Annotated in this window: 46 protein-coding genes and 1 tRNA gene (1 of these 47 only partly in view); 29 read left to right on the forward strand and 18 right to left on the reverse strand. The window is 39.0% G+C overall.

Features of this window, described 5'->3' with window-relative positions:
* A protein-coding gene (locus tag CRJ00_RS08400) for a family 20 glycosylhydrolase (protein WP_099366428.1) crosses the window boundary here: on the reverse strand, positions 1-1,238 show its start. 1,279 nt of this gene lie to the left of the window's left edge; the window shows 1,238 of its 2,517 coding nt (coding positions 1-1,238); it begins with the start codon at positions 1,236-1,238; its stop codon lies beyond the left edge, outside the window.
* Positions 1,239-1,351: 113 nt separating this feature from the next.
* Here CRJ00_RS08400 and CRJ00_RS08405 point away from each other — a divergent pair.
* Positions 1,352-1,423 (forward strand) — tRNA-Glu (locus CRJ00_RS08405).
* A gap of 249 nt (positions 1,424-1,672) precedes the next feature.
* Positions 1,673-2,911, forward strand: a complete 1,239-nt coding sequence (locus CRJ00_RS08410; RefSeq protein WP_099366429.1) for a site-specific integrase — start codon at positions 1,673-1,675, stop codon at positions 2,909-2,911.
* A 67-nt stretch (positions 2,912-2,978) separates the two neighbouring features.
* On the opposite strand, the gene CRJ00_RS08415 is transcribed toward CRJ00_RS08410, so the two are convergent.
* Positions 2,979-3,674, reverse strand: coding sequence for a hypothetical protein (locus tag CRJ00_RS08415; RefSeq protein ID WP_099366430.1), 696 nt, complete (start codon positions 3,672-3,674; stop codon positions 2,979-2,981).
* A gap of 340 nt (positions 3,675-4,014) precedes the next feature.
* On the opposite strand from CRJ00_RS08415, the gene CRJ00_RS08420 reads away from it, so the two are divergent.
* The 3 genes from CRJ00_RS08420 (at position 4,015) to CRJ00_RS08430 (ending at position 6,099) form a co-directional block, all read left to right on the forward strand.
* Positions 4,015-4,947, forward strand: coding sequence for an AraC family transcriptional regulator (locus CRJ00_RS08420; RefSeq protein WP_180268453.1), 933 nt, complete (start codon positions 4,015-4,017; stop codon positions 4,945-4,947).
* Positions 4,948-5,360: 413 nt separating this feature from the next.
* Entirely contained in the window at positions 5,361-5,696 is a 336-nt protein-coding gene (locus CRJ00_RS08425; protein ID WP_099366432.1) for a hypothetical protein, read from the forward strand.
* Positions 5,697-5,766: 70 nt separating this feature from the next.
* Positions 5,767-6,099: a hypothetical protein gene (locus CRJ00_RS08430; protein ID WP_144038129.1), complete on the forward strand. Its 333-nt coding sequence runs from the start codon at positions 5,767-5,769 to the stop codon at positions 6,097-6,099.
* A gap of 147 nt (positions 6,100-6,246) precedes the next feature.
* Here the strand turns inward: CRJ00_RS08430 and CRJ00_RS08435 are convergent, their stop codons facing one another.
* The 3 genes from CRJ00_RS08435 to CRJ00_RS08445 are packed head-to-tail and all read right to left on the reverse strand — an operon-like array spanning position 6,247 to position 11,454.
* Positions 6,247-7,599, reverse strand: coding sequence for a RagB/SusD family nutrient uptake outer membrane protein (locus CRJ00_RS08435; RefSeq protein ID WP_180268454.1), 1,353 nt, complete (start codon positions 7,597-7,599; stop codon positions 6,247-6,249).
* 4 nt (positions 7,600-7,603) lie between these two features.
* Positions 7,604-10,750, reverse strand: a complete 3,147-nt coding sequence (locus CRJ00_RS08440) for a SusC/RagA family TonB-linked outer membrane protein (RefSeq protein ID WP_099366435.1) — start codon at positions 10,748-10,750, stop codon at positions 7,604-7,606.
* A complete protein-coding gene (locus CRJ00_RS08445) occupies positions 10,747-11,454 on the reverse strand; it encodes a TlpA disulfide reductase family protein (RefSeq protein WP_099366436.1) in 708 nt (235 codons plus the stop codon). Before CRJ00_RS08445 ends, CRJ00_RS08440 begins: the two co-directional genes overlap by 4 nt.
* 579 nt (positions 11,455-12,033) lie before the next feature.
* On the opposite strand from CRJ00_RS08445, the gene CRJ00_RS08450 reads away from it, so the two are divergent.
* From CRJ00_RS08450 to CRJ00_RS08465, 4 genes are all read left to right on the forward strand, one after another.
* Positions 12,034-12,411, forward strand: a complete 378-nt coding sequence (locus CRJ00_RS08450; RefSeq protein ID WP_099366437.1) for a hypothetical protein — start codon at positions 12,034-12,036, stop codon at positions 12,409-12,411.
* Between the two features lie 79 nt (positions 12,412-12,490).
* A complete protein-coding gene (locus CRJ00_RS08455) occupies positions 12,491-12,871 on the forward strand; it encodes a hypothetical protein (RefSeq protein WP_099366438.1) in 381 nt (126 codons plus the stop codon).
* Positions 12,872-13,158: 287 nt separating this feature from the next.
* Positions 13,159-16,158 carry an HsdM family class I SAM-dependent methyltransferase gene (locus tag CRJ00_RS08460; RefSeq protein WP_099366439.1) on the forward strand — a complete coding sequence of 1,000 codons (3,000 nt, stop codon included), beginning with the start codon at positions 13,159-13,161 and terminating at the stop codon, positions 16,156-16,158.
* A complete protein-coding gene (locus CRJ00_RS08465) occupies positions 16,158-16,868 on the forward strand; it encodes a hypothetical protein (RefSeq protein ID WP_099366440.1) in 711 nt (236 codons plus the stop codon). The genes CRJ00_RS08460 and CRJ00_RS08465 overlap by 1 nt, the downstream gene beginning before the upstream one ends.
* Positions 16,869-17,224: 356 nt before the next feature.
* Here the strand turns inward: CRJ00_RS08465 and CRJ00_RS08470 are convergent, their stop codons facing one another.
* From CRJ00_RS08470 to CRJ00_RS08495, 7 genes are all read right to left on the reverse strand, one after another.
* Positions 17,225-18,205: a DUF5712 family protein gene (locus CRJ00_RS08470; protein ID WP_099366441.1), complete on the reverse strand. Its 981-nt coding sequence runs from the start codon at positions 18,203-18,205 to the stop codon at positions 17,225-17,227.
* Positions 18,206-18,217: 12 nt separating this feature from the next.
* The gene (locus CRJ00_RS08475; protein WP_099366529.1) at positions 18,218-18,772 is read right to left on the reverse strand and encodes a BfmA/BtgA family mobilization protein; all 555 of its coding nucleotides are present in this window, start codon (positions 18,770-18,772) and stop codon (positions 18,218-18,220) included.
* A complete protein-coding gene (locus CRJ00_RS18605) occupies positions 18,759-19,088 on the reverse strand; it encodes a hypothetical protein (RefSeq protein WP_144038130.1) in 330 nt (109 codons plus the stop codon). Before CRJ00_RS18605 ends, CRJ00_RS08475 begins: the two co-directional genes overlap by 14 nt.
* Complete coding sequence (locus tag CRJ00_RS08480) at positions 19,081-19,356, reverse strand: helix-turn-helix domain-containing protein (RefSeq protein ID WP_099366442.1); 276 nt, start codon at positions 19,354-19,356, stop codon at positions 19,081-19,083. Before CRJ00_RS08480 ends, CRJ00_RS18605 begins: the two co-directional genes overlap by 8 nt.
* A gap of 134 nt (positions 19,357-19,490) precedes the next feature.
* The gene (locus CRJ00_RS08485) at positions 19,491-20,246 is read right to left on the reverse strand and encodes a hypothetical protein (RefSeq protein WP_099366443.1); all 756 of its coding nucleotides are present in this window, start codon (positions 20,244-20,246) and stop codon (positions 19,491-19,493) included.
* A gap of 547 nt (positions 20,247-20,793) precedes the next feature.
* A complete protein-coding gene (locus CRJ00_RS08490; protein ID WP_099366444.1) occupies positions 20,794-21,543 on the reverse strand; it encodes a hypothetical protein in 750 nt (249 codons plus the stop codon).
* A gap of 23 nt (positions 21,544-21,566) precedes the next feature.
* Positions 21,567-22,640 (reverse strand): tyrosine-type recombinase/integrase, encoded by a 1,074-nt coding sequence (locus CRJ00_RS08495; protein WP_099366445.1) that lies wholly within the window; start codon positions 22,638-22,640, stop codon positions 21,567-21,569.
* 209 nt (positions 22,641-22,849) lie between these two features.
* Between CRJ00_RS08495 and CRJ00_RS08500 the strand changes: the two genes are divergently transcribed.
* The 8 genes from CRJ00_RS08500 (at position 22,850) to CRJ00_RS08535 (ending at position 34,148) form a co-directional block, all read left to right on the forward strand.
* Positions 22,850-23,464 carry a DUF4304 domain-containing protein gene (locus CRJ00_RS08500; protein ID WP_099366446.1) on the forward strand — a complete coding sequence of 205 codons (615 nt, stop codon included), beginning with the start codon at positions 22,850-22,852 and terminating at the stop codon, positions 23,462-23,464.
* 324 nt (positions 23,465-23,788) lie between these two features.
* A complete protein-coding gene (locus tag CRJ00_RS08505; RefSeq protein WP_099366447.1) occupies positions 23,789-25,048 on the forward strand; it encodes a DNA cytosine methyltransferase in 1,260 nt (419 codons plus the stop codon).
* The gene (locus CRJ00_RS08510; protein ID WP_099366448.1) at positions 25,038-25,817 is read left to right on the forward strand and encodes a DUF3883 domain-containing protein; all 780 of its coding nucleotides are present in this window, start codon (positions 25,038-25,040) and stop codon (positions 25,815-25,817) included. The genes CRJ00_RS08505 and CRJ00_RS08510 overlap by 11 nt, the downstream gene beginning before the upstream one ends.
* Entirely contained in the window at positions 25,810-27,291 is a 1,482-nt protein-coding gene (locus CRJ00_RS08515; RefSeq protein WP_099366449.1) for an ATP-binding protein, read from the forward strand. Before CRJ00_RS08510 ends, CRJ00_RS08515 begins: the two co-directional genes overlap by 8 nt.
* A complete protein-coding gene (locus CRJ00_RS08520; protein ID WP_099366450.1) occupies positions 27,284-30,064 on the forward strand; it encodes a Z1 domain-containing protein in 2,781 nt (926 codons plus the stop codon). The genes CRJ00_RS08515 and CRJ00_RS08520 overlap by 8 nt, the downstream gene beginning before the upstream one ends.
* The gene (locus tag CRJ00_RS08525; RefSeq protein WP_180268455.1) at positions 30,045-31,046 is read left to right on the forward strand and encodes a PD-(D/E)XK motif protein; all 1,002 of its coding nucleotides are present in this window, start codon (positions 30,045-30,047) and stop codon (positions 31,044-31,046) included. The genes CRJ00_RS08520 and CRJ00_RS08525 overlap by 20 nt, the downstream gene beginning before the upstream one ends.
* A 7-nt stretch (positions 31,047-31,053) precedes the next feature.
* Positions 31,054-33,375 carry an AIPR family protein gene (locus CRJ00_RS08530; RefSeq protein ID WP_099366452.1) on the forward strand — a complete coding sequence of 774 codons (2,322 nt, stop codon included), beginning with the start codon at positions 31,054-31,056 and terminating at the stop codon, positions 33,373-33,375.
* A 5-nt stretch (positions 33,376-33,380) separates the two neighbouring features.
* Positions 33,381-34,148, forward strand: a complete 768-nt coding sequence (locus CRJ00_RS08535) for a hypothetical protein (RefSeq protein WP_099366453.1) — start codon at positions 33,381-33,383, stop codon at positions 34,146-34,148.
* Between the two features lie 299 nt (positions 34,149-34,447).
* Here CRJ00_RS08535 and CRJ00_RS08540 read toward each other — a convergent pair whose 3' ends face one another.
* Positions 34,448-35,452: a helix-turn-helix transcriptional regulator gene (locus tag CRJ00_RS08540; protein WP_099366454.1), complete on the reverse strand. Its 1,005-nt coding sequence runs from the start codon at positions 35,450-35,452 to the stop codon at positions 34,448-34,450.
* Positions 35,453-35,898: 446 nt separating this feature from the next.
* On the opposite strand from CRJ00_RS08540, the gene CRJ00_RS08545 reads away from it, so the two are divergent.
* The 4 genes from CRJ00_RS08545 to CRJ00_RS08560 are packed head-to-tail and all read left to right on the forward strand — an operon-like array spanning position 35,899 to position 41,573.
* A complete protein-coding gene (locus tag CRJ00_RS08545) occupies positions 35,899-37,089 on the forward strand; it encodes a reverse transcriptase family protein (RefSeq protein WP_099366455.1) in 1,191 nt (396 codons plus the stop codon).
* 2 nt (positions 37,090-37,091) lie between these two features.
* Positions 37,092-37,880 carry a hypothetical protein gene (locus CRJ00_RS08550; protein ID WP_099366456.1) on the forward strand — a complete coding sequence of 263 codons (789 nt, stop codon included), beginning with the start codon at positions 37,092-37,094 and terminating at the stop codon, positions 37,878-37,880.
* Positions 37,881-37,933: 53 nt separating this feature from the next.
* Positions 37,934-40,072 carry an AAA family ATPase gene (locus tag CRJ00_RS08555; protein WP_099366457.1) on the forward strand — a complete coding sequence of 713 codons (2,139 nt, stop codon included), beginning with the start codon at positions 37,934-37,936 and terminating at the stop codon, positions 40,070-40,072.
* Positions 40,062-41,573, forward strand: coding sequence for a DUF7017 domain-containing protein (locus CRJ00_RS08560; protein WP_099366458.1), 1,512 nt, complete (start codon positions 40,062-40,064; stop codon positions 41,571-41,573). The genes CRJ00_RS08555 and CRJ00_RS08560 overlap by 11 nt, the downstream gene beginning before the upstream one ends.
* Positions 41,574-42,092: 519 nt before the next feature.
* Here the strand turns inward: CRJ00_RS08560 and CRJ00_RS08570 are convergent.
* Genes CRJ00_RS08570 through CRJ00_RS08580 form a run of 3 tightly spaced genes read right to left on the reverse strand, consistent with a single transcriptional unit; the run spans position 42,093 to position 44,220 of the window.
* Positions 42,093-42,632, reverse strand: coding sequence for a hypothetical protein (locus tag CRJ00_RS08570; RefSeq protein WP_099366460.1), 540 nt, complete (start codon positions 42,630-42,632; stop codon positions 42,093-42,095).
* Between the two features lie 2 nt (positions 42,633-42,634).
* Positions 42,635-43,438 carry a hypothetical protein gene (locus tag CRJ00_RS08575; RefSeq protein ID WP_144038132.1) on the reverse strand — a complete coding sequence of 268 codons (804 nt, stop codon included), beginning with the start codon at positions 43,436-43,438 and terminating at the stop codon, positions 42,635-42,637.
* 26 nt (positions 43,439-43,464) lie between these two features.
* Positions 43,465-44,220 carry a carboxypeptidase-like regulatory domain-containing protein gene (locus CRJ00_RS08580; protein ID WP_099366462.1) on the reverse strand — a complete coding sequence of 252 codons (756 nt, stop codon included), beginning with the start codon at positions 44,218-44,220 and terminating at the stop codon, positions 43,465-43,467.
* Positions 44,221-44,494: 274 nt separating this feature from the next.
* Between CRJ00_RS08580 and CRJ00_RS08585 the strand changes: the two genes are divergently transcribed.
* The 8 genes from CRJ00_RS08585 (at position 44,495) to CRJ00_RS08620 (ending at position 55,460) form a co-directional block, all read left to right on the forward strand.
* Positions 44,495-44,818 carry a hypothetical protein gene (locus CRJ00_RS08585; RefSeq protein WP_180268456.1) on the forward strand — a complete coding sequence of 108 codons (324 nt, stop codon included), beginning with the start codon at positions 44,495-44,497 and terminating at the stop codon, positions 44,816-44,818.
* Between the two features lie 48 nt (positions 44,819-44,866).
* Positions 44,867-46,072, forward strand: a complete 1,206-nt coding sequence (locus tag CRJ00_RS08590) for an ATP-binding protein (RefSeq protein WP_373560869.1) — start codon at positions 44,867-44,869, stop codon at positions 46,070-46,072.
* Positions 46,023-46,430 carry a sensor histidine kinase gene (locus CRJ00_RS08595; protein WP_099366465.1) on the forward strand — a complete coding sequence of 136 codons (408 nt, stop codon included), beginning with the start codon at positions 46,023-46,025 and terminating at the stop codon, positions 46,428-46,430. The genes CRJ00_RS08590 and CRJ00_RS08595 overlap by 50 nt, the downstream gene beginning before the upstream one ends.
* Positions 46,423-47,034, forward strand: coding sequence for a response regulator (locus CRJ00_RS08600; protein WP_099366466.1), 612 nt, complete (start codon positions 46,423-46,425; stop codon positions 47,032-47,034). The genes CRJ00_RS08595 and CRJ00_RS08600 overlap by 8 nt, the downstream gene beginning before the upstream one ends.
* Positions 47,035-47,937: 903 nt before the next feature.
* Entirely contained in the window at positions 47,938-51,282 is a 3,345-nt protein-coding gene (locus CRJ00_RS08605) for a SusC/RagA family TonB-linked outer membrane protein (protein ID WP_180268457.1), read from the forward strand.
* Positions 51,283-51,293: 11 nt separating this feature from the next.
* Positions 51,294-52,757, forward strand: a complete 1,464-nt coding sequence (locus CRJ00_RS08610) for a RagB/SusD family nutrient uptake outer membrane protein (RefSeq protein ID WP_099366468.1) — start codon at positions 51,294-51,296, stop codon at positions 52,755-52,757.
* A gap of 7 nt (positions 52,758-52,764) precedes the next feature.
* Positions 52,765-54,126 (forward strand): substrate import-associated zinc metallohydrolase lipoprotein, encoded by a 1,362-nt coding sequence (locus CRJ00_RS08615; RefSeq protein ID WP_099366469.1) that lies wholly within the window; start codon positions 52,765-52,767, stop codon positions 54,124-54,126.
* Positions 54,126-55,460 (forward strand): DUF4302 domain-containing protein, encoded by a 1,335-nt coding sequence (locus CRJ00_RS08620; RefSeq protein ID WP_099366470.1) that lies wholly within the window; start codon positions 54,126-54,128, stop codon positions 55,458-55,460. Before CRJ00_RS08615 ends, CRJ00_RS08620 begins: the two co-directional genes overlap by 1 nt.
* A gap of 140 nt (positions 55,461-55,600) precedes the next feature.
* Here the strand turns inward: CRJ00_RS08620 and CRJ00_RS08625 are convergent, their stop codons facing one another.
* Positions 55,601-56,170, reverse strand: coding sequence for a hypothetical protein (locus CRJ00_RS08625; protein ID WP_099366471.1), 570 nt, complete (start codon positions 56,168-56,170; stop codon positions 55,601-55,603).
* Between the two features lie 356 nt (positions 56,171-56,526).
* Positions 56,527-57,162, reverse strand: coding sequence for a substrate-binding domain-containing protein (locus tag CRJ00_RS08630; RefSeq protein ID WP_099366472.1), 636 nt, complete (start codon positions 57,160-57,162; stop codon positions 56,527-56,529).
* Between the last annotated feature and the right edge of the window lie 509 nt (positions 57,163-57,671).

The following is a 57,671-nucleotide window of genomic DNA, read 5'->3' on the forward strand; positions in this document are numbered from 1 at the left end:
TGTCTTTCCGCAGCATAAGTCAATAGCTCCTGAAATTGTTCTTTTGTCAGAAAGGCATTTTCGGTAGGATTTGAGCCTGATCCATAAGCAGGTTGAATGCTATTCCCATCTTTAAAGGTTCCGGATCGTTTTGATCCTATTTCTGTTAATTCTGGCAATGAGGGGATCTCCAATCGCCAACCCTCATCGTCTATAAAATGCAGGTGGAACTTATTCAACTTCAAGGAAGCCATCACATCAATGTATTTCTTGATGGTATGGATATCCTTAAAATTCCGAGCGATATCCATCATGAACCCCCGATAAGCAAACCTGGGTTCATCCTGAACTTCCAAAAAAGGAAAGGAAAGGGCTGTTTTCCCCTGTAATTGTTCCGGATTCAATAAGGATCTTAAAGATTGAACGGCATAAAAAACGCCGGCCGCATGGGAAGCGGAAATTTCGATCCCATTCGTTGAAACCTTTAAATGATAGGCTTCCTTGCCTAATTCCTTGTTCTGTCTTATTTTAAGCTTGCCTTGGTCACCTTTGGGTGCCTGGATTTGGGCCAGATTTGGGAAAGTGCGGAGATATTCGCTAAAGGATTTTTTATCTGAATTATTGAATCCCTCATCGATAGAAACATCCAGTATCTTACCTGGGCTAAAAGCCCCATTTCCCATTTTCAAATGAGCGGGAGTTGGTAAAATGGCCTGCGCCTTGCCATTATGGGTCAAACTATTTCGTGCATAAAGCGCGGATAACATATTGTTTTCCTCTTGTGGGGTGACCTTAGCAGCAATCACTTCTGGATGTCCTATCTCAATGTGCTTGCTTGGTTTGGACTTACTTTCCAGGTAAAACCCATTTGGTGTCAGTGAAGTGTGGGTAATGGGATAAGGGGACTTGTATTCTAGTGTTATAGAATCTTTCACATTTATCCGAGTTCCCTTTGCAAAGTCTACGGAATACAGGTTACCATTTCGGTTATGGAACCTGTAATTTTTTTGGTTAATTTCTTCAGCATTGTTTTGGTTAATTTCTTCAATGGGATACATGGAATTGAACCATAGGTCATAGGTATCCAATTGGATGGGCACATTATCGGTATTGATCAAGGTCAGTTGCAATACCCGATTTTGGCTGGGATGGTAGTTAGCGCTAAAATCCCATTTTACTTTGATCTTCTGTGCGGAAGATTCCTGAAGTCCGAGACATAGTCCCAAACTCAGTGTAAGGTAAGTTTTTAATCGATTCATAATAGTTGTAATCTAGCAAAAAATACCCTTAAAAGAATTATTTAGGATTTTTTTGATAAAAAATTTTGGGAATAATAAAGGAAATTCTATATTTGCACACCGAAACACAAATCGGCCCGTTCGTCTAGGGGTTAGGACGCAAGATTTTCATTCTTGAAACAGGGGTTCGATTCCCCTACGGGCTACAGACTTAAAAGTCAAAACATACCAAAAGCTTGCAAATCAAATGTTTGCAGGCTTTTTTGTTTTATCGGTATCTACAAATCTTTCAACTTTTCCCAATAAAAAAGTGAGTCATTCGGTGAGTCATTTTTTTAATCTATCCTACTCACTGGAAAGGTTTTAACTCGCTGTTTAACAGCTTGTTTAAAAAATGAACATCTTGATTTCGTTCGGCTGCAAGGCTAATTTTGCTTTACTTAAATGATACTGTCATGAGTACAAATTATTCCTTGCTCTTCTACCTGAAGAAACCAAAAAATTACGTAAACGGCCCCAAGCCGATCTACATGCGTATTACCGTAGACGGAATACCGAAGGAGCTATCCACAGGACGGGAATGCGATCCTGCAAAGTGGATATCAAAGGCAAACCGTGCGAAGGGAACCAAAGAGGATGTCAAAACCCTGAACGCTTATCTGGACACCCTCGAACACAAAGTGGCGGATATTCATCTCCAGATGACCAAAAGCGGGGAGGACATCTCCGCTGAATCGCTGAAACAGAAATACCTCGGAAAGGATGTCCCGAGAAAATCATTGCTTGCTGTTTTTCTTGAACACAACGAGCAGATGAAAGCGCTGTTGGGAAACGGGTTTAAGCCCAATACACTGAAGGGTTACAACACTTCCCTTTCACATATCGCAAATTATCTAAACGAAAATCTTGACTTGAAGGATATCGAGGTAAGAAAAATGGATCATGGCTTTGTTGTCGGTTATGAATTTTTCCTTCGCTCTGCACTCGGCTGTTCGGAAGTATCTGCTGCCAAGTACATAAAGCACCTGCGGAAGATCGTTAGACTTTGTATAGCGCACAAATGGATTACAGAAGATCCCTTTGCATTCTATAAGAATTCTGCCAAAGCGAAAGAAAAAGAATTTTTGACCGAGGATGAGCTGGAACGTATCGAACGCAAGCTGTTTGCGATTCCCAGACTTGCACATGTGCGTGACATCTTTGTGTTCTGTTGCTACACGGGGTTGTCCTACGCCGATGTCAAAAAACTTTCCGATGTCGATATAGGAAGAGGTTTTGGAGGAAAACTCTGGATATTCACCAACCGGGAGAAAACGGAGACGGCTTCGAATATCCCCCTATTGCCAAAGGCACTGGAAATCCTTTCACGCTATAGTGATTATCCACCCTGTGTTTCCAAAGGCAGGCTGCTCCCCGTCCTCAGTAACCAAAAGATGAACAGTTACCTTAAGGAGATAGCTGACTTATGTGGCATCACCAAAAAGCTGACCTTCCACATGGCTAGGCATACTTTTGCCACAACGATCACCTTATCCAATGATGTGCCGATTGAATCAGTATCCAAGATGCTCGGTCACACGGACATCAAGACCACCCAACACTACGCCAAACTGTTGGATACACGAGTAGCAAGTGATATGGGCAAGTTAGAAAAGCGCTTAAAATTGGGCAACGGCTTCACAAAGTCTTTATAATTATTTGAAAACACAAAGTTAACGGTCAGACCTTCTATAGTCTGACCGTTAACTTTATGAAGGTGCTCTATTTCTGTTCCGTCTTTTTACCAGAAGAATCTGGAACGACCAGATGCATTTTCGGAGCCGTGTCTGTTAGATTCGTACGTTCTCCGGGATCTACTGTAGGAACGACCCTAACCGGTTCCGCAGGTTGATTTGTCTCGTTTTCATTATTGCTCATACTGAAAAGATTAGTGATTATTAATATGATTGTTGATGCTATAATATTGACCAAGGTAAATTTAATATTAAAATGAAAGACCTTGTCAATCTTTTTTATTTTTATCGAATTATCTTCAAATGAGGATTTATTTGCTCCGATCTCATGTAACAGAATTTCTTCATATTTTTTATTGACCAAGCTGTCGAATTTATCCGTGTGAAAACCAAAATCCAGAGATTTCGTTTTGAGCACCTTGACGAAATTTACTAAACAGATCGTCAGTCCCGCCAAAGGTAGGATTGAAACCAGCTTTATCCAAAGCGCACTGTTCTGGAGACCACTTATAAAAAATGGGATAAAGATTACTATAACGGTGATAACCGTAGCGGAAATCGCGATTTTGTTCCGGTAACTCTCCACCTGTTTTTCGATAAAATAACTCGATTTCTGGGCAAGGAATTCCAAGTCCTTGAGATCCTGCTCTTTGATCTGCAGCTTGTGTCGCTCTGATTTATCTTTCGTAAGCAAAGCCCTAAAAATTCTTTTGAAGATCTCCATTGTAAAAATTGGTATGCTTTCTTTTCCATACAAAGCTGATTAAATTATACTGGAGATACAACAGTATGATTTTAAAAATCATTCATTCCTGTGAAGTCTGCGTACATATACTTGCCTAATCCGGAACAGGTACAAGTATATTGCAGAAGAACCTCGGTTCATCGAAAAAACTTTAAAATAACCTTTATTTGCAGGCTAGCCTAGTGATTTATAAACCATGAGGTTTCATTTAAGCGTCTCAAATCGTAACTTTGATAGTAGATTAATATGAAGATCACATTTCAAGGCATTTATTCTTGTATGAAAAAGCTTGCGAACCATGCGCAGGACCGTAAAATATATGTTCAGATCACACGCCGTTGTGACAGACATCACCGGAAACGTCCCCCGGTGGACTAGGCACTATTTGCCGTATGCGAAGGCAGAACGAATAGATGTCAAAGAAGGTATAATCATCAGCCAGTATTACAGCCATTTCCTTTTCTTTCTTGAAGTAATCGAGGTTGATATACACTCCGACCTGCAGGCAGATTACCTGATGGAGGATACCAGTCTGTTCCTCTTTATGATGTTGGAAGGGAATATCCAATTCCATAAACACGATGGAGAATACATTGCCGAAGCAAAAGGAGACGTCTGCTATGCCACGTACAACCGGCAAGGACTGTATTCGTTCAGCTTACCGGCAGGAAGACACCGCCTCTGCTATATCATCCCCAGAAATGAATGGGTGACAAAGAACATCGGGAAATATCCGAGACTGGAGCCATTCCTAGATCAGATGGGACAAGATAACCTGCCATTCGGGCACATGCCGTCCTGCCGGATCGAAAAGGGGATGGAGCGAAGTCTCGATAAGCTTCTTGGAAGGACAGAGTTAAAGGACAAGGATCTTGAAGCCGCCCTGTTGCGCGATTCAAAAAGAGTGCTGTATCATTATCAGCTTGCTGTCGAGAAAAAAATGTCTGCCCGTCCCTACCTTATAAAAGAATATCTGGATCTAAATTATAGGAGTCCCGATCTGACAAATAAAGTATTGATGGATAGGTTCAACATTACGGAAAAAACACTGATCGAAACCTTCAAGGCCGAGTTTGGGATCACACCGCACAACTATCTGATCCAGTTACGCATGCAAATGGCCAAGCAGTTGCTTCTCTCAAAAAGTTCCTCTCCAACAGAAGTCTGGCAGCTGGTCGGATACGCAGATTTCAGGAGTTTTGGCATACAGTTCAAGAAATTCTTTGGTTTTCCGCCTTCAGAGTGTATTTAACGTACTTTTAAAGTCATTTTCAATAAACAACAGATCCTCGACCCGAAAAAAACTTACTTTTTTGCCCCTATTTTTCATAAAAAACAATGCTTTTTGGTAAGTTTTTTTCTACCTCTACATCAAAAACGATGTTGAACTTTGTTAAGTAAGCTTGAACAATTTTTCTCCTTCGAGAGATTCAAGATATGGCAGGCGTATCGGGCTCCACACCATCTTTCCCGATGGCAGAGTTCCAGACAGGGTAGCAAAAGGCAGTGAGACCAGCTATTTATATCCGCCGATACGCATCTGGACAAGTTCGGATGTCGGGACACAGGGACGAGGGTTACATCGATAAAGTGCAGACAAGCCTAATCGGGCAGGTGGGGCCAAGGCCGCCCTGCTGAACAGTAGGCAAATGGTCAATGTTAAAAATGAATGCAATGGACAGTAAAGGCACAGCGAAAGAAAAAAAGACAGGTTTCCCCCATCGAATGGAGAATCTGTACCGATCCCTATGGATGGAGCTGCATGTCCTGTTCTTGCGGATATCCATGGTCATTACCTTGGTGATGAAAGTCATCAAACAGGAAAAATCACCTTGTCGGATTGCCTTAGCCCAGAAGAGAGTTTCTAGAAGAATTGTCCACCGACGTAAATTTACGGTATTTACGATATACCCGGATAGCCGCAAGAACTATCCGGGAAATGAAAGCCAACGTATCTGGATACAATGGTCTTCAGCGAGGTCTGCTAAAAGACAACCCTAAAAAATAGTATGTGAAAATAAAGTTGTCCTTTGTCTACGCTACTATAAAATCTAACTTTAAGATCAATTACGTGAAAAATCTAAAGAAATTAATGTTTGGCCTTGTGGCGCTTGGATTAGCGTTCGGCCTTATGTTTAGTGTAAGTGCTTTTAAAGCAAAAAAAGCAACTTTTACATATTGGAGATATGATCTCAACACCCAAGTCGGTGCTAGATCTGGGTTTAATTATACTCAAATTACTAATCCAAGTGCACCTGGTTGTGATGATGGGGAGGAAATGCCTTGTGTAATACAGGTTGACGAAAGTATAGATACCCAAGCAAAACTAAACACATATTTGTCAACCAACTTTCCTAATGAGGCTGCTGTAACGGCTGCCGCTTTACATACCAAATCAAACTAAAAGTGCTATTTTGCTTGGGCTTTCTAAGAAGAGAGATGTTTAACTCTAAGCATGTACTTAAAGCGATGTTGTGATATGTAGAAAAATTGTGGTGTCCGTATTTTTTGGACACCACTTTAATCGTGTAATTTCTTGGCAATCGATTTATCAGCGTTCATTTTGCTGCATGCCACTAAGCGCAATTACATCCTCTGGGATTGGCAGAGCATAACCCTTGCTCTGTGGCTCAAGTTTATAGACCTTTCCATCTATTGTCCTGCTGAGCGTAATGCCATCCCCCTCCTCATTATAACGTTTAATATCCAGCCATCTCATACTTCTGAATGCCAATTCTTTCCGTCGCTCGTCTTTAATTATTTCCAACGCTTCGAGGGATGAAGTTGCCAATGTCGGAACAAATGTACCTGTACGGTACCTATACTGCAAAAGAAGGTTAAGATCATCTAAGGCTTCATTAACCTTTCCATCCCTTGCTTTGCATTCGGCTCGTGTCAGCAGCATTTCGGCCGTAGTAATACCATTGAACAGAGTCGCTCCAGCCTGATAACTACCTTTAAAAATATAGGAAGTGCCGCTGGCGCGAAAAAATGCCAACTTACGTAAGTCATCTGTATGGTACATATCATATAGCACAGGATTAATGAGTGCCCTACTCTGTACAATAGGTCCTACCGTTGCCACCCTGCTCTCGAAGATCACCTCCTCGTTTAGATGAGGCAACGGGAAATTGACAGTGATTGTAAGTGTATTGTAATCCAATAGACGATGCTGGAACCGTAAACAACTATCTGCATATTCCCCTGCTGCAATATAATCCCTCATTTGCAGATATACACGGGACAGCATTCCATAAGCCGCAGCCTTAGAAGGTCTGGTAGGGGAAGGAACAACATCCGGTAAAAACTGAGCGCTCTTCTTCAGATCGGCAAGCACCTGATCATAACCATCGGCGATACTTTGACGGGTAGATGGCTCGTTGAAATCGGCATTCAACCGAAGAGGGATACCTGGCAATGTTTCGGCCGTAGCCTTGTTATATGGCATGCTCCAAACCCCAAGTGCATTGAAAAAAGCCCTGCCCCTGAAAAAATACGCCTGAGCCGAAATTCCTGCAAGAGCATCATTGTCGTTGATGATAGTAGAATTATCCGCGACAGCTTGCAGAATGTTATTGGCCACATTAACCTGCGCATAGATGTTTGTCCAAGCATTGTATTGTGGCTTAAATATATTTGCAGATGCCCAAACATATAGATTTCTATCGTACTCGTCACGCGCGTTAAAAACAACATCGGTCATATAGTAGTTGTCACCACACACCTCACCCATTGCCGGGTCGGTATAGTTAAGCGTAGCATAATCGTCCAATACGGCCTGCATGTCCCTGATAGTGGTTATTGTAGCAAGTTTCTGATCAGGCTTTTCCTCCAGAAACTTTTCACAGCCTGTCATGGCTATTATGACCAAAGTGGCAGCAAAATACTTTATTCTATTGTTCATATATCTAAAATTTAAATTGAAGTGCCAGCGCGTACGCTTTTGATGGCTGCAGCACATTGTCATAATCGGGATCGAGATCTTTCTTATTGGACGTCCACAACAAACCCAAATTGCTTGCGTTTAGCATGATGCGCATATCTCGGATACCTAAATTCTTGAATTTGTTTTCCAATTGGTAGCTTAGGGAAACATATTGTAGGCGTAAGTGGTCTGCCGGCTCCACCAGTACTTCCGAAAGTTGATAGAACAAACTCCGACTATCATTAACCGGGTATTGGAATGAAGGTACATTAGTATGCATCTCATCTCCCGTATTTTGCCAGCGCAGAGAATAGTCCGAATGACCGCGTCCGCTGCCCACCAAATTAGTATACTGTATACTGCTGCGTCTGAAGTAATAACCAAACTTATAGGCAAGTGCGACTTCCAGACTCAACCTGTTGTAGCTTAACCGATTGGTAAAATTTCCAAATACTGTAGGCAGTGCGGAGCCGTGATATCGCAAGTCCGTCAGACTACTGCCGTTCCCCGTGAGCTCCACGTAATCCGTAGAAAAATCGTTGTTGAGATAACCTAATGGATTTCCCTGCTGATCCAGTCCTCCATATCGGTACGAAAAGACCGAGTAGACCGGTTTACCCACCAAGCCGGTAATTGTTCCGGTCCCTATATAGTCTCCGCCTTTCGTTGAGACGTCATAATAATCCGTTACCTTGTCCCGATTGGTGCTGAAATTTATGATGGTACCCCATTGGAGGCCATTTCCCACAAGGTTACGGCTCTCAAGTCTCAGATCGATGCCATGCCCCTCCATCGATGCAATATTCCTTACCATGGTCGGCCCCACACCACTTGTGTAGTCAATAGGATAAAAGCCGAACAGATCCTTGGCCCTTTTTCGGTAATAGTCAAAGCTTCCGCTGATGCGCCTGTCAAAGAGACCAAAATCAGCACCTATATTAAGTGTGCCAACAGTCTCCCAACGTAGATCGGGATTATAAAAGCGTGTAATCGAGGCAAAGTTGCTTTGGGTAAAAGGTGATACAGTATTGTAGGTAATGGTAGTGAGGCCGGTACGTGATGGGTCTGCATTGCCGCTAAATCCATAACTCGCCCTAAGTTTCAGAGACGCGCCTGATTTTAGCCAAGGCAGATCGTTGTCGACATTCCAAGCCAAACCCACGCTCCATAATGGCTTCCATTTATTGTTCGTACTCACCCCGAACAGATTCGATGCATCGCGACGGGCACTGGCATAAATAAAATAAGTATCTCTGTAACTATAGCTAGCATTACCATAAAAACTCACAAAATTGTTCCGAGTCAGCCCCAGGCTTTGCCTGCCAGGTATAAAGCTGTTGCTGCCGGTGATGTAGTGCGGATACCGCTTTGTCAGATCAACTAGACCTGTATTCAGGGTATTCGTTTCCAGTCCAAAATAGCGGAAGCTGTTGCTTTCATTGCGTAGAGAACGACGCTCAGCACCGGCAAGTGCGTTAAAGTGATGTGACCCGAAGCGTTTGTCATAGTTCAGTTGAAGCCTTAAGTTGTTCGCCAGCAGATATCCGTTCTGTAAATCCATTATACCACCCTGTGGAACCAAGTAACTGATAGAGCCATCATCGGCAGGCTGAGCAAAACTGTTCACGATATCCCTTGCAAAATAACTCTGGGCATCATAGATATTTTCATTAGTGGTCTGCTGTCTTTCCATACGATAGAGCGCTTGAACATCAAAACCTGCATACCGATAATTCATTCCTACATTTATCCCTGTATTATTAAGATTTATCTCGTCCTTGTTAAAGAGACAGTCCGTGAGCGGATAATATTTCCAATCAGCCAGTCTTCCATCCAATGTGCTCAGGTAGCTTAGCCGATAGTTCTGTACCAAAGGCATTGCATTACCATCTTCGTCTGTTAGTTGTGCATAAGGATAGAGTGTGCCATTTAACGCTGTGATCTCGGTATAACCCTGCTTGCCGCTTTTGCTTTGTGCATTAGCATGGGTAATATTCATGTCCACGCTTAGGTTTTTTGCCAAATTGATTTCCAAAGCATAACGTAAGGTCAACCTAGCGTACAATGCATCCAGATTATCCCTGTTTCGGTCGTATCCCGCTGTCGCTAACCAGTTATAGCGCCTGTTGCCTCCATTGGCCTGTAGGTTGTACTGCTGGTTTAGCCCCACTCCATAAACCTTGCTCTTGAACTCATCCCTCACATCCAGATGGCGCCATCGATCCAGACGTTCTTCTTTTTCACTTGGGCTCAGATCTGCATTGTAGAGTGTCTCTATTACGGGCGTCAACCCTGGCATAGACGGGTCATCATAAGCAGATTGATAATATCCTTGGGAAAACAGATAACTTTCGACATCGATATAATCGGATGAACTCATTTGCTGCAAACGATACAGGTTGGGCTTACTAATGACATTATTGTTAATACTGCCCTGTATTTGCAGATCTTGATTGAATTCACCTTTCTTGGTCGTGATCACAATTACACCATTGCCAGCCTTACTTCCCCATATAGAACTTGCCGCGGCATCTTTCAGCAGGGTAATACTTTCAACATCATTAGGATTGATATTTTCGAGATTTCCATCATATGGAAAATTATCTACAACTATCAATACATCCTTGGGACCATTGATGCTGCTCAACCCTCTAATGGTAATACGTCCCTGTGCTGTACTACGGTCTACGCTCAGTCCGCTGGAAATAGCCTCTAGCCTAGATAGTACGTCTGTGCTCACCTGATTCTCGAGCATATGGGAACCGATATGCTGTACCGATCCAGTTAGTTGCTCCTGCTTGATCTTTTGGTATCCTGTACTGATTACCACTTCCTCAATTTCTTTTACCACTGGTCTTAAATGGAAGATAAGAGAACCGTTATAGTCACTTAGCAAAGTATCCAAAGGAATGTAATTCAACGCCTGTATCCTGAGTTTTACAGGTCGATTTACGATAGAAAGCTTAAAATAACCGTTGTTGTCAGTCGGAAAATTGTTGTTTCCTACAGAAACAACAGCGGTAATTCCCTTTTTGCTGTCTGCATCAACCACTTTAAAAACCCTTTGTTGGCTATGGGCAACAGCAGCTATGGTAAATAATACCGATATCATAAAAAAGATCTTTTTCATTGGTTGCTAGTGTTACGTCTGCGAATGGTCTCATTTAGTTTGTGACGCCTTTTAATGGAAACCTCTATGTTATGCAGGTCAAACATTTCTGCGCCTGTTGCTGCCCGGTATTGTCCATTTTCGATCCACACGTAATGTGGTATAATGGAGTGTTGGAATAGTTTCCAAAGTATGCCATCTTTCATAATGGTATTTAACCCGCTTCCCATTTCTCGCATCTTACCTATTATCTTTTCCTCATCATCTCCGGTATTGTCTGCATTAACCAGTACTACAGCAACTTGGTCAGCGAAAGTGAGATTTATACTATCGGCGAAAGCAAATTTTTTGAGGCATGGGCCGCACCAACTTGCCCAAAAATCCAAGATGAGCAGATTGCCTCTGTATTGCTCTAAAGTCTGTTTATTGGTTTGTCCGTTAATGTAAATGGTATGCTCTTGCTGCCAAAAGGTTTCAGGTAGTTTATCGCCAATCTTTAGAGGTCTAACATCATTTAGCCCAGCATCAGCCCGCTCTTGGGCGGACTGCGCTTGGGCATAACTAAACAATATGAAACAAAAAATTGTGAGCAAAAATGCCTGCCGGACATATACCAGTCTATGCCCATGGGTGGCAGACAGGAATATCTTGTTAAATGAAAAGAGTGTAATGTATATTCGCTTTACTTTAGGCCAAAGCTTAGCCAGTGCGTATAAAAACGTCATTTTTTTGAATTTATTCAGTTGATGAATCAGGTTAATAAAAAAGACTCTTGCACATGGAAGCTAATGGCAAAGATTGAATTCTAAGGAAGCTGTGCACAAGTCAAAAAAATGGCAGGATTATACCGGAGGTTTTATCAGGTTCTTAAATAATTCTTTTTTTAGGCTCATTGTGCTTTATTTTGATCGTAATAAAGCGAGGAGAAAAGAAAACGGCACAGTCCTCTACTCGCCCCCTCCCCAGCCAGGTTCGGAAAGACGAGTGAGCTACCTATGCCGCAGTCCCAAATATATTGATAAATATAATTGCACGACAATAGGAGCGCCACTCGCTGCATCCTATTTCCTGTAATTTGGCTGGGGAGAGTCGGATGCATTAAATTTTGCTACTACCTAGATTTTATTCTAGTATTAACTAAGTATCACATATATACAAACATAAAAATTCATCATAGCGTATATTAGTTTAAAGAACCAAATATACTAACAATAAAATTAACCTCCAAATCTTGGTGTAAAATAATCAATTATTTGGAGGTTTTAAATAGGTGTATCTTCCACTTTCATCGGGTACTTTGTAGTATGGAAGAATCAATTGGAAAACATATACAGAAATATTTAAGATATAAGGGTATTTCTAACAAATCCGCAGGTGACTCTATTGGTCTATCTGAATCTGCATTCGAGAAAAACTTGATGAAGAATGATATATTGATTAGTAGGCTTTTTAAACTTTCCTCTCATGCTAAAAAGAATTTTTTAGAGTTCTATTACGACAAGGAGCCTTTAGCAACATTTAGAAAAGAAGAGTTCTCAAAATGGGTAGAAAAGATAGAAAACTTGGAAAAGACTGTTCAACTTAAGGACGAACTTATAAAGGAAAAGGATCAAGTAATTTTTCTTCAAAATAAAATTATAGCTGAGATTGAAGAAAAGCTTAATCAAGCTAATAAGGGTTGAACCACTATAAAAGACCCTTTTTGGCATTTCATACTTAGTACAGATAACACTTACTATCAACAACTATCATAGTTGCCTTATGAAGGATAAAATAGGACAAATAATTAAGAATGTCGCAACTGCACAAGGATTGACCCAGCAGCAATTTGGAGAGAAAATTAACAGAACCAAACAAGGTGCAGCAAATATTTATAGGAGGTCTACTATTGACACGGAACTTCTTAAATCCATTAGTCGTGAATTAAATCATGACTTCTTTTCATATTATTATGAAGATGAACCTCTAAAATCCTTTCGTGACAACGAGTCGAAAGGTTGGCTCAAGCAAATCGAAAACCTACAAGAAGAACTAGCCGCAAAGGATACGCTCTTGGAGAAAAATGAGGAAATACTTTCCTTACAAAGGAAATATATTACGGAGTTAGAAGAGAAGATAGCCCGTGCAAAAGAAAGCAATTAGGTCTACCTATTTGCTTTCTTTTGCGATTTGCAATTTGCAAAATGAAGTGGGTTTTACGCATATTTACATTGCTGTATTTATGCGGTTTTCATTGCAGAAGACCTGTAGATGATTTTGAAGACTTTATTAACTGTCATCTCTGCTGACAAAAAGAGTTAATTTTTCCTGAATACGACCTAAAATTAATATCTTGCTATATATTGTGCTATCTTTGCGGTTTCGAGGGGGTTCCTGCAAGAGGAATTGATTAAACAACGGAAAAACCAAGGGGACACAACAGTTTTGTCATGAATCAAGAACTATTATATAGTCTGGAAAAACTGGATATGCTCGGAAATTCCGAGGGTGCTTCAGGCCTCGTGCCCGTAGATAAGAACGACTCCCCCGATGGTATTTCGCCCGAGGAGTTTCTCGCATTGGAGAATGCGAGAAAGTATAAGGCCCATTATGTCTATTTTAGACGGTTTGAAAATCGCCCATCCGTACCCCAGGTATATCTGTACGACTACACCAATGATCTAGGTGTCGATGAGGCGTACCTGACCGATCTTCACAGACAACTTTACAGTTCTGGATTGGTTCCGATGTTCTTTGTGTTTACAAAACAGGATGTACGGATATTCAACTGCTTCGAACAACCGGCCGAAGGCAAAAAACTGAAATATAAGCCGCTCACGACAATAAGGCTTGCCGCCAATCTTTCTGAAGCGATCGACACGCAATCCGCAGAAGATTTCAAAGCTTTTTCTGGAAGATCATTCGACAATGGTACTTTCTGGGAAAGCTCGAAATATAGTCCACAGTTTAAATTCAGCAATGGTGCATACGAAAAATTACTTACAGAGCTCAAGCAGGCATTAAAGGATATCATAGATAAAAATGTCCTTCCGGCAAACTTTGCACATCGCATTATGGTATTGTCCATACTAATCAAATATCTGGAGGAGCGGGAAGACGAAAATGGGAACAAGGTCTTTCCCAAAGATTTCTTTTCCAATTTTGCGGATAAAGCTACCCGATTCACAGATGTGCTAAACACAAAGGGAGCTTTTGCGAAACTTTTGGACTACCTCGCACGTCATTTTAACGGCGGTATATTTCAAATAGATGAGGAGGAGAGGGAAGCCATCACAAATCGTGATCTATCCAGATTTGGACAGTTTCTTCAAGGTGAGACTGAGGGAATCCAATTCGTATTTTGGCGGTTGTACTCGTTCAACGATCTGCCTGTCGAACTGATCAGCAATATCTATGAGGAGTTTTTAGGCAAGCAGCCTGGCGTTGTTTATACACCTCCCTATTTGGTCAATTTCTTATTGGATGAGGCTTTGCCCTTGACCAACGAGGAAACCGATTTTAAGATCCTCGATCCAGCCTGCGGTTCTGGGGTTTTTCTTGTTGGAGCCTACCGAAGATTGATTTATCGCTGGCGTAAGAAGAACGGTTGGGATTACCCGAGTTTAGAAACCTTAAAAAAGCTGCTTCGCGATAATATTTATGGTGTAGAATTAAAAAAAGAGGCTGCGGAACTTACCATCTTCAGTCTAAGTTTGGCTTTGTGTGACGAACTGGCTCCATTGCAGATATGGAAAGACTTAAGATTTGACGATCTGCACAAGGAGAATATCCTGCACGATGATTTCTTTGCGGCGGTCAAAGATCAGAAACTAAACAAGACTTTCGATCTGATCATAGGGAATCCTCCATTTGAAGCAAAACTTACCCCTGCAGCGGCACAGTCCGAGGCCATCAGAAGTAAAAGTAGGCTTCTGATCGATGATAAAGACAAAGAGATACAAGTCGCACTTCCTGACAACCAGATATCTTTACTCTTTCTCGAAGAATCTATAGATTTATGTAAAGAGGAAGGACTGGTGTGCCTTATTCAACCATCAGGTCCATTGCTCTATAACAACTCTTCCTTTCAATTTCGCCAAGTGATGCTAAAGAAATACAATGTCCCGCAGATCATTGATTTCACGCATATAAGCAGAGTGCTGTTTGGAAAGAATGGGGATGTGGCTACTGCTGCAATATTTGTCAAAAATGAGCCTTCAAAAAGTAAGCCCCTGCTTCACATAACCGTACGTAGAACCAAGCCACATAAAGAAAAACTTTACTTCGAACTGGATACATACGATTTTCATTATGTACCTTTTGGTTTAGCTTATAGCGATCCATTGATTTGGAAAGCCAACTTTTTGGGCGGAAATAGGCATCACCAAATAATAAAACGTCTCTCGGGATTGCCCACTTTTGGCGATTTTTTGAATGAGCAAAGTAAATTGAATAATTGGGTTTACTCGGAAGGGTTTACCGTCGCGATAAAGTCTGATTTATTAAAATTAAAAAAATTAGAGAAAGATAGGCACAATTCGGTTCAATCGCAATCTGCTTACGAAAAAGAATTAAAGAGGTTAAGTGCTGATTTCCTTACCCAAAAAAAGCACCTCCCGGTTGAAGCTTTTACATCAACTGGAATTAAAGAATCTGAAATAGACGAATCGCTTGAAGAGTATTTCTTCCATAGTAAGGGGAATCCAAAGGTATATTTATCTCCTCATCTCCTCATTAAAGAGGTTGTTGAAAATGCCTCTTTTTCCATTCCAGTCAAGTACTTAAATGAAGATATTGTTTTTAAAAATTCAATCTTCGGAATACACGCAAGTGACAAATCGGAATTATTAAAAATTCAGGAAAGGTTCGTCAATAATCAGTTGTTCTCCTACTATCTTGCGGGAACTAGCGGTAGATTTATGGTCAATAAGTCTTCCTCCCTTTTGGCGAAAGACCTCAAAAATCTGCCTTACCCAAAAGACGAAAGAGAGCTGTGGCTAAATGAATCTGAAGAAATCGTGGTTCGGGATTTCATAGAATATCTACTGGAATTTAGGAGAAATGGTGAAAAGTCAAAAATAGCCATTAGTGATGTAACAGCACAAAATCTGTTAGATTTTTCGAATAGCTTTTGTAGCGTTTTACGATCCGTGTTTAAGACCATAAACCCCGGGGAATATCTAGAAACAGATTCCTATATCTGCTTTCCGTTCTATTTTGGAGAGAAACCGATCATTGAATTCGAAGATCAGGATCAAGCAGAAAAGGCTATAGAAACACTTGTAGAGAAGAATTTGGGGATAAGTTTAAGGACGGTCAGGATCGTGCGATTGTATGAGGGTAATGTAGTCTATTTGATCAAACCTAAAAAGCTTCGTTACTGGTTGAGATCAATCGCCCTTCGTGATGCCGATGAAACTTTTTCAGATTTAAGAAAGCAGGGGTACTAATGTTAGCAGATAATTCTCCAAATATAGGCACAGGGAAAGTTACCCACGGTATAGAACTAGAGTCATCAATCAACTCGGTTGTCGAGTTTATAGAAATACACTTTGCGCAATTTTCTATGAAGGTCAAAGGAGAACTGTCTGCAAGTGAAAAATCCCTTACGGACAGATTGTGCAAATACTTAAATCGTAGCGCCGGATCTTACCCTTTCCATTTTCACCATGAAAACGTCGAAAACCTTGATTCGGGTTTAAGCCCACAAATAGATATCGGAACGATCTCACAGTACGAGCACCTTCTTATCGGAGATCGGATATACGGAGAATTTGATTCGTTCTTTTCTATAGAAGCCAAGCGACTGCCCACACCGGGACAGAAGCGAGAGAAAGAATATGTAACTGGCTACGACAAGCCTAGTGGAGGAATTGAAAGATTCAAAAAAGGAATACATGGAAAAAACCTCAAGTATTCCGCTATAATAGGTTATATCCAAGGAGAAAATCCTAACCATTGGTATCTAAGAATCAATGAATGGATTGATGAACTCATTGCCAGTTCCTCAGAAATATGGAAGAGCGAGGATAAATTGATAAAATTGGATATCAAAACAACGGGAATAGATAAGTTTATCTCGAAAAATCTAAGGTCTGAGCATAATGGTGAGCAAGATTTTATTAGCCTGTTCCACTTTTGGATAAACTTAGTCGATTGACCAATACCTTTCCCAAGAATATTTTTTTAGCATTTAACAGAAAATCCTGTACACATCACCCCATTTTCACCGCTTAGGCCACCGAGACTCAAGGGGACGGAATCGGGTCAAGGGCGCACGGTGATGGGCAAGAGTGTGAGGGTGCGTTTACACACCCTTGACCTTTCCGGCTCCGTGGGTAATTTTGCTAAAGCGGTGCAGATGGGAACAATTTCCCCCTCCCGACATGGCAACTGACTTTGTTACTTCGCAAGTGGTGTGCGCACAGCAAAACACCTCTTGCTTTCCGAACCGAAGTTCGCGTGCTTTCCGCCGTAGGAAGGAATGCACGTGTATCGCAGGGAGGAAGGGCAGTTCTATCTTTTCATCCTCTGGCTCTTTTTTCTGTGCCTGCGTTTCCGTTCCTCCTCACCCGCAACAGTCTGCTGTGCAGCCGATGCATCGAATGCAGGTTCTAACAACATTTCAAAAAGCCCCCATGCCCCTCCTGCAATGGAGGAAAGCATACTGCCAACATCCGGATATTTTTCATGGTGGATATTGGCCATAATATCATCTGTTATATGGCCCTCGTGCAGCTTCGGGTACCTTTCCATAAAACTTCCAAGGGTATGCAGCTGTGCTTTCTGCTCCATCGTTCCGTTCTTCATCATATTGGCATAACGCATCCGTTCTTTCAGCCCACGCTCAAAGTCGAACACCTCATCAAAGACGGTTTCGCCCGACTGCTTAAACGCGGTACGGTCAAACTGCCCCATTTTTCTGGAATGGGAAGTGTTCTTACCCCGCGAGGTATTCTGCGGACTGAGCTTAATTGTATTGGTTATATCCTTTCTGCTTACAATGATCTGGATATGCATCTGCTGTCCTTCCTTGCGCTCACCCCGTTGCCTCGTTCCGTTCCTGACTTCCTTGTCGTTGTGTGCATAGTATCTATGGTTCTCCAGTTTACCGAACCAGAGGAGATCTTTATGACTGTGAATATTATCCCGCTTGAAATTTTTTGCATATTCGTCCATCACCTTGACGGCAAACTCTTTCAGTTTTTCCTTGGCGCCCTCTTCCCCATAAACGGAGCAGAGGTGCGCCAGTTCTTTCTGGCTTGGACTGATGTTGAGCAGAAAGAACTTACTATCATCTTTTCCCAGTTTGGCCACGTTGCTGTCGATACCGATCCGCACCTCGTGCGGCCTGATGTCGTCCCTGTTCCCATTGAACCACTTTTCATGTTCGTCCATGCTTTTCATGTTTCGGTTCTCTTTTTCGAGATAGTTCACCAACCCGGCGGAGCTACCTTTGTTGTTTCCCGTTTCAGATGGCGTGATATTGATAAACATATTTCCCTCCTGTCATAAATTTTCTAAAGCCTGACGCACCTGTTTTGCCAGTTCCTCCTTCTTTGCGGCCGATACCGGCCAGCCTAAGGTTTCCCTTTGGGCGATATAATGCTCCAGTATCTTTCTGAAACCGGATTTCAGTTTATCCTTTTCCGCAAGCGCTACGATCAGCCGTTTCAGATCGCTGTCCAAAAGTTTGAGGTGACTGACGCTTTCCCCCACAGCCGTATTTCCCTTGAGCTGCGCTTCGGCTATCGCCTTGGTGACCGTACCCTGCAATTTTGCCAGTGTTGAGAGTTCACTGGCCATCGAATAGATCGGCACCAGCAGATCACCCTCCTGTTTACGGATAAAGGAGAGTATCCTGCTGATTCCGCTGGACAGTTCCTTTTTCAGCATTTCATCGTTCAGGTCTGCGGGATCCTTTTTGCTCTTATAGAAATAATCCACCATCTGTATCACCAGTTCCCGTTTTGTCCGTCCCAGCTTGCGTGCCAGTAACGATAACCGCTCGTCCACCTCCTTGGGGTAACGTACCGACTTGCTGTTGGGATCAATTCTGTCCATTACTACCTCCTTTGTCATCGAATATAAACCGGAACCTGCTGGCATTGGTCGGATGCCACGAAGGGATGTATTCCAGATAGCCGTACGCTACCAGCTCCGAAAGGCATTTATGGTAAGTTGTTATCGATCTGATGCGCGAAAAGCGCATCAGTCTGCTCCTGCTGGCATGGAAGAAGTCTAAAGAGCTAACAGCGTCATGGTAATAGAAAAGTGCCATGATCAGACCGATGTGTGAAGGCAACAGCCTGTTATCGCCGGTCACTTTCTCAAAGTAGGTGGTAAAAAGATGTCCCGGCATCCCCATGTGTCTATCCATTCCCATTTCCCCCTTCCATCATCCTTTGGATATCATCCCCACGGTAATAGATACTCCCACCGATCTTTTTGTAGGGCAGCGTCCCGTTGATACGGAGGTTCTGCAAAGTTCCCGGTGATATACCGAGCATCTTCCTTACCTCGGCACTGCGCAGCCACTGCCGGTCATTTTCCCTTTTCACATTTTCTCTCATGAGTTGCCTGATCTCCTCCATCATTTCCTTTTGCATCCTGCAGAGGTCGTCTTTCGTTACGATGTCTATATGCATAGTTTCCAAATTTGTTTCCGATTCGTAGCGGCCACCGATATGGGCGGTGCCACGGAACAAAATTGGGGGATATTACGAGAAGGTGGATGACCAACTGAGCCGGCTTGGTCATGTCCAGATTGTGGACGGGAAGGTTATTTTGGGTCTTTGGGCACGATCCTAAAGAGTTTTTCGTGCTCTTCGATCTTGACGCCCTTTGCGGCATCTTTGGGATCCTTTTTGACAAAATAGTTGCGGGCGGTGTCGATGGATATAGCTTTTCCCTTGTGGCTAAAGTACTTGGCAACGAGTTTGTAATAGGGGCTGTCAAAATCACTCCTCACGAGCTTTCTGCCATTTGGAAGAGACAGGTCTTTTATCTGGTGGATCAGATCCATAAAGGTGGAGAGGTGTTCGTCCTGTATCATAGCTTTGCCGGACACGTTGAACGCTTCGAGTTTCTCTAGCTTGTTCTCCAGTTCTTTGATCTTTTCATGCAGTTCAGCGATCCTGGCATCTTTTTCCTTGAGCAGGACATCACTGGGGGCAATATTCCATTTGTCCCTGGGTAAAAGGAATTTCTGAAACTCCTGTAGCTTTTCGATGTTGGACATATGCAGGGCATGTTTGGAGGAGAACGGATCCTTTCTTTCAAAATATTCTATCCTTCTGGCAACACGCTGCCAGACATGTGCAAAAAACTCCTTTTCACTGTTTCTTTCATCCCTTGCCAGATAATGATCGAGGTGGTAGCGGTAATAATCTTCGAACGAAGAAGGCTTAAGCTTATAGATCTTCAACAAAAAATGATTGTCGTCACTGCCCCTTCTCAGACCGGTCAGTACGCCCAGATCGTACGGGTGTGCATTACGCTGGAATGCTTTACGGTATTTAAAGAATTTTGACGACATAACCCAAACCTAAATAAATTCACACTTATATACAAAAAACTGTTCAGATATAAGATAATGAATTTATTTCGCTCTCCTCTGCCATAAAGGACAATCATAGAAGAGGAAATTTACTAAAAAGTTGCAAGATAGGCTCTTTAACTCATGAAATACTGGTATCTCGACCTATCTGTATATTGATATCATTATATATCGGTATATCTGGAAAAGGCTGGATGGTATACCTTGCGGTATACCAAAAACGGTCTTTACGATGCCGTTAGGCTACAAGGGTATCCCCGGAGGATACCCTAAACCCCGTTTGCAGCGCATACGGCAAGCAAAGTAGGGCTCTGCCCAACTTCCGCTTGCTCCATTCCCATCGGGGAATGGCAATTTGGCGGGACGTGCGAACAGCACGGTTTGGCCCCGCGACCAAACGGGGTGATATCCGGTGTTCCCATCGGGCGGCCCCCCCTCCGTTGGGACAAAGTTGGGGGATAAAACAGGGATATGAATGACCAAACGAGGCGGCTTGGTCATGTTCGGGGATTGAACGGGTAGATGATTAGGCGTGGTCTGCGGGGACGATGCGGAACAACTTCCTGCCATCCGGCACCTGCGAACCCTTTATCGGGGCTTCGCCCTTGCCCACGAAATAATTGCGTGCCGTATCCAATGGGGTTTCCTTGCCGCCGTGGTTGAAGTAATTCGCTATTAGCTTGTAATACGGGCTGTGGTGGTCACTTTTGAGCAGCGACCTCCCATTGGGCAGTTCCACTTCGCGCAGTTGCTGGATGAGGTCGATGAGCGTGGGCAGGTAGCCGTCTTCAACATATACTTTCTGTGAAACCCCGTATTTCGTATGCGCTTTCAACTGTTCTTCCAAATCTTGGATATGGGCTTGGAGTTCGGCTATCTTTCCGTCTTTTTCTTTCAGCAGCACATCGTTAGGTCGGATGTTCCATTTATCGCGTGTGCCGAGGTATTGTTGGAATTCGGTAAGTTTCCCGATGTTTGACAAATGCCGGGGATGCTCGGATGAGAACGGGTCCTTCCGTTCGAAATGTTCAATCCGTTTCTGCACGATATACCACACATGGGAAAGGAAATCTTTTTCGGCATCCTGACCCGAGGACAGGAAATAATTTAGGTGGTAGGTGTAATAGCACTCAAATTTGGTTTTGTCCAATCCGTAGATTTTGAGTAGAAAATGATTGTTGCCATAACCCCTCTTCAAACCAAGTATGTTGCCAACATCAAACGGATGTGGGGAAAAATCGAGGCGCTTTCTGCTTTTGAAGTAATTTAATCCCATTGTGATAATTCTTAAATCTGTAGTCACAACATCCTGTCCAACGGACTTTTGATTGCATTCAGTTGCGCATTGCCGACTTTTGCATAAAGCATCGTGGTCTTAATGTCATTGTGACCAAGTAGCTGCTGTATGAATGACATATCCGTGCCGTATTCCAGTAAATGTGTGGCGTAACTATGCCGCAAACCGTGTATCCCTATCGGCCTGTTTACCTTTGCGGCCTTCATCGCATTCTTGAACACAGCTTGGACACTGCGGACGGAATACCGCCCTCCATACTGGCCTTCAAAAAGATAAGTCTTAGGGCGATACGCTTTATAATACTCCCGTAGCAAATCCAGCACTGCGGTCGGTAGCGGTACATACCGGTCTTTCTTTCCTTTTCCCGCTTCGATGAGTACCTGCATCCGTCCACTGTCGATGTCGCTCAATTTCAGATTGACAACCTCACTTACTCGCAGCCCCATTCCGTAGCACAGTTGCAACATCAGCAAATGCTTCTGGTTTCGTACCACGTCGAATATCCGTTTTACTTCCTTTTGGCTCAACACCTTTGGCAAAGTGGATGGCTTCTTCGGCCGTGGGATTTCGGCAAAGAAGCCCGGTTTATGGAGCACCTGTTCAAAATAGAATTTGATGGCGTTGAGCCTGCTGTGCAGCTGGCTTTCTGAAATCTTCAATGTATTGATGCAATAAAGAATGTAAGCACGGAGACGGTCGTAGCCCAGCGAATCAACGGGCACATCTTTCAAAATATACAGTAGCTGTGCAAATTCGATCATGTATGTCTTTATGGTGGATGGACTATAGGCTTTCATCTGCAATATTTCTTTCATGCGTTGCAACTCCCGAGCATTTACGGGTGACAATTTGGACAACACCCCTTTGCCAACCGGTGGGATTTTCATCCCAAACAGTGTCCGGAAATGGGTGTTGTCCGGTACATACCAGCACTTTTCAGACCTACTCCACCTACCTTTCAGCGATTTGACCAAATCAATCTTTGCCCGGTCGTATTTGAAATCCATCCAAATGACTGCGGCATCCCTGTGCCTGCCGTCCCGAAAATCAAAACCAGAAAAATCGACAATTTCCATATTGCGTATTTTGTATTATCTACCAAAGCAAATCTAAGAAAGTTATACAAAATACGCAATAGATAAAATCTGATAACACCAAAGCAAGGAACTTAAAAACAACTATTTATAGAGGTAAACAGAAAGACACTTGACATCCTTGCATATAGAAGAGTATTGCGTATATTTGAGAGTTAGCTGTGATTTTAGAACGCCACACCAAAAACGAAATGAAGACAATATCGGAGATAAAATTTGACAAAATAATTAAAGATGGATTTCACGAAATCTTGAAACCTTTGGGCTTTAAGAAAAAGGCGAATAACTTTTACTTAAAACTTGACACTATCGGACAAATCATTAATGTTCAGAAAAGTGCGTTTGGAAACAAGGACAGTATCAGTTTTACTATAAACACAGGAATTTTTGTTCCTGAATATTGGCTTGCATTTTACAATTTCAGCGATATAGGACTTCCTGACTATCCTACTGAACCAGAATGTTTGATTAGAAAAAGAATTGGAGACTTGCGAAACCAACATGATACTTGGTATGACATTAAAGAGTGCACTGACGAGCAACAGCTTATTGACGAGATGAAAAAAAATTTGACAGATTTCATTTTGCCATATTTTGACCGAGTAAATAGCACAGAGAAAATGCTTCAAGAGTTAGACAAAGCAGATTTGATGATGACACCTTTGGGAAAATTAATTGTTTATGCAGAATTTAAACAGTTTGACAAAGCTAAACGAGAATACGAAGGACTACTGAATAACAAAATAAACCCACATTTCTTAATGACAGTAAAAGAGTATGGACAGAAATATGGACTTGACAAATAGAAAAACCACAGCTAACATCGTATTGGCAATAGTGGGGCTGACAGTTGTAAACTCAACATTTGTAATTCTATTGGGCATTTGTACATATGTTGGGCTGACGTTTTTCAAATGCCCCACCATCGCCAATACGTAAAACGTTATCGCTCAGTGTAAAAAAGACAACGACAGTGAACAAAATAACGACAGAAATAAAATGCCAACCGCACATTCAGGCACATTTTGCTTGCCCCAACACACGGGCGACCGCTTCGCAAGCAAAAGAGCCTGAATTTTTGCCAACGCACAGAATAAACAAGTAAATTTGAACCAAAGAAAAATATTATAATGACTTACAATTTCATAGACTTATTTGCAGGAGCAGGAGGACTTTCAGAAGGATTTATCCAAGCTGGTTTTGAGCCTATTGCTCACGTTGAAATTGAAAATTCTGCTTGTAATACTCTAAGAACAAGAGCTGCTTACCATCACTTAAAAGCTACCAACAACTATAAAATTTACATTTCTTATCTTAAAGGAGAAATAACTCGTGAGCAATTATATTTAAGTGTGCCAAAAGACATTTTGGACTCTGTTATTAACCTTCCAATTGGAGATGAACACAATGAAACTATACACCAGCAAATAAAGAAAAGCCTAGGAAAAAGAAAAGTTGATTTAATTATTGGCGGACCACCTTGCCAAGCATATTCATTGGTGGGACGGTCACGGTCTAAAACCAAAATGGAAGGTGACCCAAGAAATTACCTCTTTATTCAATATGCTGAATACTTAGAAAGATATAAGCCTAGTATGTTCGTTTTTGAAAACGTTTTGGGATTAAAGTCTGCTAAAGGTGGGCACTATCTTGAAGAAATGGAGAAGATTTTTAACAAAAAAGGCTATCAAATAAAACTGCACACGCTTGAAGCAAAAAACTTTGGAGTATTGCAAAACAGAAAACGAATTATCATACTAGGTTGGCAAAAAAACAAAAAGATTAGTATACCAAATCTGGAAGAAATTGCAATTGAAAATAATTATTTAGTTAAAGAATTGTTGGAAGATTTGCCTGTGATAAAAGCTGGTGAAGGTGTAGACAGATTTTTGAAATACAAAACCGAAACGACCGAGTACTTAAAATCTCACGCTTTACGAAATGGTATTGATATTTTAACGCAACATATTGCGAGGCCCCATAGAGAGCAAGATAAAGAAATATACAAAATTGCTGTACAGAAATGGGATAAAAAGCAAGAACGATTAAACTACAATGATTTACCAGAAAGATTAAAGACCCATCAAAATCGCACTTCATTTTTTGACAGGTTTAAAGTGGTTGCTTCTGACTTACCCTACTCGCAAACAGTAGTCGCCCATATTGCCAAAGATGGCCATTATTATATTCATCCTGATAGTAAGCAAAATAGATCAATCAGCGTAAGAGAAGCAGCGCGACTACAATCTTTTCCAGATAACTATTATTTTGAAGGAGAAAAGGAAGGAGCTAATAGAACAGCTGCTTTTAAACAAATTGGGAATGCTGTACCGCCTTTGATGGCTAAAGAAATTGCTATGGTATTAAAAAATGTTTTAGATGGAAAATAACCATAAACTCACTTTATATGTAGCTTATTACCTAGCAAGATTTGACAAAATTGCTCTCAAAAATCTTGGTTATAAAAATTGGGAATCTTCTTTTTTGGATATCAGTGACAAATTAGATGTAAAGAAACATTCCGTTCGTAATTGGCGTGATGAATTCGACCCTTTATTTGGTTATCGTGCAGGCTGGTATCAAAGACCAATGAGTCCAAGTCGAACTAATGTTGCTTTAGCACTTGAAAATTTGGAGGAGCCAGAATTAAGAGCAATTGTTGAAGATATTCTTTCTGGGAAAATTCAAGGTGATACGGAAAATCTAAATCACTTGTTGTCCATAGCAGATGAAAATTCTGATAAGGATAGAACTTCATCATTTATATTAAGAGGCCCAACAGGAAAAAAAGCTGAGCAGTTTTTTATTGAGTATCACAGATTAAATAATTTGCCTATTGCAGGTGAATTAGTTGATACAAGAGATTTAGGATGTGGGTATGATTTTGAAATAAAATCTGAATCAAATCAACATTTTATTGAAGTTAAAGGACTTGCTAATAATATAGGCGGACTTCTCTTTACAAATAAGGAATGGGAAACAGCTAAACAGGAAAGAACAAAATATACAGTTTGTCTTGTGTCTAACAACAATGATTCTCCTGAAATTTCTTTCATCAATGACCCATTTTCAAAATTAACTCCAAGAAAGAATATAATTCAAACAGTCCAAGTGCAATGGAGCGTTTCCAATAACGAATTACAAGGAATAAATGATTGACTACACCAACATACAATCAACTTCTGCAGAACCAGAAGCAAGTTCAATGATTGAAACCTTTCGTGCGATTGGTTATTCTATTGAAACCGCTATTGCTGACATTATTGATAATTCTATTACTGCAGGAGCAAAGAATATTTGGATTGATTACGATTGGAAAGGTTCAAACACAACATTATCTATTTTAGATGATGGCACTGGGATGAATAATGAACAACTCATTCAGGCTATGCGCCCTGGAAGCAAAAATCCATTAGATGAAAGAAATCGAGACGATTTAGGTCGTTTTGGTTTAGGCTTAAAGACTGCTTCATTTTCGCAATCAAGAAAATTTACTGTTTTCTCTAAAGCTAAGGGTTACAAGCCTGTTTTTTGGACTTGGGATTTGGACTTTGTCAATCAAGAAAAAGTATGGAAATTAATTAGATACATTCCTAACGAAGAAAACTGGACTAAGAAAATAGAAACTGTTGAGACAGGAACTTGTGTAATTTGGTGGGATTTGGATAGACTTACAAAGGATACTTCAGAGGACAATGAAGAAGCAAAAAGTAAGTTTTTAGGAATAATGGATTCCGTAAAATCTCACTTATCTATGGTTTTTCATAGATATATGGATGAAGGTTTGAAAATCTATTTACGTGAGAGGGAAATAAAATCTTGGGATCCATTTATGATTGGAATAGATAATTTACAAAGCAAACCCGAAACAAGATTAGAAGGTGGTTCAATAAAGATTAAAGGTTTTGTTTTACCGCATCGTTCGAAACTTTCAGCAGAACAATATAATTATGGAAAAGGTCCAAAAGATAGTTGGACAGCTCATCAAGGTTTCTATGTTTATAGAAATCGCAGATTGTTAGTTGCTGGCGATTGGCTTGGTCTTTTTAAAAAAGAAGGACATTATGACCTTTGTAGAATTCAAATTGACTTACCAAATAATTTTGATGATGACTGGCAAATTGACATCAAGAAATCTATCGCCAGACCTCCTTCAATTTACCGTGAACAAATTCTTGCACTAGCAAAAGATGTTAGAAATCAAGCTGTAGAGGTTTATAGACACAAGGGCAAGGTGCTTAAAAGAAAATTGGCACCGGATGAATATTTTCCGTTTTGGGAAGAAAGAGCCAGACACGGTAAAAGATTCTATAAAATAAATCGGAATCACCCGCTTTTAAATGAATTACTTTCTAAATCCGGCGATTTAAAAAAAGAAATTGAAAAAGTAATTCAGTTCATTGAGGAAACAATACCTGTGCCTTTAATCACGCTTCAAGAAAGCGAAAATGAAAAACCACACGGGCAACCATTTGAAGGAATAGACCACAACGCAATTAAGGAAACAATGCAAAAGCTTTTTAACGGATTTGTAGCAAGTGGTCTATCAATCGAAAAAGCAAAGGCAAGAATTCTAAATACTGAACCATATAATTTCTATCCAGAATATATTGAATTTTTAACCAATGAGTAAAAAAGACCCTATTAAGAACATCCGTCAGTTACTATCTGACAGCTCATCTTATACAAGAGAAGAAATTGAAGATGCCGTTGATGAAGTGCTTAAAATGAAGTATTTCATAAATGAAAACCGTGAAATGCTTGTAAGAAGAATTGAAGAACTTTATACAATTCGTCAAGATGAATTTAGGTCAATTGAAAAAGCTGATGAAAACTTACCTTGGTTAAATGAGAAAAGAGCTGAATTAGACTTTTCAAATGGTTTTTGGGGTAGATATAGAGAATACCTCGAAATAGAAAAGAATTTTGCACCAGAAGTTATAAATAAGCTAGATAGACTTACAGATAGCATTCTTGATAATTTATTTGATCCATCACTAAAAATCACGATAAATAAGAAAGGTTTAGTTGTTGGCCAAGTTCAATCAGGAAAAACAGCAAATTATACTGGTCTCGTTTGTAAAGCTGCTGATGCTGGATTCAAATTAATAATTATTATGGCAGGAATTCATAATAATTTAAGAAGCCAAACGCAACTTAGAATTGACGAAAGTTTTTTAGGATTTGATACGCAACATACAAGAGCTTTTGACCAGAGAAGTATTCAAATAGGTGTTGGCGACCCCTACTTTGGTTCTCCTATTGTGGCTCATTCTCTAACTTCTAGCATTGAAAAAGGTGATTTTACTCAAGGAGCGGCAAATGCCCTAGGTTTAAACTTCAATACTTCTGAACCAATTGTTGCAGTAATCAAGAAAAATCCCCACGTACTCAGAAGAATACATCAATGGCTTGCTGCTCAAGCAAATGAAGACAATGAATTAGGACGAGTAATTCGTAATAAATCACTCTTACTTATAGATGACGAAGCAGACAATGCCTCTATTAACATTTCAAATGACCCTGAAAGACAAAGTTCTATTAATGGCTGGATTACTCAAATTCTAAATCTATTTGGAAAGAATGCTTATGTTGGCTATACAGCTACTCCTTTTGCTAACATTTTTATTCCATTGGATGACCAAAATTTATTCCCGAGGAACTTTATAAAAAATATCCCAGCTCCTTCAAACTATATTGGACCAGAAAAAGTATTTGGATTTAGTCCATTAGAAGAAGATGAGGCCTCAAATACAGTTTTACCTATAGTAAACAGGATAAATGACTACAGTGGATTTGTTCCTGATAGGCATAAAAAAGATGATCAATTACCATCATCTTTACCTGAATCTTTGAAAAGGGCTATTCGTTGTTTTATAATCACTTGTGCTATTAGAAGATTAAGAGGGCAAACAACGGTTCATAACTCAATGCTTATCCACGTTTCCCGTTTTATGCGTTGGCAAGACCATATCGCAGAATTAGTTTCCAATCAATTCATTTATTACCGAAGAGGAATCGACCAAAATGATGCAGTAATATTGGATGAATTAAAATCAACATTTGAACAAGACGATAATGGTTTCAAGTCTTATGTATCGGTTTCAAAGCAAATATTAGATTCAGAACTCAAAAATTTAGATTCTCAAATTCAGGTTCATAAATGGAGTGAGGTACTACAGCATTTGAATGATGCTGCTTCACGAATTGAAGTAAAATCAATTCACGGAGGTTCAGGAGAAGCATTAGACTATTTCGACCATAAAAATGGACTTTCCGTTATTGCGGTAGGTGGCAACAAGCTTTCAAGAGGATTGACTTTGGAGGGTCTTTCAGTAAGTTATTATTTAAGAGCCTCCAGAATGTATGACACTCTTATGCAGATGGGACGTTGGTTTGGTTATAGAGGTGGGTATGTTGACTTATGCAGACTTTTTACAAGTAGAGAATTGAATGAGTGGTTCTGCCATATAACACAAGCCTCTGAAGAACTAAGAGAAGAGTTTGATTATATGTCTGATGTAGCAGGTTCAACGCCAGAACAATATGCTCTAAAAGTTAGAACGCACCCTGGAGTTCTTCAAATTTCAGCAACTAACAAAATGCGTTCTGCCATAACTGTTCAGATTTCTTGGGCAGGAAGATTGGTCGAATCTTACGAGTTTAAAAAAGATATTTCGATTATAGACAATAACCTTAGGAACACTCAAAAATTTATATCAGGGTTACCAACTAATTTTGTTCCTAAACCAAATGCTTTTGTTTGGTATGATATCCCAGCTGAACAAGTCATCAACTTTTTTGAGGGAATTCAATCCGTTGAAAACCTTAAAAAAGCAGAACCTAGGAAAATAATTCAGTTCATTACTACTCAATTGCGAAATGGAGAACTAACCGATTGGAGAGTTGCCTTAATGTCAAAACCAAATGCTAAAAACAACTCCCATTTTGTCGTTAGTAGTAATACTGTTTCTATCGGTCAATGGAAAAGGACAGAAGATGATAAGAATTCAAGTGAACAACTTTACTATTTAAGAAAATCTCATATAATAAGTCCATCTGACGAATTTGTTGATTTTACTGATGCTGAAAAATTACGAGCAATGGAATTGACCAATCTTCATAGAAAAAAAGAAGGTGACGCAATGTATCCAAATGGACAAATAGTTAGAAATGAATTAAGAGACCCAAGAAAGCCATTATTAATAATCTATTTACTCGACCCAGAAGAAAGTCTTGAAAAATATCCCCTACCAAAAGGAACCAACCCATTTGTAGGTTATGCAATAAGTTTCCCGAAAAGTAATTTTAACGCACCAGTATCTTATGCTGTCAATGAGGAGTTACTAGACAGATTTGATGTGGTTGAAGAAGATTTTGAAGATTATGGAGATGACGAAGATTGAAAATATTTGGGTTGGATTAGAGAGTGATACTTCCAATCATTCAGGTTTACTTTATAAGAGGTATTCGGCAGAGGTACTGCCTGATGTTTTTATTGCATTAAAAGCTCCAGAAAAATTAAGGTGCATTGCATTTAGAATAAGTGCAGCATTCCCATTTGATGAAAACCAATGGAATAAACTCAAAGACATCAAGATTGAAACGCTACCAGATGAAAGAGATAAATCGAAGAAATTTTTACTAATTCTTTTACTAAACAAACAGCACAAAGATATTTTCTCTACGCTTTGCGAAGATTTGATATTTGGAGTATCAGACGTGTCCACAGAACAAACCTTAGTAGAAAAACTATTGGAGCGTTTGGCTAAATGGCAGTCTTTGTTTGAAAAGGTTGGTAAACAAGGTTTATCAGACGAAGCACAAAGGGGGCTTTACGGTGAAATTTATTTTTTACGATTTTTCTTGACTAATAATTCGGATAAAAACTATTGTATTAAATCTTGGCTTGGCCCAGAAAAGTCTATTCAAGATTTTCAATACTCAAACTGGGCAGTTGAAGTAAAAACTACACACGGTAACAATCATCAAAAAATTCATATCACGAGTGAAAGACAGTTAGACGATTCCATCATTGAAAAAATATTTTTATTTCATCTTTCGCTAGATGTAAGAGTGGGAAACGGTGAATCATTGAATATACTAATTGACGAAGTTTCGGAATTATTGAATGATAACACAATGGCTTCCAACCTATTTAAGCTGAAATTATTGGAATCTGGATATTATGATATTCACAAACCTCTTTATGATGAGAGAGGTTACACTATTCGTCAAGAAAATATATACCGAGTTACGGGTAATTTCCCAAGGATAACTGAAAATCAAATCCCTATAGGTGTTGGAGATGTGAGATATTCTATTGTCCTTTCTGAATCAGAGGAATGGAGAATTAACCACCAAACTCTTTTGGGAGAAATACAATAACATTTTTATGGAAAACAAAGAATTACAAAAGTTCTATATAGACCTTCAAGAAGAAATTAACTCAAGTCTAATCTCGGAAGAAGAAGGAACAAATCCAGAACAGATTTTTACAGAGTTAGCCCTATCGTATTTATCCGAAGCAGGAGAAACAGAAAATTATCGAGTTTGCTTTGACGAAAAGATTAGTAAAAGAGGTGTTGAACATAAAATTAATGGTTACTCACTTTATGAAAATTACGAAACACTCGATTTGTTTGTAACTATATACAATGGTGATTCCACCATTCAAAGTGTTACAAAGGGTGATGCAGACAAAACAATTGAAAGAGCAGTAAAATTCTTCAGAAATGCTATTTACAAAGATTATGTGAACGAAATAGAGGAAAGTTCTGAAATATTTGATCTTGCTCAAACTCTAGCAAATGTTCCTGAGGTTAAAGAATATCTAACCAGAGTAAATATATTTTTAATAACGAATGGTGAGGTAAAATCAGATGTGAAAATTTCTGATACAATAGCTGGTTATACTATTTTTTACAGAACAATTGATATAAACTACCTTTTTAACCTTTCAGATAAATCCAGAGTGCCTATTGAAATTAACTTTGAACTAGCTGGATATAAAGTACCTTGTATTGTCAATGAAACCGAAAATTCTGATTATCAATCTTGGCTTGCGATTATTCCAGGTCTTGCCTTAGCAGATATTTATGAACAATATGGGGCTAGACTTCTGGAGCAAAATGTTCGTTCATTTCTTCAATTCACAGGTAAAATAAATAAAGGAATTCGAAATACTATTCTGAAAGAGCAGCATATGTTTATGGCATTTAATAATGGTATCGCAGCTACTGCCGAAGAAGTTACCATTACAGATTTGCCAAACAATCAAGGTAAAGCTATTGCCCAAGTAAAGGATTTTCAGATTGTAAATGGTGGACAAACTACAGCGTCAGTTTATCATACTTGGAAAAAAGATAAAGTTGATATAAGTAATGTATTTGTTCCTGTTAAACTTACTATTGTAAAAAATAGAGAGAATTTTTCTGAAATAGTTGGTCGTATTGCAGAGTATGCTAACACTCAAAATAGAGTTTCTGCTTCTGATTTAAGTTCTAACAAAGAAAATCACGTTTTAATTGAAAAACTCTCACGGACTATTTGGGCACCGCCAGTTTCAGGAGAAACTACTCAAACACGTTGGTTTTTTGAGCGTTCAAGAGGTCAGTATAAAAATGAACGAATTCGATTTGGTATTACACCATCAAAGCGAAAACAATTTGACAAGCAGAATCCAAGAAGTCAGATGTTCACTAAAGAATCTTTGGCAAAGTTTATCAACTCATACGAGGAAGTATATAATGGTAAAAAGTTGGTAATTGGACCTCATATTGTTGTTAGAGGAAGTCAGAAAAATTACGCTCAATTTCTAAATTATAATTTCAGTTTTAAGCCAGACAATATTTGGTTTGAAGATGCTATTGCAAAAGCCATTTTATTTTCATCTGCTGAAAAGGTATATGGTGTAAAACCAAATGCAATTGGCGATATGCGTTATATAACAGTTCCTTATTCATTAGCTTGGTTAGGTTATAAATTGAATTACAAACTTGATTTATACAAAATCTGGAAACATCAATCGATAAGCGACAATCTTAAGTCAAAATTACACGAGGTAATGTCTAAAATTGAGGATTACATCAAAACTAAAGCCCCTGGCTCTTTATATGGAGAGTGGGCAAAAAAAGAGGAATGTTGGAATGCAATTAAAAATGAAAGTTTTGAGATTGACCTTGAAAGTTTAAAATCTGACTTGGAAAATAAATTGACTGAAAAAAGAAAAAAGCTAACTGAGGATGAAACTCAAAAAGCTGAAAATGAAGCTTCATTGAATAGATTAAAATCAATACACGTAAAAACTTGGAAGAAAATAGAAGACTGGGGAAGAGAGACTCAAAATCTTACCCAATATCAGTATGATATGGCTTCTACTTTAAGCAGTAAAATTAGAAACAATAGAACAATTACAGACATAGAAAGGAATCAAGGAGAAGCCATTCTTAATATTGTTGCAGAAGTTAATCCAGAATTATTTTTTGATATGGATGATTTCTTTATTGAGGACAATAGTAAAAAAGTTGAAGAAGTTGAAATAACGCTTGAACTTATTGAAAGAATTGTACAATGGGACAAAAAAAATAAACGGCTTGATGCGTATAAGTATCGTTTTATGGCCGACCTTTTAGAAGGCAAAATGACACTAACGGATAGAAATAAGTTTCTAGCCAGACTTAACTTAAAAACAGTAGAGAAGTATGGATTTAGATAATTCCCTTGCTAACAGCCACACACATTGCCAAGCCGCTCAAGCCAACTCTCAAACCCAAGCTTGGCAAAGAGTGTGTCTTAGCGGTCATTTTAGGACAAGACACACCAACAAAAAAAATGAACAAATTGTTTGACATAAAAAAAAACAAAAATCAACGGCTGACAAAAAAAGATTTTGTTATCGGGACAATTATCGCAGTTGTGATGCTGACAATTTGGATTGTTGGAAGTTCAGGAATGAGTTTGATTGCAACATTCGTTCCCGGACTTATTTTCGCTTGGACAATATTTGCAATTCTCTACTTCAAACAAATTGAACTTCCCGACTATAACATATTTTTACCTCTATACTTCTTGACATTAGGGTGGCAATTCTTTCACTTTACCGAAGAGTTTATGACAAATTTCAAAGAATTGTTTCCAACAACTTATGGCGGACAACCTTATTCCAATAATACATTTGTTGCTTTCAATATGAGTGCATATTTTATATTTATTGTTGCACCGATTTTAGTTTACTTTAAAGGACTGAAATTTTTTTTATTGCCTACATTGTTTTTCATTGTTTATGGTGCAATGGGAAACGCTATTTCTCACAGTTGGTGGAGTATTTATTTAGGTAAGTATTTCCCAGGACTTTATACTGCACAAGCATATTGGATTTTTGCACCAATAATTTTGACAACACTACTAAAATCAAAAAGGCTGACAGGAATTTTGATTGTTGCAATGACGATTACATTAGCTTTGACCTTGACACTTTTAATGAAATGATAAACTAATAAGAAAAAACGAACCGCTAACACCGTATTGGCAATAGTCGGGCTGAACGGCTTCGTATCAAAGGAAGTGCAAAACTCAACTTCTGTTCTTCGATTGAACTTCAGTGCTAAAAATCCCGCCCATCGCCAATACGCGGCACGTTAGCTGCAACCCTAAAGAACAGACGACAGTGCAAAATTTAACGAACAGACAGACGACAAAAAAGCCAACCCGCAAAATGGCACATTTGGTTTTTTCCGACACACGAGCCAACGCTCAAAAAACCAAAAGAGCCATTTTTTTGCCAACGCTTAATAAAGACGACCAGCTGACTTTAGACGCTGAGAAATACGTTCTTTGAAATCCTGTGGAGAACTTACTGTGACTTGTTCTCCGAAAGAAAGAATCAATCGTTCCAACTCAAAATTTGGAATGACTTTGATTTTGACCTCAAGACCAGTTGGGTCATTCTTGTGCTTTTGACTTGGATGAATAGGCTTTGTAATGACATAGGGAGCAACTTCAGGAGAAAACTTCAAGACGATTTCCTGTAAGATTCCACTTTCGGGGCGGGTAACACCAACCAAATCGAAAAAGTACTCTTCCCAATCGGTTTCTGACTGTTTGTATTTCTGGGCAGTTTCAGACAATGACTCAATTCGGTCTAAGGCAAGATTCCAATTCGGAACCTGATTGTCTGCATTGAGACCATAGACAAACCACCTATTGTTATACTGCTTTAAATAGTATGGATGAAAAGTAATCTCGTATGGTTCAGAACTTTTAAAATCCTTGTATTGAACGAGTAAAACGCGCTCATTAACTATGGCATTGAACAGTGGAGTTAAAAAATGAAGACCTTTAAGGTCAATATTGCTCTCAAAGCTGATGATTTCACTTTTACGCTCAATTAAGCCAAACTTAGATTCGAGCATTGGAATCATTTCATTGACCCACTCAAACTGAGGTGTGCCAGAGAAACGAGAAAAAATTTGAAGGGCTGACTTTATTTGTTCGGCTTCCGAATCATTTAAAGGTTGATTGCTGATTGAAAAAGATAAATCTTCATATCGATAAAATACTTTTCGACCGTGACGAATTCTGCCGAGCGGAATTGACCAGCCTACATCACTTTCCATGAAACGGATGTCATCAAACAGTTGCCTTCTTTGTATTCCTTCGCTGTTTGGGTCAAAATCAATCAATGCTTTATTGCATTCTTCGAGTAGGTCTTCCCAAAAATACATCCTACCCGTGTTGCGAAAGCAACGGTCTAAGACTTGATAGCGGATAAGTGCATTTTTGTTGACAGACATAGCTTAAAGACTTTTAAGTGCAGGTTGAATGCCCAGCACAAAGATACTTTTATTCCCTGAATGAGCAATGTAATGAATGGGAATACAAAATACGCTTTTGTAACTTATTTTTATCTGTATCTTTACCGTGCAGATTGAGTGCACAGAAGCATTATACTTTTGCAGAAGTTCTTTGAAACACTTGCCACAAGATATTGATTCGTGGGTGCTGGTCTCAGATTTCGGTTTGAGACAATGATCGGCATCTTCTCCCAACCTCTGGTTGGGATGAATGTCACTTAGGCATTTTTTTAACAGCGGTTATTGATTTCACTATCAATAATATGAAGTTGTTATTGATGTAATTATTAGTGATGAATAGGTATTGATTTCAGTTGTAATGATTGAAATATTCATACAAAAAGAGTATCCGGCAGGTGTTTTCAAAGTCGTTCAAAACTTTAGACATGAAAATTGAACAGGCACATATCGACCAAATACGGAAGCAATTTGCAGAACTGCAAAGCAAGGAGGAATTAGTAAAACTATTAAGTGACGCTAAAAACATGCTGTATGGTGAGGAATGCAAGCCAGTTCAATTAAAATCATTGACCTATTACGCTAATCCTACCCTTTGTAAAAAGCGTTATCAGACTTTTACCATCAAGAAAAAGTCGGGTGCAGACAGAACCATCAATGCACCCGTGAAAGGGTTAAAATCTATCCTTCGCTCTCTAAACTTTGTGCTTCAATGCGTATATGAGCCACATGAAGCAGCAACAGGTTTTATTTTGGAAAAGTCAATTGTTGACAATGCCAAAAAGCACGTGGGGCATCATTACGTGTTGAATATGGACTTAAAAGACTTCTTTCACACTTTCGACAGATACAGAGTGAAGATGGGCTTCATCTATGAGCCTTTTAACCTGAATGGAGACAAAGAACCGTTAGCATTTCTGTTGGCAAGTCTTTGTACCCATCCTTTTAAAATTGATGGAGAGGAAAAAACTGTTCTCCCACAAGGTAGCCCGACATCTCCGACTTTAACCAACATTCTTTGCAAAAAGCTTGACCGCAGACTTACCGGACTTGCCAACCGATTTGGTGCAACGTATACAAGGTACGCTGACGATATTACATTTTCGTCACCGCACAACATCTATACGGATGAAGAATTCAACAAGGAGCTAAAGCGAATTATTGAAGAAGACCAAAAACTGATTATCAACCCGAAGAAAACACGTTTACAAAAAGCAGGGTATCGCCAGGAAGCAACAGGATTGATTGTAAACTACAAGGTAAATGTCCGCAGGAGATATGTGAAGCAAATCCGCATGTGGCTATACTATTGGGAAAAGTACGGCTATGAAAAAGCGGAACAGATTTTTAAACGGGATTACATTGCCGATAAAAGCCAGGTAAAAAACATCAATGCCCATTTGGTGAATGTGCTTGACGGGAAATTGGAATTTTTGAAAATGGTGAAAGGAATTGAGGATGGGACTTATAAGGGGTTGAAGGTGAGGTTTGATAAATTGACTGGATTGAAAGAAACAAAGGATCAATCCAAGATTGACCTTAATTCTGTTTTAAATACATTGGTAAACAAAGGACTCAATAAAGCCATGAACCTTTATAGTAAATTCAAAAATCAATAAATATGAACGAAGAAGACTTGAGAAAATTCATAGAGTTTACAAAAACCTTGCTAACACAATTGCAAGGGCAAAATGAGTATGCTTGGTTTTTTGAGTCTTTCAACCTTGAAATAGTCAATAGCTTTTTCCAAAACGGAGCCAATACCTCTGGACTTGATAAATTTCAAAGCATTACAGAATCTGACGTTGGTAGAATAAAGGCTTATTTAAGTTTCGTTGATAAAAAGGCACTGAACTATGGTAAAGAGTTTTACAAGGATATTGTAGAAGATAATCTCAGAAAAGAACTTATTAAAGACTTTAAAGCGATGAAAATCGCATTAAAAAATGAAGATATCGTGGAATTTGGACGAAGACTTTCCTTACAATTAGAAAACATATATAATTATTCTCTTTCTGAATTAAACGTGCATGAATTGATCCATTCAAATAAAGATTTTTATTCCAAAGTGCCATTCAAATGGAGTGAACGTGCTAAGTCCTATGATTACGATATTTTCAAGTCTTTCTATTCTTTTAATAAAGAATTAAGGGTCTACTCTCCAGTGGAATTATCAAAAGTCAGTTTCAACACAAAATCTGTATTTCTAATGCATTACTTCAATTATTCAGTAAACAAATTTAATATAGATGACATCTACTTTTTAAGAAACAAAGGCAGTCATAGAGGAACATTAAATGAAGATGAAAAAAATAAGCTCCAAAGTATATTTAATGATTTCGATAAAAACTACAGTTTTTATCATAAAGTACTTTTTGATGTTGTAAACGGAATAAAAAACATACGATAAAATGCAGATACACCGCACAGATAAAACAAACTTTGCATGAAAGAATAATAGCCATGAATATTTTTGACCATTTCCAGCATATCAATCTTACTAACTACCAACGCAATGCGTTGGAAAAACTTCACGATTTTTTAGTAAGCGATGAGCGGGTGTTTATTCTACAGGGATATGCTGGAAGTGGTAAAACAACCTTGTTGAAGGGTTTTGTTGAATATCTGCAATCTTTGGAAAAGAAATACCAATTAATGGCTCCTACTGGTAGAGCCGCCAAAGTCATCAGAGAAAAAACAAATAAAGAAGCCACCACGATTCACCGTGGCATTTACAACTTTGAAAGGTTGGATGCCATTGAAGCAGAAAATGAACTTGTGGAAGAACAATCTTACCATTATGTTTTTCCTATCAATCAAAGTAGTGAAGATCAAAACATTCTCATCATTGACGAAGCGTCTATGGTTTCAAGTAAAGAATCTAAGCATGAATTGTTTACATTCGGCACAGGTTTTTTGCTCAATGACCTTCTAACATATGCTAAAATTTCAACCAGCAATAACAAGCTCATATTTGTTGGTGACCCTGCACAGCTACCACCGGTAGGTGATAACAAATCACTTGCTCTTGACCCTGATTATTTTAGTCGTGACCTTAATTTAAGTACTAAAACAGCTGAATTAAGGGAGGTGGTTCGACAAAAAGATAACTTAATACTAAAAAACGCTGAAAAAATAAGAAACCTGATTTTTTCTGAAAAACGTAATGAATTAAAGTTTGATTACGATGCAGAAAGTTTTGTTCAATCCAATCCCAATGATTTTTATGAACATTTCGCAGATTCCTTTCCCACTAAAAAAGTTGGCGATGGGGTAATTATTGCGTATTCGAATGGTCAATGTTTTCATAACAATATAGCTATTAGGGAAAAGCTATTTCCCAATCAAAAGGATCTGGTGGTTGGTGATATTATTCTCATCAACAATAATAACTACCATACCTATTGCACTGAATTATTCAATGGAGATTTAGCACAAGTTGTGGAAGTTAATCCAGACACAATAAGTCAATCAGCTCCAGTAATGATAGATAAAAATGGAAAGAAGGAAAGAATAATTATTTCATTAAGGTTCAAGTGGATTAAAATTCGTCTTCCACATTTTTCAGAAGATATTTCATGCTTAATACATTACGACTTACTGAACTCTGTGAATAGGGACTTGAGTATAGATGAAATGAAAGCCGTGTACATCAATTTTTTAATCCGCTTTAATGAGAAGCAAAAAGAACGAAAAGAAAAAGGGCTACATAGTTATAAAATAGGAAGTGAGGAGTTTAAAAACACTCTAAAGTCTGACCCATTTTTTAATGCTCTTAAAATTAAGTATGGCTACAGCATTACGTGTCATAAATCACAAGGTGGTGAATGGGAAAAAGTTTTTGTTGATTATAGCGGTAGAGTAAGTTTAAAAACAGAACCCTTAAAATGGTGCTATACAGCTACTACCAGGGCGAGAGAGTCAGTAATTTGTTTAAATGCACCAAACTTCGGTGTGTTTAGCCAATTAAACTTTAGTCCTATAGGCCAAATTGGTCATTTTCCTAAAAATGCAATTTCTTATCTTGGTGTCAAAGATTCTCCTTTTCATAATAGCAATGCACACAAATGCAAAAGTTTAAAGTATTGGGAAATTTCTGAAAAACTGGAAAATACAAATTTTAAAATTGAAAATGTATTCTCGCCTGTAAATGGATTTTTAGAAAGGTATTTTATTAATAACGAAAAAAACGAGATTATAGAGTTGGATGGGCATCACAATGGTGCCGGATACTTTACCCAAGCCTTCAAAGCAACGAGTAAACTTGAATTACCTGATGCAACAGAATTAGAGACAATCTTTAACGCTCCTTATGAAAGGCATTACTTGATTGATTGGAATCCTGCTGAGTATTTTCTGAAAGAATTACATTCTTATGTGTTACAAGCCTGCGATGAAAGTAATAGCACCCTCACGAATGTAGTCAAAACTGGAAACTATGATGTAACCTATTACTTCATTACAGATTCTGTATGTTCATATATTCAATTTTATTACAATGGCAAAAAACAATTAACTTCTGCTATGCCAAAAAAAATTGGAGAAGATGATGATGAAAAGCTAAAATTAATTATATCAAATTTAGAGTCTTATGTCAATTAAAGATGTTACAGAATTGTGCAAAGCTGATCAATTAGAAGAAGCGTTACAAATTGTAAATGCCGAATTGGAGTCAGACCCTGAAAACATTTGGAACAAACGTGCTGCTGCGTGGGTGTATTATTATCATCTCAAAAAAAATGCCCAGCCAGAATCATTTGAAGCCTTTAAGGAAAATCTCAAAAAGATTAAAAATCTGCAATTACCCGAAGATGAGAAAATGGTCTTTGACAATTGTGCTTGGCAAATCGGTAGTTTGGTTTTTGGCTTACAGAAAACAGAACATATTGATTATTTCAAAATCAATGAGTTATTTGAAATTATCAGGAACTTTCATTTCACTAAGCCATCTGAGGCGTATTCCTTTATTTACAAAGCCTTTCACAAAGGCTATCAAAACTGGTCAAGCTATCTAACTTTTGCTGACTGGTGGAATTTCGATAACCTGCGTGCCGAAGACTATTTAAAAGAGGAATTCAATGGCAAAAAAATAATGTCTATTGCCGAACAGGCATACATTGCTTATTCCAAGAAGCTTTTAGAAGGAGAACCTCAAGATCCTATTGGACAACAAAGAGTGATTGACAAGGAAAAGATCCAATATTTCTTGCCAAAACTTGATGCTTTGATAGATAAACATCCTGACTATCAATATCCGCCCTATTTCAAGGCTAAGCTCCTTTTGGCATCAGGTAGTGATGAAAATGTTCTATCTGCATTTATACCTTTTGCCAAGCAAAAGAGAAATGACTTTTGGGTGTGGGAACTGATGGCAGAAATATTTTTAGAAGATAAAGACATTCAGTTTGCTTGTTATTGCAAAGCCCTGAGCTTAAAAACCCCCGAAGACTTTTTAGTTAAGTTAAGACAGACTTTTTCTGAAATGCTCATTGAAAAAAAAATGTACAATGAAGCCAAAACGGAAATACAAAAAGTTATAGCAACAAGAGAGAAACACGAATGGAAGTTGCCGAATCAAATAGTGCAATGGACAGAACAAGAGTGGTATAAATCTGCCATAGCTAAAAAGGATAACCAAGATTTGTATTCAAGCCACATCAAGCAAGCAGAGGAAATATTGTTTCAGGAGATCCCCGAAGAACTCATCGCAGTTGAATTTGTGAACGAAAATAAGAGTATGCTGAATTTTGTGAAGGATAAGCGGAAATTTGGATTTTTCAATTACTCAGGCAATTTGACGAAACCACAAATTGGCGACCTTTTAAAAGTACGTTTTAATGGAGACGGACAAGATGGTTTTTATAAAATCCTTTCTGCTAAAAAAGCTGACTCTAATGTGGCATCTGATGCAATGAAAGATTTTGAAGGAACAATAAAGGTAATTTCTCCACAAAACTTTGGTTTTATAGAAGACATCTTTGTTGAACCCAAAATTATAGAAGAAAGCAAGCTAACTGATGGACAGCAGGTAAAGGGAAGAGCGATACTATCATTCAATAAAAAGAAAAATGAATGGGGATGGAAAGCAATAGAAATCAAATAGCCAACCCTCACAGCCACACACATTGCCAAGCCGCTCAAGCCTACGCTAAAACCCAAGCTTGGCAAAGAGTGTGTCTGTCCCAACCCGCGACCAAAACGACCGACAAACAAACGGACGAAAAAGAACAACGAAGGCACAACATCACCTATACGCAAGCAGGGGTTTCGTGCTTCGTAGGACAGGAAAGTGGTAAATTTAAAGTTCAGTTCTTCGTATGAAGTTCAGTGGTAAAATGCCCCGCCCGGCGCATAGCCGCAAACCGTTAATATTTCATTCCTACATCACAGAAATTTTGTATCTTAGCATTATAGCAATTGCAGCTAAAACGTATGTCAAACCAGTGAGTGATTCGGTGAGTTGGAAAAAGGGAAGTTTGTAAAATACTGATAAATAGATTGATAGAAAGTAGGTTCGATTCCCCTACGGGCTACAGAGAAATGCTCAGCGAAAGCTGAGCATTTTTAGTATAAAGTAGTGAGTATTTAGTATTAAGACCGAAGGCGAAACGTATAGGCCGGATTAAAATTTATACGTAATTCCTACATTGAGTACAGATACACCATATCCCAATTCTGCGAAGGCGCCTAATTTCTCACTGAAAAAATATCGGCTACCCAAAAATCCGCTTAATCCCATTCCGCTACTGTAATTGTCTGCCACATCTAAACCATCTCCATCTGAGGAGTAGCTCACGATATTAAAACCCAACATCAATCCACCATATACATCCAATTTTGGTGCAGAAGTAAAACCATTATAATGGTAAGCACCTCGAATTCCAGTGATCAAGTAATTCCATTTTGAGGTATAATTTCCGCTATTGTATTTGTACGCTGTGTTACCTACATATGCACCAAGAGAAATTACCCCAGGGCCATTCATGTCCCACATGCCATAATCAAGTGATAGACTTAAAGCTGGACGTGCCTTTCCCAGTCCTCCTAAGGCGGTTCCAAGTCCGAAACCAGCATTTATAGCTGTTGTTCCTTTTTTAAATTGTTGGCCTTGGACTTTAAGCGCGGCCAATAGAACCGTAATAATAATGGTTAGTCTTTTCATATTTAGTTTGCTTTTTTATAGATATACTCCCTAGTTTCCACCAGCTTATTGGTTGCTCTATCGTAGATTTCTGCCTTAGTAGGATATCCGGAATCGTTGTAGGTATATTTCCAGATATGATCTAAGAAGATCGAGGTTCCTGCAACACCCCCACCCGTCAACTTTTGGCTCTTGGCATTATTGATTGAATAAGTTTTCCATTTCCAGGGAAACCCTGTCATCCGATAATTCTTGTCATCAAAATCGCTAAATTCCATAATGCTTAACAATGTACCATCTGTATTTAATTCAGTCCTTAAGAGATTTTCACCTTTACTATCAAATGTATATTTATTGAGGGCATGCCCTTGACCATTCAAGGCTGAAATCTTTTCTAATACCATATTGTTCGTATATTCAAAATGTAGGTTCACCACCCCATTTGGATAGGTCCAAGTTCCGGAAACCGGTTTATCATCAGTTCCATAGGCATAATCTTCCCGATAAACATGTTTTCCAGCATGGTTATGGGTTGCTGATATCATATTTCCCTTATCGTTATAGGTGAAAACTGCTGTACTTTCCCCAACTCCATCCTTTGGATGGATCCGGTATGTAGTTATTTGATTTTCTTCATTATATAAAAAGGAAATGTCAGTCACCCCGTTCACTTTCTCCTCGACAAGTAATAGCTGATTGCCTTGGACTATCCCTGAATAACACGGGCTTTGCTCATCATTGGGGTCGCAATCTTCACCCTTGGAGCAGGACATCATAGTCACTGCGATAAAAAAAATCCAAATGTTGCTTTTCATTATTGTTTTCATGTTCACTTTTTTTTTATTTTTTAATATTAATAGCCAATAACAATGGAAGCAGAATTATCGACTCCGTTTCCAGGTTTTGGTATAAAATCAAGTTGAAATTCGTTTACTGCTCCTTCCCTTTTATACCAGTCTTCAATTTTAAGGTCGGTTGTTTTTCCGTCTTTTTTCAATTTGGCAGTAACCTTATACCTTCCTATGGGTATATCCCAAAGCTCACTTCGTTGGGTCCATTTTTTATCGCCAAATTTTAAGACAATCGTTTTTCCTGTTGATCCATCGATCAGCGGACCTGTAGGTTTCAGCGTAATCTCCATGTCCTTCTCATCTTCGTAAAAACCATAATCGGTCGTTAGCATGACGGTTCCGCCATAATAAGCTTCCGCTTCCCAGGGCATATCTCCTTCCAGCTTCCAGGAAAAATTGCGTACTGCACCCTCCTCATTGAAAGCATCGGTTCCATCCGGAAAAAGCTCCATCGTGTAGACTTTTCCATTATATTGCTTGTCTATATAGGCAAAAGCCCGCCAAGAACCTGGGAGAGACTTTATGCGGTAAGTTCCCGACTTATCTGTCGTACCATGAATATAGGATGCATACAACATGGTATTGTCTAAAAGAATACGAACGTCTGAAAGGGGTTCACCTTTTGAATCTGTTACCTTGCCAGTGGCATAGCCTTTTTCTGGTCCAGCAGTACCTTCGCCTGTGTCAGCTTTATCACAACAGGCAAATAGTACCAAGGATATAGCTGTCCAAATTGCTTTTCCAATTGTCATTTTCATAATCGTTTTATTTTATTTTCAATTCTGTTAATTTTCGAATGTTACTATCGTTCTAGTAGAAGAACTATTTCTTTTTTTCGGATCTGACTACCAAGAGAGAATGTGTTCTCATAATTTTTTCTGTTAAGGTTTATTTTCATCTCAAAATTAGACCATCCTGATTTTCTATCTTACCCCCCAAAGGGGGTTTTTATCCAAAGCTCTTATACCTATCTTTGTATCAGTATTAACCTGATAATGAACCGTTATGATCTTAAAGCATTTATACAGGGATTTGCTCCGACCATTAATCATGTGCTATATGTTATTGGTGCTGATGCTAGGAATGAGCATGAAGGCAACAGCACAAGCAAGAATGGTAGATTCCTTAAAAAGGGAATTGGAAAAGAAGAATATTACAGTAGAAAAACAGCTTGAATTGTACGATGCACTCCTCTACATCACCTGGGAACATGATGCTGCCTCAGGAATTGAATTTGGAAAAAAAGGTATAGCACTTGCGAAAAAACAGGATCACAAGAAGTGGCTTTCCATTCTTTATAGCCATACGGCGATGTCCTATTTCTACCTAACCCAGTATGATTCGGTCCACTATTAACAAGATCTCGCCTTTGAACCGGCAAATGAGTTGCCCAGCCTCACGCCATTGGCAAATGCACACATGAACAAGGGAACTATTTATAAAATGCAGGACATGCATGCTGAAGCGCTCAAAGAATACCTGAAGGCTTTACAATTATTTGAAAAAGAAGGTCACGACGTAGGTAGAGGTATGGTGCTGGGAAACATCTCGCATGTCTATTTACAATTGAGGAATTTTGAAAAGGCCGAAAAATACCTCAAAGAGTCCGAAGCCATAGCCATTAAAAGCAATGATAAGGAAGCGCTTGGTTCTGTAGCTATTGCCTTGACTAACATCTATCAGGAGACTGATATGCCTAAAGCGATAGCATATGCCAGTCGTGCAGCAGATATTTATCATCAATTGGGAAATAAATATAGTGAAGCAGTTGCCCTCTACATTTTGGGACGCTGCTATCAGGAATCTGGTAATTACCAGCAGGCACCCTATTATACAGAGCAGGGCCTTGTTTTGGCCAAAGAGGTTAATTACCCCAATCTCCTCGCCCAACTCTATGTAAATTTATCCAATGTCCGGTATCATCAAAAAAAGTATCAAGAAAGCGAAACGCTTGCCCTAGCGGCAAAATCAAAAGACTCTACTAATCTGGAGATTAAACACAATGCACTGTTGAACCAAGTCCGAAACAACATGTATTTGGGCAATTTTGAACAGTCAGCAAAATACTTGGATGAATATACCGCCTCCATACAGCAATTAGCGACTGATGAATATCAAGGATCAATCTCCAACCTGGAAGCCAAATATGAAACAGAAAAAAAAGAATTACAGATAAACGCATTGGAAAAACAACGACAACTTTATATCTGGCTAGGTGTGGCCATAGCTGGCGGTCTTTTAGTGGCCTTGGCATTTGCCTATATTCGCTATCGATTGGCTGTAAGTAAACGTAAATTGGCCGAAGAAGAAAGTCACAGACTCGAACAGGAGAAGCAATTGGTGGCTGTACAAGCCACCCTAGATGGCGAAGCCGCAGAAAGATCTCGCCTGGCAAAGGATTTACATGATGGCCTAGGGGGAATGCTCTCCGCGGTAAAGATGAATCTTCCACAGATGAACGGCGATGCGATATTGGAGGCAATGGATGTTACTCGATTGCAGACCGCTTTAGGGATGTTGGACGACTCCATTCAAGAACTTCGTAGGGGTAGCTCATCACATGATGCCCGAATCCTTATTACGTTATGGACTAAAAGTATCTCTATCTGATTTTTGTGCTGCCATACCGATCGCAGATTTCCATTATTTCGGCGATGAAGCTCGATTGCCCAGTAAAATGGAAATCATGGTTTATCGGTGTATCCATGAACTCGTCAACAATTCGCTAAAACATGCTGTAGCTTCGCATATCAATGTGCAATTGGTACAGGAGTCAAACCGGATATCCTTTACCGTTCATGACGATGGAAAAGGCTTTGATCAACAACAAGTAGCAGAAGGGATGGGTTTGCGGAATATTCGACAACGAGTGGAAGCCTTTCAAGGAAAATTGCATATTTATTCTTCTGTGGAAGGAACAGAGGTTCATGTTGAATTGGAACTGCAAAATAATGTAGATCATGATTAAAGTAGCTATAGTAGATGACCATAAGATCCTAACTGAGGGACTTAGTGCCATAATTGAAGAATCTGGACTGGCAAGTGTCGTCTTCATAGCGCACAATGCTGCTGCATGCATGGATTCCATCGGTCATTGGAAACCGGATGTGCTCTTGCTTGATGTCGGACTTCCAGATTTGAATGGTGTTGATTTCTGTAAAGAACTTAAACAGCGATATCCTGACCTTCAAATCATGGCCCTTACCACCCATAATGAATATAGCGTGGTCAGACAAATGCTAGAAAACGGTGCCTCTGGATACCTGGTCAAAAATGCGATGACTGAAGAGGTATTAACCGGCATTCAAGAAGTGGCCAAAGGACAAGTTTTTCTATGCCATGAAGTGGATGTGTTGATGAAAAAACCAAAGGAAACCCAACTATGGTTGAGCCAACGCGAACGTGAAATGTTGAAACTGATTGCCGAAGGATTGACAAACAGCGAAATAGCTGACCGAATTTTCTTAAGTCCCGAAACTATTAAAAGCTACCGAAAAAATCTGCTGTTGAAGTTGGACGCGAAGAACACGGCGGTACTGGTGCGGGTCGCCTTAGAAAAGAAATTGATCTGAAAAGATGGGAAATCAGTAACCTAACTATCCCCATCCTTAGTATTTAGCACCCTTTCAAATTCGAATTTCCGTCGGAAGCAGAAGGGAATTTACTTAAACTAAATAAGATTACCATTCGCATATCGCTTGACATAGAATTCAATATGTTTAGCGATAAAACCCTTTGTATTTTCGCCAAACTGTCCTATTATTTATGCCTTGGCTATTTCAAACATGACTTTCCGTTGAAATGTTAGCTTCGGAGTAAAAGCATACTGAAAGTAACATAAAAGTATGTAAAATGTATGCTTTACATACTATTCCATTACTTTAGCCTTGCTTTAAACATGCTTAAACCACGATTCTGACCTAACATCAAACATATTTTGAAGGCTTATCCTAAAAACCACTTGGAGAAAATGGATAATAAATGTTAATCAAAATAACCAACTCATATTTTGATTAAAACTTTCTATAAGGTTAACAACGTTTCAAAAGTTAAACGGTTTTAGCAAGCTTTATTCTAATGCAATGTTACAATAAACAAAAGTTTAATAAAATCTTAATAGAATTTGTAGTTGTTTGTTGATATATTTTCATGTTGCCCAACATTTATAATCCCATTATAAACATATATTGTTCTTAATAGATTTTTTTGAATAATGTCAGTTCACTTCAATAAAATCTTTTTATATATTGGACCTCATAAATTACTTGAGTACCATTAATCTTTTAGATTCTTTAACTCACAATTATTTAACGTCCTAAATTATTTTATCTATGGGGTATCTTTATTCTCCAATTTTTGAGAGGAACTCTCAATTATCTTGGTGGAGACAAAACAGGCTCAATCAAACATGGAAAAATTTAGTTGTTCTAGCTGTTGCGGGAACAATCTCGTTTTCTAGTTTGGCTGCTGACCCAATGTCATCAAAATTGAACGCAGGTGCTAAAATCTCGGCATCAACACTTCAAAACACTATTTCAGGTACAGTTGTGGATGCTGGCACCAATCAACCGATTGCTGGTGCTACCGTTACGGTAAAAGGCAAATCCACTGCTGTGAGTACCAATGACCAAGGTAGGTTTACCATTCAAGCGGCTGGTAACGAGACTTTGATCGTCCGTTTCTTAGGTTACAATGAACAGGAAGTAGCGGTTAACAACCGTTCTACTTTTACCGTTCGTTTATCATCTTCAGAAAAACAGATCGAAGAGGTAACCGTAGTTGCAACGGGTTACCAAACACTTGACCGTAAATTCTTTACTGGAGCATCTACAAAAGTAAGTGCAAAAGATGCAGAACGTGCCGGTGTACCGGATATTTCACGTATGCTAGAGGGCCAAGTAGCAGGTGTATCCGTGCAGAACGTGTCCGGAACATTCGGTGCTGCACCGAAAATCCGTGTTCGTGGTGCAACCTCCCTATCAGGAGATAACAAACCTTTATGGGTTATCGATGGTATCATCTTGGAAGACGTAGTAAATATTTCCAATGAGGCATTGTCAACCGGAGACATGAGCACCTTGTTAGGTTCATCCGTTGCAGGTTTGAACCCGGATGACATCGAGAGTTTCAACGTGTTGAGAGATGCGGCTGCAACAGCGATGTATGGTGCAAGAGCGATGAACGGTGTAATCGTAGTAAATACGAAAAAAGGTAGAAAAGGAGATGGTAAGCCATTGGTAAGTTACACAGGTAACTTTACGACCTACCAAAAACCTTCTTATGCTGATTTTGACATCATGTCTTCTTATGATCAGATGGCGGTAATGATCGAGTTGAAAAACAAAGGTTATTTCCAAATCCCTTCTGCTTCTCGTGGTGCTAACGGTGGAGTGTTCTACAAGATGTACAATATGTTGTACGATTATGATCCTAACACCGGAACATTCGCCTTGAAAAATGACGCACAGAGCCAGATCGACTTCCTTTCCCGCTATGCAAATGCAAATACAGATTGGTTCGATCTATTGTTCCAAAGTAAGATCATGCAAGAGCACTCCTTAAGTGTTTCTTCCGGAACGGAAAAATCACAGAACTATAGTTCGGTTTCCTTCTTGAACGACCCAGGTATGACGATCGGTAATAATGTTAAACGTTTCACGGGTAACTTTAGATCCAATTATAAATTCAGCGACAAATTGACTGGGGAATTGATCGGTAATGGTTCTATCCGTGACCAATCAGCACCGGGTTCTCAGAACGTGCAATCCGATCCAGTTTATGGTTCATACTACAGAGGTTATGACATCAACCCGTATAACTATGCGTTGAGTACTAGCCGTTTGATCACCCCATTTGATGAAAATGGCCGTCGTGAGTATTTCGTGCGTGATTATGCTCCTTTCAACATTTTAACGGAAATGGAGAACAATTATGCTAAACTTTCTATGATCGACTTTAAGGTCCAAGGTGGTTTGAAATATGAATTTATCAAAGATTTAACGTATTCGATCAATGGTGCCTTCCGTTATACTAAATCAGAAAGCGAACTATTCTTAAAAGAAGGTTCAAATTACGTGCAATCTTTCAAGGCCATGGATGATGCAACCATCGTAGGATCTAACGGAAGGTTGTATAAAGATCCTGATTTTCCTAATAATCCAGCAGTATCTGTTTTGCCAGATGGAGGATTTTACAATATTACAGGCGATAATATGAAGTTCTACTACTTCCGTCAGGATTTGGAGTATGATAAAGAATTCAATGAGGACCATAGCTTGAACGTGTTTGCTTCCATGGAGATGAAAACTACGGACAGACAAGCTAAGTTCTTCGACGGGGTAGGTTATCAATACGAAAATGGTGGATTGGTATCTCCTTACTATAAATATTTCAAAGAAGCCAGAGAAGAGGGTAAACCTTACTTCGGTATGGGATATAATGCAGACCGTTGGGTTGGTTATTCCATGAGAGCAGCTTATTCCTACAAAGAAAAGTACCGTTTAAATGCGACAGGTCGTTATGATGGATCCAACAAAATGGGTAAATCAAGAACAGCACGTTGGTTGCCAACATGGAACATTTCCGGAGCATGGGATATCGATCAAGAGACTTTTTGGCCAACAAACGATTATTTAAGTGCTTTCTCGGTTAGAGCTACTTACGGTTTGGTAGCATCAATGGGTAATGCGACTAACTCCTCAGCTGTATTCTATAATCAGATTGCGAGAAGAAGAGAAATTGTAGACCAAGAAGTATTGACTTATATCTCCAGTTTGGAAAACTCTGAATTGACCTGGGAAAAAATGAAAGAATTCAACTTAGGTTTTGATTTGGGTTTACTTTCCAATAAGATTGACTTAAATGTGGATCTATATCAAAGAAAGAATTACGATTTATTAGGTTCTGTTCAAACATCAGGAATTGATGGTCAATTTACCAAGATCGCAAACTACGCGGATATGGAATCAAAAGGTATCGAATTGACTATTGCAGGTAATCCTATCAGCAACGAAAACTTCAGATGGAGAACACGTTTTAATTTCGGATACAACACGAACAAAATCACCAATTTAGATATCAATCCAAATATCTGGAGAGCCGTTTCCAATACAGGCGGTGCAGTTGAAGGATATTCTCAGCGTAGTTTATTCTCTATCCAATTTGATGGATTGAATCCTACTTACGGCTTCCCTACATTCATCGGTACTGATGGTCTAAAAACATCTTACATCAGTTTACAGAGCCAAACATTGGATTATTTAAAATATGAAGGTCCGGTTGAACCTACGTTCACAGGAGGTTTCTACAACCAACTTAGTTATAAAGGCTTTAACCTAACTGGATTGTTCACATTCTCTGCTGGAAATAAATTGAGATTGAGACCAACTATTTATGCTTCATATAACGATATGTCTGTCATGACAAAAGATATGTTGAATAGATGGATCATGCCGGGTGATGAAAACTTCACCAGTATTCCTGCGTTGTTAGACCCAATTTCTAACACAAATATCACGAACTCTACAGGAGGACAGGTTAGTGCACAATATCCATACAATGCGTACAACTACAGTACAGAGCGTGTCGTGGATGGCGGTTACCTGAAGCTAAAACAAGTTACTTTAGGATACTCCATTCCTCAAAAATGGTTGAGTTCAACTAAACTAGCGAATGCAAGTTTGAATTTGGTAGGAAACAATTTATGGACCATCATTGCTGATGAGCGCTTAAGAGGCCAAGATCCAGAGTTCTATGCTTCTGGTGGTGTGGCATTGCCAACATTAAGACAATTCACATTATCATTAAAGGTTGGATTTTAATAGGGATTTTTATGAAAGTATTAAATAAAATAAATGTTATATTATTAGCTGGACTAGCTTTAACGGCGAGTTCATGTAATAAATATTTGGATGTTGAACCGGATAACCGCACGACCATTAACAGTGTGGATAAAGTAGCACAATTGGTTGCAACGGCATATCCAGGTTATGACTATCTATCATTTGCAGAAGCAGCATCTGATAATGCAGAAGACAAAGGACCAGGAGTAGGATCGTCGGTGGATACACGCGATAGGCCTTACGTTTGGGAAGATCAGATCGGATCGGGCACAAACACGCCTACAAACTATTGGAATGGTTGTTATGAAGCAATTGCTGCGGCCAACCAAGCTTTAGAATCCATCGAGGAAAATCAATTTGGTGACGAAGTTTTACAATACAAAGGTGAAGCCTTGATTGCAAGAGCTTATGCACATCATATGTTAGCTATTTTCTTTGCGAAATCCTATGAAATTGGCGGAACAAATGATTCCCCAGGTATTCCTTACGTAAAAGCTCCAGGAACCAAAGTTTTTGGGGATTTTACCCGTGGCACCGTAAAATCCACCTATGAGAACATCGTTTCTGATCTGGAAGAAGGCTTAAAATATGTTTCAGACCAGAACTATCAAGTTCCAAAATATCACTTTACCAAAGCTGCGGCACATGCATTTGCATCTAGGTTATACTTATTCTTAGGAGAATGGCAAAAAGCGGCCGATCATGCAAGTTTATCAACACCTTCAGGTGAATTCTCGGGTAATTTAAGACCGATAAACACCACATTTAAAAACATGACTTCAGGTGAATTCAACGCAGCCTTTACCAGATCAGATGTAAAATCGACCTTGTTATTAACGAATGCTTATTCGACTTGGACATATGTTTCCTCTCCGAGATATGGTTATGGTGCCAAATTAGCACGTATGTTTACTGACCCACATGTAACGGGAGGTGTATTGGATAATAAAGTACTTTCATACGGTGCTCCAAACTACACCACCTACAAATGGTTATATTATTTCTTCTATACAGGTCCTGGCATTGGTTATCCATACATTATGCAACCCTTATTAACCTTGGATGAAGCGATTATGAACCGTGCTGAAGCAAATGCTGAATTAGGTAAATATGATCTAGCCGTAGCGGATCTGAACACGTTCTATAGTACAAAAATCAGGAACTATACACCGAGCTTACATACCTTGACATTAGAAAAAATCCAGACTTTCTATGTGGAGACCGATCCGAAAAAGGCATTGGTCAAGGCAGTACTTAATGCTAAAAAGGCAGAGTTCTTGGAGGAAGGTTTACGTTGGATCGATGTTACCAGAAGAAAATTACCGGTAGTTCACAATGTGATCAGTCCTACAAAAGAAGAAACAGAGATTGAGTTGGGACCTGAAGATCCTAGACGTGTTTTCCAGATTCCTGAAGAGGCTAAAATCGCAGGAATCGAATTAAATCCTAGATAATACCATTATGAAAATAGTAAATAAAATTTTAATCGCATTATCAGTAGTATGTGTGTTAGGATCTTGTGCTAAAGAGGAAGTGAAGAATGTTGATTTCTCCCAGTATAACGATGATGATCCACAGACCAAAACTGAATTAGATAATTGGTTGAAAACAACCTTTTTGGATGAGTACAACATTGATGTGGTTTACCGTTATAATCGTTATTACCATGATGTAGACCGCAACGTAACTCCTCCACGTTTGGACGCAGTTAAACCAACCATGGAATCCGTATTGAATGGTTATTTATTGCCATATAGAAAAGTGGGTGGCGTTGATTTCATCAAAAAAATGTCGCCTAAGGAATGGATTCTTTTCGGATCAAATTCCTATGCATCTGACGGCTCAGTATATGCTGGGACAGCTTCGGCTGGCCGCAGGGTGAACTTATATGGCATCAACAATTACAGTGCCTATGGTGCATTATTGGTTATCCACCACGAATTTGTCCACATTTTGAATCAATTGGTAAATATTCCAACAGATTTTGAATCGATATCTAAAGCAGACTATAAAGCGACTTGGTCAACAACTCCTGCTGATACGGCAAGAAAATATGGCTTCGTGACTTCGTATGCAAGTGGATCTTACACCGAGGATTATGCAGAAACTGCTGCACATTTATTGGTAAAAGGTCAAGCTTGGTACGATCGGTATGCGAATAGTTCTTCAGATGCAGGTAAAAGCAAATTGAAGCAAAAGGAAGCCAATGTTGCGAACTACTATACTTCCAATCTTAAGGTAAATTTTAGAGAGCTTCAAAAAGAAATTCAGAATTACTTGAAGAGCACTGTATATCCAAATGATCTTAAATTCCCTCAATACTTAGCAAGTACCTATAAAACGGTGACCATCAATCCTGGGAATGCTATTTATTCTAAATATGGTAAGCCCGCTGAGTTTCAAGCGGCTTATGATAAAATGAAAGCGGCGGTCCTAGCTTATAGTTCTACAGCAAAATATAATTTGGACTATGTTCAAGTTCGTTTTGAAGCAGATAATAAGGCTACAATCAGATGTGCTTTTACAGCAGCAGCAGGTGGAACACAATATTTGGCTGACTATTCATTTACATATGCCTATAATACTACTTCTGGTGACCTGACCTTTACGAAGGTTGAACAAGCAGGTACAACTGGGAATTATGCTAATGCCGCTTTATTTTCTGCCGGTTTTGCAAATAGCCTTCAGCCATATTTTACTGGAAAAACCTTTACAGCAGATTGGTTGAAAGCAGATGTAGAGGGTGCAGATTATAATTCCTTGGCAGGTTTTTATGAGAAGAACAATACTACAAATTATTGGTATGGCGTATTAGGACTATAATGATGATGAACTTAAAAAATATTTTATTTGGAGCGATGCTGTTGGTTGCGGCATCCTCCTGTCAAAAACAGGAAGAGGATTTAGTCTTTGGCGAATCACCAGATGTACGCATGAAAGCTAAAATCGATTCTATAAACAATGCCCTGACCACTGCGCCAAATGGCTGGAAAGCAACGGTTGGAACAGGTTTAAAGGGGGGATATGGGTTTTACATGGACTTTGACGATCAACAGGTGGTTAAAATGGTTGCCGACCTGACCGATGCCTCAGCAACAAAAATTGAAGGATCTAATTATCGTGTTAAACAGGATAATGGAGCTACATTGATTTTTGACACTTACAATTATATTTCCATGTTGAATGATCCCAATCCATCTGTTTACAACGGAACAATCCGAGAAGGACTTAGGAGTGACCTGGAATATAGGTTCTTACGTTCAAATGCAGATTCTATCATTTTTGTTGGAAAAAGATACAGCCAACAATTGGTGTTAGCCAAAGCTACAACGGCTGAAAAAGAGGCATATAATACGGGAGCATATAAGACTGGTATTGATAAGACCAAAATCATCTTCCAATCCTTCAAAAACCCATATATCGAGGTTAATATCGGAGGTGTTGCCACAAAGTTAGCTCTGTCCATATTTTCTGGCACAAAAACCCTTGATATCGGATCTGTTCTACCGGATAATAAAACCGTTTTGAATACGTTTAAGTTTGCTTTCAATCTAAAAGGTTTTGATATTTTAGCAGGCGGAAATCATAGGGATCTGGTTTTTACTAAAGGCGAAGTGGAAGGGAATAACATATTTATCCATGATATTGCGGGAAATAAATACGAGATCAAAAATAGCGCTAACCCAATTCTTCCTATTGAGGTGATGTTTTCTTTTGATGGGGCATTCAATGCAATAACGATTGCTGGAACTAAGCAGCCCGAAGGTGTTTCTTCAAGTTTTAACTCAATCTGGACAGCCCTAGTTAATTTCCATGCAGCAAATGGTATGGTGACCCACTCTGTGAACTTTAGGTTATCGACATCGAAAGTTGCTGTATTGGATGTCCGTTTCCAAAGCGGTAGTACCGTATACCTAGCAAGCGCGGAATATAATTACACCTTGACAGATGGTGTATTAAAACTAACAGCTCCAATTGCTACAAATGGTAACTGGAACAATGGCTGGGTATCAACAGCTGTTCGAAATTACTTCAGTGGTGGTGAATTCAAACTAACCTATATCTCAGGATCGGATCCTAACGCCGGTACTTTAGGAGGTTTGATTAAAGTCTCTGACCCAGCAGCCATATTCTATGGTAAACTATCGAAACTATAATAATTAATATAGAATCTAATAGATTAAGGGGGATTTGATATAAATCCCCCTTTTTATTTTTCTAAACTGTACAAATGAATAAGCATAAAAAAAAGTCTAATTGAATTCATTAGACTTTTTTATGCTTGAAGAAAACTATCTTACCAACCAATGGGTGGTGGAGCATCCGTATCTTCACCTCCACCAACTTCTCCAGGAGCAGGCATTTCTTCTGTTTCCTCTTCGCTATCGTCCTTAGGAAATTCCCTCAACAACACCGTTTTATTGGTGGTGACTATGGTTTCATTATTGTTATTGACAAACGTATTGATAAAACCTAATTGTAAACTTCGTGAACCCAATCCATAAAACTTATAATTATAAGTGGTTGTCCTTCTGTCAGGAAGAGTAACGGTCATATTATCTCCATCGATTGTAAATGGATATGTTATGGTCGATATCGTATTCTTATTTGAATCCTTATCTCTATCATAGGTAGTAATTACAAAAGAATTGCCTGAAAAGGTTATGGTTTTATAATATTTATTATAAACATCGGACCTTTTATACATTTTATAATACCTTGATACCAATTCATCACGCTTAGTAGACTCCTCTAGTATTGCCCTGATGTACCATTCCCCATCCATCGTGACAATATCTTGTTCCTTCTGGCAGGAAGAAAAAGCAATTGATGCTGAAGCCAGTAAAGTAATAAAGACTTTTTTCATAAATAGTTAATTGATTCTAAAACAAATATAGGAAAAATATTCTAATATAGATTTAAATCAATTTATCATAATACTCTTTATTAGCGAGTTAGATTAATATTTTTTGTTAAGATTTTTCTAAATAACGTGAACAGTTTTTCAGGATTAGCCAAAATAGATTAATTAATTCATCTATTTAAATTAGACATTTTCATAAATAGATTTGAAATAACCAATTGAAAGTAACCAGACTTTTATAATTTTTTACTTATTCACGTGTTATGAGATGAATCCCGTAAAATGATTTCTGGCTTCAAAATGAGCTGTTCTGGAACTAATTCAGGATTAACTTTTGTTTGAACAACCTTCATCAATTCTTAAACAGCAGTTCTTTCCATTTCAATAGCAGGTTGTACGATACATGACAAAGGTGGATTCAAGGACTCCGCAAATAACAGATTGGCAAAGCCAATCACGCTCACATCCTGCGGCACTTTTTTACCTAATTGATGTAAAACTCCCAAACTATTTACAGTCAATGTATCTGTTATTCCTAACAATCCAATGGGTTGATCAAACTCCTTTAGTTTTCGTTCCAACATCAGCTTAAGGTTGTTCATCAATTCTTTGGATTCCTGACCATGATTGATCTGTATGATATGTTCATGATAGAAAGGGATCTTAAAATCCTGCAAAGCTTTTTTATAGCCTAAGATTCTTGTGCTGTTAACGCCTAAATTTTTTCCTGCAAGGACTAGAATTTCCTTTCTCCCGTTTTCCAACAGATGCCTTGTGGCTTGATATGCACCAAATTCACTATCCACACCAATCTTTGGGGAATCCAGTTCAAAATCTATCCGGTCCACCAGGACTAAATGCACTTGTTTTTTCGATTGTTTTAAATAAGAGATACTGCTATTTGCACTTGGTGCAATGATAATTCCATCGATATTCTGTTGGATTAAGGCTTGGAGGCATTCCTTCTCTATCTTTTCATTTTCGCGGCTCTGCATAAAATCAGATTCACGTTATATTCAAGAGCCGTTTGTTGGGCACCTTCTAGGATCTGTGACTGGAACGCACTGGAAAGGTAGGGAATGATCAAACCAATGGAATTACTTTTCCCTGTTTTAAGTCCTTTCGCTGCCAAATTAGGTTTATAATCAAATTTTTTGGCAGCTTGCGAACCCGCTCCTTGGTTTCCTCACTGATTTCATAGCTATCATTTAAGGCCCCCGAGATACCGTAGAAACGGACAATTCCAAGTATTCTTCTAAAGCCTTAAGTGTCATTTTACTCATAGATCCTTCCTCCAACCCATTGTTTTCAGGAACAAGATAACCAATTTATGTTTAACAATTAGCAAATAAATTCCTGGAACAATTCCTTTCTCCACAGTATCTCAATTAGAGAGGAACATCTTAAGGGATTAAGCTAAAAAAAAGACTTTTTTGCTCCCCCAAAAGGGTTATTTAAGAATAAAATAATATCCAAAATTTCCCCAAAATTAACCAATAAGGTT

Origin of the sequence: Sphingobacterium sp. 1.A.4 (genome assembly GCF_002734245.1) — a bacterium.
Taxonomy (GTDB): Bacteria; Bacteroidota; Bacteroidia; order Sphingobacteriales; family Sphingobacteriaceae; genus Sphingobacterium; species Sphingobacterium tenebrionis.

Bases quoted from the DNA above. Each gene is read 5' to 3' on its own strand.
- CRJ00_RS08410 (WP_099366429.1), top strand. From the start codon at position 1,673: ATGAGTACAAATTATTCCTTGCTCTTCTACCTGAAGAAACCAAAAAAT.
- CRJ00_RS08415 (WP_099366430.1), bottom strand. From the start codon at position 3,674: ATGGAGATCTTCAAAAGAATTTTTAGGGCTTTGCTTACGAAAGATAAA.
- CRJ00_RS08420 (WP_180268453.1), top strand. From the start codon at position 4,015: ATGTTCAGATCACACGCCGTTGTGACAGACATCACCGGAAACGTCCCC.
- CRJ00_RS08425 (WP_099366432.1), top strand. From the start codon at position 5,361: ATGAATGCAATGGACAGTAAAGGCACAGCGAAAGAAAAAAAGACAGGT.
- CRJ00_RS08435 (WP_180268454.1), bottom strand. From the start codon at position 7,599: ATGAACAATAGAATAAAGTATTTTGCTGCCACTTTGGTCATAATAGCC.
- CRJ00_RS08440 (WP_099366435.1), bottom strand. From the start codon at position 10,750: ATGAAAAAGATCTTTTTTATGATATCGGTATTATTTACCATAGCTGCT.
- CRJ00_RS08445 (WP_099366436.1), bottom strand. From the start codon at position 11,454: ATGACGTTTTTATACGCACTGGCTAAGCTTTGGCCTAAAGTAAAGCGA.
- CRJ00_RS08450 (WP_099366437.1), top strand. From the start codon at position 12,034: ATGGAAGAATCAATTGGAAAACATATACAGAAATATTTAAGATATAAG.
- CRJ00_RS08455 (WP_099366438.1), top strand. From the start codon at position 12,491: ATGAAGGATAAAATAGGACAAATAATTAAGAATGTCGCAACTGCACAA.
- CRJ00_RS08460 (WP_099366439.1), top strand. From the start codon at position 13,159: ATGAATCAAGAACTATTATATAGTCTGGAAAAACTGGATATGCTCGGA.
- CRJ00_RS08465 (WP_099366440.1), top strand. From the start codon at position 16,158: ATGTTAGCAGATAATTCTCCAAATATAGGCACAGGGAAAGTTACCCAC.
- CRJ00_RS08470 (WP_099366441.1), bottom strand. From the start codon at position 18,205: ATGTTTATCAATATCACGCCATCTGAAACGGGAAACAACAAAGGTAGC.
- CRJ00_RS08475 (WP_099366529.1), bottom strand. From the start codon at position 18,772: ATGGACAGAATTGATCCCAACAGCAAGTCGGTACGTTACCCCAAGGAG.
- CRJ00_RS18605 (WP_144038130.1), bottom strand. From the start codon at position 19,088: ATGGATAGACACATGGGGATGCCGGGACATCTTTTTACCACCTACTTT.
- CRJ00_RS08480 (WP_099366442.1), bottom strand. From the start codon at position 19,356: ATGCATATAGACATCGTAACGAAAGACGACCTCTGCAGGATGCAAAAG.
- CRJ00_RS08485 (WP_099366443.1), bottom strand. From the start codon at position 20,246: ATGTCGTCAAAATTCTTTAAATACCGTAAAGCATTCCAGCGTAATGCA.
- CRJ00_RS08490 (WP_099366444.1), bottom strand. From the start codon at position 21,543: ATGGGATTAAATTACTTCAAAAGCAGAAAGCGCCTCGATTTTTCCCCA.
- CRJ00_RS08495 (WP_099366445.1), bottom strand. From the start codon at position 22,640: ATGGAAATTGTCGATTTTTCTGGTTTTGATTTTCGGGACGGCAGGCAC.
- CRJ00_RS08500 (WP_099366446.1), top strand. From the start codon at position 22,850: ATGAAGACAATATCGGAGATAAAATTTGACAAAATAATTAAAGATGGA.
- CRJ00_RS08505 (WP_099366447.1), top strand. From the start codon at position 23,789: ATGACTTACAATTTCATAGACTTATTTGCAGGAGCAGGAGGACTTTCA.
- CRJ00_RS08510 (WP_099366448.1), top strand. From the start codon at position 25,038: ATGGAAAATAACCATAAACTCACTTTATATGTAGCTTATTACCTAGCA.
- CRJ00_RS08515 (WP_099366449.1), top strand. From the start codon at position 25,810: ATGATTGACTACACCAACATACAATCAACTTCTGCAGAACCAGAAGCA.
- CRJ00_RS08520 (WP_099366450.1), top strand. From the start codon at position 27,284: ATGAGTAAAAAAGACCCTATTAAGAACATCCGTCAGTTACTATCTGAC.
- CRJ00_RS08525 (WP_180268455.1), top strand. From the start codon at position 30,045: ATGGAGATGACGAAGATTGAAAATATTTGGGTTGGATTAGAGAGTGAT.
- CRJ00_RS08530 (WP_099366452.1), top strand. From the start codon at position 31,054: ATGGAAAACAAAGAATTACAAAAGTTCTATATAGACCTTCAAGAAGAA.
- CRJ00_RS08540 (WP_099366454.1), bottom strand. From the start codon at position 35,452: ATGTCTGTCAACAAAAATGCACTTATCCGCTATCAAGTCTTAGACCGT.
- CRJ00_RS08545 (WP_099366455.1), top strand. From the start codon at position 35,899: ATGAAAATTGAACAGGCACATATCGACCAAATACGGAAGCAATTTGCA.
- CRJ00_RS08550 (WP_099366456.1), top strand. From the start codon at position 37,092: ATGAACGAAGAAGACTTGAGAAAATTCATAGAGTTTACAAAAACCTTG.
- CRJ00_RS08555 (WP_099366457.1), top strand. From the start codon at position 37,934: ATGAATATTTTTGACCATTTCCAGCATATCAATCTTACTAACTACCAA.
- CRJ00_RS08560 (WP_099366458.1), top strand. From the start codon at position 40,062: ATGTCAATTAAAGATGTTACAGAATTGTGCAAAGCTGATCAATTAGAA.
- CRJ00_RS08570 (WP_099366460.1), bottom strand. From the start codon at position 42,632: ATGAAAAGACTAACCATTATTATTACGGTTCTATTGGCCGCGCTTAAA.
- CRJ00_RS08575 (WP_144038132.1), bottom strand. From the start codon at position 43,438: ATGAAAACAATAATGAAAAGCAACATTTGGATTTTTTTTATCGCAGTG.
- CRJ00_RS08580 (WP_099366462.1), bottom strand. From the start codon at position 44,220: ATGAAAATGACAATTGGAAAAGCAATTTGGACAGCTATATCCTTGGTA.
- CRJ00_RS08595 (WP_099366465.1), top strand. From the start codon at position 46,023: ATGATGCCCGAATCCTTATTACGTTATGGACTAAAAGTATCTCTATCT.
- CRJ00_RS08600 (WP_099366466.1), top strand. From the start codon at position 46,423: ATGATTAAAGTAGCTATAGTAGATGACCATAAGATCCTAACTGAGGGA.
- CRJ00_RS08605 (WP_180268457.1), top strand. From the start codon at position 47,938: ATGTCATCAAAATTGAACGCAGGTGCTAAAATCTCGGCATCAACACTT.
- CRJ00_RS08610 (WP_099366468.1), top strand. From the start codon at position 51,294: ATGAAAGTATTAAATAAAATAAATGTTATATTATTAGCTGGACTAGCT.
- CRJ00_RS08615 (WP_099366469.1), top strand. From the start codon at position 52,765: ATGAAAATAGTAAATAAAATTTTAATCGCATTATCAGTAGTATGTGTG.
- CRJ00_RS08620 (WP_099366470.1), top strand. From the start codon at position 54,126: ATGATGATGAACTTAAAAAATATTTTATTTGGAGCGATGCTGTTGGTT.
- CRJ00_RS08625 (WP_099366471.1), bottom strand. From the start codon at position 56,170: ATGAAAAAAGTCTTTATTACTTTACTGGCTTCAGCATCAATTGCTTTT.
- CRJ00_RS08630 (WP_099366472.1), bottom strand. From the start codon at position 57,162: ATGCAGAGCCGCGAAAATGAAAAGATAGAGAAGGAATGCCTCCAAGCC.